Genomic DNA, 57,671 nt, shown 5'->3' with positions numbered 1-57,671 from the left:
TTTATACTGCTCCGCTTTTGCTTTGAGGTCGGCAACGTCGATCTTTCCTTCTTCATCCGACTTCACTACAACTACATCCATACCCGCCATCACGGCGCTGGCAGGGTTGGTGCCGTGTGCCGATGCCGGGATCAGTGAAATATTCCTGTGGTTGTCGCCGCGGCTCTGGTGATAAGCGCGGATCACCATCAGGCCTGCGTATTCTCCCTGGGCACCACTGTTGGGCTGCAGGGAAACACCGGTGAAGCCTGTGATCTCTTTCAGCCAGTTTTCAAGGTTGGTGGTGAGCTCGCTGTAACCCTTCACCTGGTCTGCAGGCGCGAAGGGGTGAACGTTTCCGAACTCCGGCCACGTTACAGGGATCATCTCCGCAGTGGCATTCAGCTTCATGGTACACGATCCCAAAGAGATCATGGAGTGGACCATGGAAAGATCTTTGTTCTCCAGCCTTTTGATGTAGCGGAGCATCTCGTGCTCAGAATGATGGGTATTGAATACGGGATGTGTGAGAACCGCCGACTTCCTGATCAATGATGCAGGCCAGCCGAGCTCCTGACCGTTGGGTGATGTGGCGGTTACCTTTTTATTTTCTGCAGCACCCAGCACTTCAAGAATAACATTGATATCCTGCGCCGCGGTGGTCTCATCGAGCGAAATACCGATGTGGTTATCGGCGAAGTAACGGAAGTTGATCTCACGTTTGGTGGCTTCGCGCTCAACAGCTTTTTTATCAGTTACAGCAACTTTGAGGGTATCGAAGAAGTGTTCGTTCACCTGTTTGAGGCCCAGCGCTTTCACACCGGTCTCCAGTGACTTTGCAAGGGCGTGAATGCGTCCGGCGATCTTTTTCAATCCTTCGGGGCCATGATACACGGCATACATTCCGGCCATCACTGACAGCAGCACCTGCGCGGTACAGATGTTGGAAGTTGCTTTTTCCCTGCGGATGTGCTGCTCACGGGTTTGAAGCGCCATGCGGTAACCAGGGTTGCCGGAAGCATCTACCGAAGCACCGATGATCCTGCCGGGCATCTGGCGTTTGAAGTCGTCTTTGGTGGCGAAGAACGCTGCGTGCGGTCCGCCGAATCCCATTGGCACACCGAAGCGTTGCGAAGAGCCAACCACAACATCGGCACCCATCTCTCCGGGCGATTTGATCAGCAACAGGCTCATGAGGTCTGCGGCCATTACCACAAAAACATCTTTCTCGTGGGCCGAGCTGATCAACGAGGTGTGATCTTTCACGGCACCGTTGTTATCCGGATTCTGAAGGAAGATGGCGAACAGGTCAGGGTCTGTGATATCGGCTTTGCTGATGTCGCCGACCACAAGCTCCACACCGATGGGTGCAGAACGGGTTTTCAAAACATCGATGGTCTGCGGAAAAGTATGCTGATCGACGAAGAACTTGTGGGCGTTCTTTTTCGAAGCTTTGCGCGATGCGTACAAAAGATGCATGGCTTCGGCCGCAGCGGTGCCTTCGTCCAGCAGTGAAGCGTTGGCGATCTGCATGCCTGTGAGGTCGATCACCATGGTCTGGTAGTTGATCAGCGCTTCGAGACGTCCCTGGGCAATTTCTGCCTGGTAAGGGGTATAAGCGGTATACCACCCGGGATTTTCCAAAATGTTCCGGAGAACAACGCCGGGTGTAATGGTATTGTAATACCCAGTACCTATGTATGATTTAAAGACTTTGTTGCGGGACGCCAGCTTTTTGAACTCGTTTAAAAATTCGAATTCAGACTTAGCCGATGGAAGATCAAGCGGTTTTTTCAGCCGGATGCCGGCGGGTATGGTTTGGCTGATAAGCTCATCGATCGACTTTGCCTTGATCACCTTTAACATTTCTTCAACCTGGTGGCTGTCGGGTCCAATGTGCCTGGATTCGAATTTTTCTGCGTACTGGGAATCTATTTTCATCGATTGTAGGGAATTTCAGTATCTGGTGAAACGTGTGGTTTGCGGAAATTCAGCCTGATTATGGCCTGGCGAACATATTTCAGGCTATAATCCTCATAACCGGGCAAAACTTGGCCGCAAAGGTAATTGAGTTAACACACAATTAACAGGAGAAAAGTGCAGAACGTTTAACAGTTTTTACCGATCGTTGAAAAAATCCGGACTTAACTGCTCGAATTGATAAAAATCCCCAAAAGTCGGTTTAGTTTTGAGCATTAACCTTAAACGAGCAATCCCATGAAATTAAAACTTGGTGTATTTGCCTGGAGCATTTTGTGCTGTTACGGCCTGTTTGCCCAGGACCCCGTTGCCCAGCAATACGGCAACAAGATCGTACCCTCCGATCTGAAAGAATATTTGTCAATTCTGGCGTCAGATGCCATGGAAGGGCGTGAGACCGGAACCCGTGGCCAGAAGATGGCAGCGGCATTTATCAGCGCTCATTTCGAAGAACTCGGTCTTGCCGGTCCCTTGAACGGCAGCTATTATCAGCCGGTACCCCTCTATACCAGTGTTCCGGCAGAATCGTACGTGAAAATTGGTTCAACCCAGTTCAAAAATTTTGAGGATGTGATCTACTATGGCACAGCCGATTCAGGTGGAGAGGTTACGTTTCCGCTTGTTTTTGCAGGCCAGGGCCGCCCGGAGGATTTTGAGCAGGTGAGCGTTGACGGAAAGGCGGTCATGATCCAGATGAATTCCGAAGAGAACTTCAGAGGCCCGATCACACGCGCCCGCGAGAAAGGCGCCAAGATGACCGTGCTGTACAATACCGATGCAGAAGCGTTCAAACAACTGCTGGGGCAGTTCAAAGGATATTTATCCGGCGGCGCCCTGTCGTTGAACAAACCGCAGCCCGGCAGCGGAGGCGTGTTCTTTGTATCGCCCGACGTGGCTGCCAAGCTGATGAACACATCGATGGAAAAATTATCAAAGGCTGCCACCGAAGAATCCAAAAAAGGCGCTTTGAAAAAAATGAAACCCGGAAACCTGGTGTATAAAACTTCTATGGAAATAAAAACCGTGAAGTCTGACAACGTGCTGGGCTACCTGGAAGGCATTGACAAGAAAGACGAGCTGATCATTGTAACAGCACACTACGACCACATCGGCAAAAGGAAAAGTGGCGAGGGCGACCTCATCAACAATGGCGCCGATGACGACGGCTCAGGTACTGTAACCGTGATGGAGCTTGCCAAAATTTTCGCGCAAGCCAAAAAAGACGGAAAGGGACCACGCAGAAGTATGCTGTTCATGACCGTTACCGGTGAAGAAAAAGGACTGCTGGGATCTGAATATTATTCTGAACATCCGGTGTTCCCGCTGGATAAAACCGTAGTGGACCTCAACATCGACATGGTAGGCAGACGCGATGCACAGCACAAAGACAGCGCGCCTTATGTTTATGTGATCGGCTCCGACAAACTTTCAACCGAGCTTCACAAGCTGAGCGAAGCCACCAATAAAACATACACCAACCTGATCTTTGATTACACCTACAACGATCAGAACCACCCTGACAGGCTGTACTATCGTTCTGATCACTGGAATTTCGCGAAGAAGAATATTCCCATCATCTTCTACTTCGACGGCATCCACGAAGATTATCACAAGCCCAGCGACGAAGTGAGCAAGATCGAATTCGACCTGATGGCCAAACGGGCACAGTGCGTGTTCTATACTGCCTGGGAAATTGCTAATCGGGAGCAGCGGATTATGCCGGATGCTAAATAGAAAAGAAGCCAGGAGTAAGAATAGAAGTCAGGAGCCAGAAGCCAGAAGTCAGGAGCCAGAAGTTAGGAGTCAGAAGGGGTAGGGGAGGCTCAACGATTGATTCTGAACTCAACGATTGGTTTCTGAACGAAGTAAATTAGAATAAAAAAGCGGGTTAAAACAACCCGCTTTTTTATTGAAGCGATCGCTTACTTATTGTTCAGTGTATCACTTTGTTGTTGTCTTCTTGTGGTGTCACTTTCTACACCGGGTGCTTCGGATTCCATTCCGGTGGTATCGGGTTCAACGGTTTCGGTGTTGTCAGCATCGTTCTCTCGTTCGCTTGACCGGCTATTTCTGTCGCCGCAACTGATCGCAGCTGCAGCCAGTAGAATGAATATGAGCTTTTTCATTTTTTCACAGTTTAGTTTAACATAGTTTTAGCTGCCTGGTCTCAGGCAACGGTTAATATTTTTGATTGCACTGTAGAAAAAATTATTGTGCCGGGGAAACATCAGCGGCATTACAGAGATTGCAATCCTTTGCAACGGATGGGATAAGCGAATAATATTTTTTAATACCGGCAGCAGGTTGCCAGCAATGTGAGAAGCACATTACACAATGGCAACTGTCAAGCGGGCTTTGAAGCGCCGGGAAAAATCAATCAAGCGGAACGTTCACGTGGCGCTCGGCGTGATACGAAGAGCGAACGAGCGGTCCTGACTCCACGTATTTCAAGCCGCGTTTCAGGCCTTCTTCACGATAGAGTTCAAATGTATCGGGATGAATGAATTCGATCACCTCGTGGTGAAGTTTGGTAGGCTGCAGGTACTGGCCGAGCGTGAGGATGAGCAGGCCATGCTGAACGAGATCATCCATGGCTTTAAAAACTTCTTCTTTCGTTTCGCCCAGGCCGAGCATAATACCCGACTTTGTTCTTTTGCCCGCTTCGCGAATGCGTTTGATCTGCTCGAGGCTTCGCTCGTACTTGGCTTGCGGGCGCACATTCCGGTACAGTCTGCTTACTGTTTCCATGTTGTGCGAAACCACTTCCTGGCCACCTTCAATCATGCGATAGAGTGCTTCCCAGTTTCCCTTGGTATCGGGGATCAATGTTTCGATGGTTGTTTCAGGGCTGATCTTCTTGGTTTCAACAACCGTCTGGTACCAGATCTCGGCGCCGCGGTCTTTCAGCTCGTCACGGTTCACAGACGTGATCACCGCGTGCTTCACTTCCATACGTTTGATGGCTTCAGCAACGCGTTTGGGTTCTTCTGTATCGTATTCGGTAGGGCGGCCTGTGGCTACGGCGCAGAACGTGCAGCTGCGGGTGCAGACGTTGCCCAGGATCATAAAAGTAGCGGTACCGGCTCCCCAGCATTCGCCCATGTTGGGGCAATTGCCACTCTCGCAAATGGTGTGAAGCTTATAATTGTCCACAAGCTTGCGTACCCTGGCGTAATCGGGTCCCACGGGAAGCTTCACACGAAGCCAGTCGGGTTTGCGCTTACGGGTCTCTTCCTGCGAGATTACGGGCAGCTCGATCATCGGTCGATTGGTTAGATTTCAGACATGAGAAGGGAGACACCAGACTGGGAAAAATCTGTGTGTCTCATCCCGATCGCTATCGGGACTCACATCTAATAAAGCGATTTACTTTCCAATAAGTTCCTTGTACTGGGCGGCTGAAAGAAGACCGGCAACAGAGCCTTTGAGCTCCATTTTGATCATCCATCCTTCGCCATAGGGATCTTCATTTACCTTTTCCGGGCTGGCATCCAGCAACGGGTTCACCTCCAGCACTTTTCCCGACACCGGCATGAACAGGTCAGACACGGTCTTTACGGCCTCCACGGTTCCAAACACCTCATGCTCATTTACTTCCTGGCCTACAGTGGTAATATCGATGTAAACGATATCGCCCAGCTCGCCCTGTGCAAAATCAGTGATGCCTACAATGGCGGTGTTGCCATCAATTTTGATCCATTCATGGTCTTTGGTGTACTTGAGTCCGTCGGGGATATTCATGGTTAATGAGTTTTTTTATGAAGGTCCAAAAATAAGGAAATTCCTGATACCTGTCGGGTCTTCGATCAACCCTTTGAGCGGTTTTTAACCCTCAAAGGGCTGTGGTCAGATAGGTTAAGATTGCGCCAGGCTGAACCGCACCTGGATACCAAAACGTGTGGTAGCCCTCGGATACGAGTTGGTGATCTGCGGCTTGTTGACGGTGCGCTCAAAATATCCCTGCAGCGTAAGCTTCTGGTTTACCACGTAGCTGATGTTGGGACGCAGCTGGAAGTTGACGTTGCCGTTGGTCACGGTGTTGAGGTCGGAAATTTTACGCTGGATGGTTTTGCTGTCGCTCACCGTAACATTCATGCGGAACGTCACGTCGTTTTTAAGCACGATGGTACGGCCCTGGGCGCGGAACGGCAGCCTGAGGTTGTTCTTGGTATACCCGAGCTCGATGGTAACATCCTTGCTGTTGAGCTCGGTGATCTGCGTGTTGGAAATGTTGAGGGCCACATCGCGTTTGGTCTTGTACTGGGCGCTGGCCGTGAGCCTGTTCTTGGTACGCACCTGCACGCCGATCAGCGGCGCAAATTGTTCGGAGATGAGCACCTGGCTGATCACGTAAACCGGATTGTATCTTTGCAGGCCCGGGTCATAAGTACCGTAGTAAGTTTCGTTGTAATCTTCAACAGGCCTGTTGATCTCCAGGTTGTGGGTATGGGTAGAGTCAAGCGAGTTGGTATAACCCATCACCGAATAAGATGACTGGTAGCCGTGTGAAACAGTAACGGACTGAAAAATGTTTTTGAAGGCTTCAAGCTTGCTTAACCCCGTATAGTCTACACGCCAGTTGGGCATCGGGCTCCTGGGAAACGGTGAAAGGCTTACGCTGTTCAGATCCTTGCCACTGTAGGCTGCGATAAACGCGGGGATCAGCACGTCCTGCGATGTGGTATCATATTCCGGTGCGCCTGTGCCCATCACTTTACGGAAACGTTCCTGAACTCCTGTGAGATTTCTTTCGAACTGCGCGAATACGTTCGAATGTGTATCGTTGTTGGTGTTATCGAACGCCGTTGCGATGGAGAGGAATGAGATCTTGTAACTTCCATTGCGGCTCTGACCCAATGAGTAATAACCGTTGGTCTGGGGATTGGGATCATTTGCAAACATGGCCGAGTCGTACCGGAAGATCTCCGAATAAGACGTGGTCGATTCCTTTTTCACATCGAGCTGGATCTTGAAATCGGTAGAAGGTTCTACGTTGGCGCGCAGGGTGATGGTCTCATTCCTTACCTGACTGAAAGGTGTTGTCAGCTCCTGTGAGCTGGTAAGCCATCCGTTCCTGGCGGCATCTTTGCGGATCTCCGGGTCCTGGCTGCCCAGCAGGAAACCCCAGCCCGGTGCTTTCCAGTGCTCATCCATGCCCAGGAATTTGGGTGTTTGCGCATAGCCCGGCAGTATGGTGCCCTCGGTCAATGAGTAGGTTCCGTTGATGGAACGAAGCGACATGATCAGCCTGAAGATGCCTTTTACAAGCGCCGGTGTTGTTTTCACCGTGTCGGCCTTGGGTGGCTCCTGTCGTGCCGGGGCTGGTTTGCCGGGTTGTGGTCTCGCAGCAGCTTGTGGCCGCGGCGGCGTGTTGATCTCTTTCAGGAACCTGACCTTGTTGTAGAGCTTCACCAGGTCGATCTTTCCCGTCAGGTTGTTGTCGCGGCTGTTCTGGATGGTGTTCTTGAAATCGAGGTTATCAGGAAGATCCTGTATGTTCTTCTTAATGGCAATGGAGTCAGGGATGTTCACCGGGCCCGCTTTCCAGTTGTATCCGGCCTGGTAGCGGTACTCTGCGCCCAGCCAATCCGTGATCGGGAACTTATCGAGCGGCACAGTGTAATTGACCGTGGCCGTCTGATCGAAGTTTTTCATACGGCCCAGGTTCTTGAAATTGTTGATCACGCTGTCTTTCTTTTCCTTCGTATCAAGGTCACCCTGTGGTTCGTCGATAATGGCATTGGCGCGCGCGTTGTATTCGAAGGAGAGGCCACGCGAAATATTCCACCGTACACTGTACTGCCTGTTGAACGTGAAGTACTTCAGGTAATTGGGCTGCTCGCCGGAGCTTCCGTCGTTGCGGTAAACTTTCTTGCTGAATGAACGGTCAAGATCGCCGCGCACCGAGATGTTGGAAGGCATCAGGCTGAAGTTGAAATCCTTGATGAACTTGAGGTACGGCGAGCGCAGCGCCTTGGAGTTCTTGAAGGGCTCGATGCCGGTGGCTTTCGGCGCGAAGTTATAAGCAACAGACCCACGGTATTGCCGCAGCAGGTTCTCTTTGGTGAAATAATTGGTTTGCAGCATCTCACTGTAGGAGTAGCTGAACGACAGGTTTTCAATATCGTAGATGTGTGTCTTGGCGTCAGGCTTCACTTTCACCTTCCGCACGTTCACAAAGTTCAGACTTCGCCGGGTGGTTCTGTCCTGGATCAGCTTTTTGAAGTTGGCGCGTTCTTCCGACTCATCGGGGCCGAACGATTGCAGCGCAGCCTCCACCTTCATATCGGGGTTGGCCGGGTCATAGTTCGGGTTGATGGTTGTGTTTTCATAACTCACGAACATGGGCAGCTTGATGCCGGTGTTGCCGGGAAGCAGCTTGTCTACGTTTACGTTGGCCGACACATCGTAAGCCGTGGTCTCTTCGCGGGTCCGTTCACCAATCTTGGAGCTCACGCTTCCGAATCCGAAGGTGGTATGGCGCAGCGCTCCGGTAACCGTGGCGAAGTCGGCAAGTTTGGCGCTCATGGTTGTGCTCGCGGCCCAGCCGGCGGTGCGATTGAAATCAGTGGTGCGCAGCTCGTTGGCCCAGAAGCAGACAGAGTATGGACGCTGGTCGTCAGACTTTGTATTCCGCACACCGATCATCATCAGCTGCACGCTGCTGAGGTCCGGCCTTCCTACGATACGGATGAGGTGCTTGCCCACCAGTTTGGCACCCTCCCGCGGATAAGATTCGTTGATGGCAAGGCCTGAACGATCACGTTCGGCTTTCAACGCATACAGTGCATTGAGGTCTATATCGATCTCGTTCGCCTCGGGCCACACATCGCGTGCGGTAGGATCCACAATGTTGGGATCCGTGATCTTCAGCGGGATCGCCACCTCATAATAGTTGTCTTCGAAATCGGTACCCAGCCTGAGAAAACCTTGCAGTTCATCGTCGGGCGCAACGCTGTTGGCGTGGAAGAACATCTTCACCCTGCCGTAGTTGAAGAGATCGACAGAAACATTTTTGAAGATGGCACGCGCGTCGTCGTCTTTCAGATCGTCTACACAAACCTGTACGGCCTGTTCGTTGAGCTGCCGTGATATCGACGAAGTGTTATCCCTGTCTCTGCGCACGCCGGGCGGGATCCTGTAGGGCGATGTAGGGCTGCCCTCTTCATAGGCTCCGTTCTCTTCGAGGTTCACAACGGAGACGGTGAAGTCGTTGTACTCAGGTTCCTTATCGCCATCGTATCCGCCCCCGCGCAGGTCAGACTGGTATCTCCTCCAGCGGCTACCGATCATCCGCAGGTTTGCAAAACGCAGCACTACAGGTTGTGAGAACCCGGTGAGGATCATACGCGCATACCGCAGAGATTTGAACCCGGTGATGCCACCGAACTTTCTTTCAAACTCGCGCACCGGAATGCGGTAGAGATACCATGTCACCGGTTCTTTCGCCGAGTTGTTTGCCGTAACGATCTTGTCTACGATATACTCTCCGCCAACGTCCTGCCGGCCCGGGAGCAGGTCAACATCGTATTCATAATATTCTTCCAGCTCGCTCAGGGTATTGTCGGCATTGATGTCTTCGTTGTCTGGCGTCTGGGTGGCTGACCGTGCGATATCCTGGTTGCCATTATTTACCGGCGAGTTGTTCTCGAGACCGTTATAGTTTTTGTAACGCTCCAGCAACTGTGCGTTGTTCCGGTCGTGTTCGCTTCCGAGGAAATATTTGAAATCATCTCCGGAGGGGTCGTTCAGGATGGCCTGTTTTGTTTCTTCCGGAAGCGCGGAGCTGCTGACAGACTGAAGGAATCCGGTGAAGAAAGATGCTTCTTTGCTGGACGGGAGTCCATCGAGGCCCACGTCCTGGTTGGCACGTGACGTGGCGGAAACGTCGAACGCGTTGGTGAGGTATTGCTGGTTGGTCACATAACCCCAATTGGTCCTTGTGGCTCCCGTTTCAAGCTCTCCTGTAGCCGGCAATCCGTTCTCGAAACCGTGTTTGGTGTCGCGGGCAACATCTTCTGAAATATTACCCAGCTGGAAGATGAGCTTTCCACCGGTAGTGTTCCTTTCACCCTCGCGTCCCTTTACAATCACTTTTCCGTTGTCGCCCTGGATGAACGGATCGAGCAGCCAGAATTCAACGTACTCGATATTGGCCTTATCGAAGTCAACCTCTGTGCGGATGGCGGTGGTGATACCGGCCCAGTTCTGCGTGGGTTGCGATTGGAATGTTGACAGCTGTGTGTTGTAATTGTACGGTCCGCGCTCTGAAGGATAGTAGGCCAGGTCAAATATCGCCTGAAAGCCTAACTGCTGCGGGCGCTGGTAGTAGGGAAAGATCTCCTGTGGTCCCACCGCGCGAACGTAGTGGTTTTGCAAATCTTTTTCGTTGATGTTGTCAGCTTTGAACTGGCCATTCTGCCGATAGAACTGGTTATCGATCTGGTACCATGCCAGCTTGGCGCGCCTGTCGTTCAGCTGCACGTCTTTGATGTCGCCGTAAGGATTGAACCGCGTATCGAGGTAAGGTGTGGCAGCCAGTTTCCAGCTGAGTGGGGTCATCAGTGAATACGGCGTGGCGGTATTTTCGAAATCATCGATGTAGCCCGTGCCTTCTCCGTCTATGATGTTCGATGTTCCGGGCAGCAGCTGCGCGAACTCTCCCGTGAAGTTGATGGACGACTGCTCTTTGGTTTGTAGGATAGGAATGGCATCGACCAGCTTGGTGAGCAGGCGACTGTCTTTACGAACGTTGAAGTCGAAGCCGTACTGCATGTTACGGGCGGGCTCTGTTCCGATCTGGTTGCGGCTGATCAGCGGGCGCTCGTTGTAATACAGGAAAGTAGACCCGAAGTTCACATCGTCGTTGAGCTTGTAATCGAAGCGTGTGCCCAGCAGGCTTCGCGTCTGGAAGGCAAACGGATCGGATTGCTCATACTGGATGCTGATGTTTTTTCCGGAGCTCAGCACGCTCTCGTTGAGAATGGTGACCTTGCCGAACGTATAGTCAACCGTGTAGTCGGTGCCTTCTTGTAAGGGCATGCCTCCCGCATAAAGCTTCACCGAGTTCTGAGAAACGCCGAATCCCGGAATCAGGATCTCCCGCGACGACCCGGCGTTGTATTGCCCCATGAGGAAGAATTTGTTCTTGGTGGCAAACAGCTCGGCGTCGGCTTTGGTGGTGCGATAGAGGGTGTCGTATGAATATTTCTGAATGAGGAAGTCTTCGTTGCTCTGTCCTTTGAAAGCTTCGCGCAAGGCTTCCCGGAAAGGTTCAAGATAAGGGAATATGATCAGCCCGGTCTGCGTGTTGATGGTGATGTTCTCTACAAAGTCGAAGTTGCCATCGCGCTGCGGATCGTTCACCGGGTTCAGCTTGTCGAGCCCGAAGATCTCGATGAGCTGCCGTTCACGCAGGGTGGTGCTCCCTTCCTGCAGCTGCGGATTGTCAATACCGGTGCGGTCGTCCCTGTAGATCACACGCAGCTGAAATCCTTCACGGGCAAGCTGGTTTACATTCAGGTTGTAGATGTTCTTCATCATCAGATCCCACGTGGGAATGATCTGACCCTTTCCGTCTGTGCCGCCGCGGATGGCGATCTTGCGGGGACGAAGCAGCTTCAGGAAGATGATCTCTTCATCTTCGAGTGTGGTATAATCTTCTGAGAGCTCGCCTACTTTGAACGGTTGTCCCTGGTAGGTGTACTCATATGCCACTGCCAGCGCTTCGTCGTTCTGCAGCTTGCGGGTAAGCGAAATATAGCCGAGCTGCGGATGGAAGGTAAACTCTGTAGGGTTCAGCTTGCGGGCGCCTGTTATTTTTTCAAAATCCACGCCGTTGGCAAGCCCCATACCGGTGAGACTTGCAATGACATTATCGGGTACCCGGCTTGCGCTGGTAAATACACTATTCAAAGTGTTGGCTTTGTTGAAGGCAGGTTTGGTGGGGTCGCTGGATTTGACGTTGGAGTTGTAGATACGCCTGGCTTCTCCGAGGTCCATCAAACCTACAACGTTTCTCAACGTCTGGGTATCGTTGTTCCGGTTGAGGATGTACACTTCCACGCGGGTAACGTTCACGCCTGAAGTGATCTGCGGCAGGTTGGCGATCCACTTGCGGTAGTTGTCGCGGAAGAAATGGCTTAAAAAGAAGTGGCGGTTTTCGTCGTAGGCCGAAGCAACGATCTCGAACGGCCTTCCCTGCCCGCTGCTGCCGCCGGGGATCTCGATGGATTCAACTTTACCACGTTGTGTAGAAGCGATGGTGGTCACGTTCAGTTTTCCGAACTGCAGCTGGGCTTTGATACCAAAAAGGTTCTGCGCGCCCTGGATCAGGGTGTTGTTCAGCGGAAGGCTTACGTTACCGATCTCGAGCTTCTGCAGGATATCTTCCTTGAAACCGGTGTACTCCACCTTCATGTTGTTCTGGAAATCGAACGAGTTGTTGTTGTCGAAGTTGGCGGTGACGGCAAGCTTCTCACCCACTTTGCCTACCACGCTCATGTTGATTTGCTGGTCAAACTCAAATCCACCGTTGCGTTGCTGGCGGATGGGCATGCCGGGGTTGCTGATCTTCTGGAACGATCCCCCGAAGTCCAGGGTCACAAAGCCGCGGGGTACAAGCTCCACATAACTGCCCCCGAAAATGCGGTCGAGGATCGGGCTCACAAAGATCTTGGGGGTGAATCCACGTCCACTGACGGCACTCTCACCATCCATGGCGCGCGACCGTCCCTGCCAGTATTCTTTCAGGATCTGGCGGTCCTGGTATTGCTTGAACTCCTCGAACGACATGCTGGTGGTGGGCCTGTAGTTGAGGTCGCCGATCTTTTCATAAATGGTATAGTTCTGGCCTGTATCGATCTCAACATCGAGCTTGAGCTTGTTGGGATCTTTCAGGAAGAGCGGAGATTCGGTGGTAGTATTCGAGAAGGGATCGCCATACCGGTCTGACGGGCGAAACGTCGGCCTTCTGCTGGGCTGATACCGGGTAGTGTCGCGTTGCTGCGCAAAAGACTCTTCAGGGAAAAGCAAGAATGCTAACCATGCCAGAAGCAGACGGCTTAGGGTTGTCGCGAGGTAATTCTTCCGGGTAGTAAAGGCCAATCAATTATAAATTAATCAATTTACAAATGTGCCTGCTCTAGGCCGTTACTCCGCGAAGGCTTCGGTGACCGGTGCTTCGGCAGACCAACGGATGTACAGATCTGATGCGTGGCAAAACCTTCTCATCTTCGGGTCTGCACCACAAGAACGCCACACATCAATAGCTATGCATTTTTTAGAGCTTGCTTGACTAAATCTTCCAAGGTAATGGTATTTCCTGATTTTTTCAGGACGGTATCCACACTTTTCTCCGCCACTGCTTTGGGCAGACCAAGTGTGAGTAAAGCAGATAACGCTTCTCTGCGCAAGGTATTGTGCGGACCTGCAGAAACCGTTGGCTGGCTTTCTTCCCAGGTCTCTTTTTTGAGCTTATCTTTTAGATCGATGATCACCCGTTGTGCCGTTTTTCCTCCAATACCCTTGATCGCCTGGAGGGCTGCCGCGTTTTCCTGTACAATGGCAGTCTTGAGCTCGTTGCTGTTCATATACGAAAGCATAACAATAGCTGTACCCGGGCCTATGCCGTTGACCGAAATGAGCTGCTGGAACAGTTTCTTTTCGGCCTCATGGCTGAACCCGAAGAGCACGTGGGCGTCTTCGCGGATGGCAAGGTGTGTAAAGAGCAGGATATTCTCCTGCTCTTTGATATCTGAGTACGTCTGAAGCGAAATGTTAACATGGTAGCCCACCCCGTTCACCTCGATGATCACAAATGTAGGCTCCTTATGGGCAAGTCTTCCTTTCAGAAAAGCGATCATAATCCTGCGCGAAGGTTAGAGGTGATCATTCTGGTCGTGGAGCTGGGCATCCACCACAGCAATGGCGGCCATGTTCACGATCTCGCGGATCGAGCTTCCGAGCTGCAGGATGTGAACCGGCTTTTTCATGCCCAGCAGGATAGGACCTATAGCCTCTGCACCGCCGATCTCCATCAGCAGCTTGTAGGCAATATTTCCTGAAGAAAGATTGGGGAAGATAAGGGTATTGGCGCCCTCTTTTGCCAGCGCGCTGAACGGATAGGTCTCATTCTGGATCTCGGTGTCAAGCGCCACGTTTGCCTGGATATCGCCCTCCACAATGAGATTTGGATTCTTCTTCTTGGCCAGCTGCACGGCGGCCCTGCTCTTCTCCGGAACTTCTCCCTTGGACGAGCCGAAGTTCGAATACGACAGCACGGCGATGCGCGGCTCCATGTCGAAGAATTTTACACCGCGGGCCGTGAGCTCGATGATCTGGGCGAGCTCCTCAGCGTTGGGGTCAACGTTCACGGTAGTGTCTGAGAAGAAATAGGTGCCTTTTTTGTTGGTGATGATGTACATGCCCGCCACGCGGTTCACACCCTCAGCCACGCCGATCACCTGCAGGGCAGGCGAGATGGTCTTCGGATAATCTTTTGTAAGCCCCGATACCAGCGCATCTGCGTCGCCGAGCTCCACCATCATCGATCCGTAGTAGTTTCTTTCGCGCATGAGGCGAACGCAATCCTGGTAAGTGATGCCCTTGCGCTGACGTTTCTTGTAAAGCACCTCGGCATACCGTTGTACGGTTTCGTTCTCTTCACGCGGGTAAATGATGGGGCAGTCGTGCAGGTCGAGCTTGTGATCTTCGATGAGCTGCAGGATCTCTGCACGGTTACCTAACAAGATGGGCTTGGCAATGCCTTCGTCTTTGAGCACCTGCGCTGCTTTCAGGATCTTATGGTGCGTGGCTTCGGCAAAAACAACGCGCTTCGGATTTTTCTTGGCGCGGTCGATGATGCGCGACATCAGCTTCTGATCGATGCCGATGCGTTTCTGCAGCTCGTCGTGATAGGCGGCCCAGTCGGTGATGGGATTCTTGGCCAGGCCCGAGTCGATGGCTGCCTTGGCAACTGCTGGCGCCACGGTGGTGATCAGGCGAGGGTCTAGCGGTTTGGGGATCAGGTAATCGCGGCCGAACTTGATCTTGTCTGCGCCGTAAGCTTTCACCACCATGTCGGGCACGGGTTCTTTGGCGAGGGTAGCCAGCGCATGTACGGCGGCAAGCTTCATGGCTTCGTTGATCTCGGTGGCGCGTACATCGAGCGCACCACGGAAGATGTAGGGGAAGCCGAGCACGTTGTTCACCTGGTTAGGATGATCGGAGCGGCCTGTGGCCAGGATCGCGTCCTGCCGGGTTTTGCGGGCCAGGTCGTAGGCGATCTCGGGATCAGGATTGGCCAGCGCAAATACGATCGGATCACTGGCCATGTTCAGCAGGTCTTGCGGGGTGAGCGCGTCTGCAATGGAAAGCCCGATGAAAACGTCGGCGCCTTTGACGGCTTCCTGTAAAGTGTTGGCTTTGGTGTCGGTAACAAATTGTTTTTTGATGTCGTCCAGGTTGGTGCGGCTTTTATTCAGCACGCCCTTACTGTCGCACATGATGATATTTTCCGGCCTGGCCCCCAGCGCTATGTAGAGCTTGGTGCAGCTCACGGCCGCGGCACCGGCACCGTTCACAACGATCTTGACCTCGCTGATCTTCTTGCCTACGATCTCCAGCGCATTCAGCAGGGCAGAGCATGAGATGATGGCGGTGCCATGCTGGTCGTCGTGCATGATGGGGATGTTCATTTTTTCCCGCAGCACGGTCTCGATCTTGAAACACTCGGGTGCTTTGATGTCTTCCAGGTTCACGCCGCCGAACGTGGGCTCCAGCGCTTTTACGATCTTGATAAAGGCGTCCGGGTCTTTCTCATCGATCTCGATATCGAAGCTGTCGATGCCGGCATATTTTTTAAAAAGAACGGCTTTTCCTTCCATCACGGGTTTGGATGCCTCGGGCCCGATATCTCCCAGGCCGAGCACGGCGGTACCATTGGAGATCACGGCCACCAGATTTCCTTTGGACGTGTATTTGTACACATCTTCTTTATTTATCGCTATCTCTTTGCAAGGTTCCGCCACGCCGGGAGAATAGGCCAGGGCCAGGTCCATCTGAGAGCTGAGTACTTTGGTGGGAACAACTTCGATCTTTCCTGGCTGTCCCTGCATGTGATAGTTCAGGGCGTCTTCCTTTCTAATTTTAATAGACATGTATGGAAATTGATTTTAAGGTGTCAAAGATAATAAGTGGATAGGAAACATTTTTTTAAATTGTATAGGGTGCGGCAATGCAGGCATCAGCCGTGAATACGCCCGTATTTAATGAAAATAGCCCAAAATCCTCTCATGGGAAATTAAATCATCTTTCCCGGGGCACAATGGCCAGGCATAAGCCGTAGTATAGTTCCTTGTAACGATCATAAATTATGGGTTCGCAGCAGTGGTTTAAGGGGTATGCAATTTACAGTATCGTTTTTCTGATCGGGCTTATGCTGGTGGGCAACATCTATCTCATTTACCGCAATAGCCAGGTGATAGAATACAACAAGCACCTTCACGAGGAGGCAGAAAAAATCAAGTCGAATACAGTTGAAATCATCAGAAACTTACATCTGCTCGACATGTCGCTGCGGAGTTACGCGCTGGTGAAGCAGAAAAAATACCTGGTTATTGCCGACAGCTGTGTGGCGGTAAAGGAAGTGATATTCGGTCAGCTGAAAGAAGGCCTTGCGCATCACGGTTTCCCGATGCGGCAATTTTTTCTGATGCGCGATTCCGTTAACGCCTATTACGACATTGTGGCACGGAAACGGGAAGCACTTGTCAACGGCCGCCTCGACGCTTTTATCCACCTGCTCGAGCCCGACCCCGGCTACCGCGCATGGGCCGCCTATAAACCTTTTTCGGACGGTGTGAATATATTCGAGACACGGATCAGCGAAAAAGCGCAAGCCGAGTACGCAAGGGCACTGAGAAACAGCTACCTCATGCAGATCGTCCTGTTCCTGATCGCCATTCCCACCATGGCCTACACGGCCTACTATACATCGCGTGCCCTCAACCTGTCTGAACAGCTGCGAAAGCTGAACGAAGAGAACTACAGGATCGTAGCCGGGCAGAATGCCAAGCTCGAGCAGATGGTGCATGAGCGTACGCGCGAGATCCTTACCCAGAACGAAGAGATCATCTCGCAGCACGAAGAGATCGCCGCCCACAACGAACAGCTCGTGTCACAGCAACATGAGATAGAACAGCAGCGCAACGAGCTCAGTATCCGCAATCAGCAGCTGGAGAAAGCGCAAAAGATCATCGAACAACAAAACGAGCAGATCCGCATCAGGCACGATGAGCTGAAGGTAGAGGTAGACCGGCAAACGCAAAACCTGAAAAAAACCAACCTGGAGCTGATCGAGCACAATAACCGGCTCGAGCAATTCGCCTACATTATTTCGCATAACCTGAAGGCGCCCATGGCCAGGCTCAGCGGACTGTCAGCCATTCTCGATCATGCCCGGAGCCAGGCAGAGGCTAATTCGATCGTTAAAATGATGGTGCGGTCAACAGGTGAGCTCGATCATGTGATCAAAGACCAGGGTTTTATCCTGGAAGCCCAGAAGCCCGGCGCCACCATGTTCACGGCGGCTGTGGATCTCAACGCCACGCTGGCCAAGGTCATCGCCATGCTGGAATATGAGATCAGAGATACCGGGGCGGTAGTGCAGACAGATTTTGAAGTGGAGACATTCTTTTCACTTCCTCCATACATTGAAAGCATTTTGTATAACCTGCTGAGCAACGCCATCAAGTACCGGCATGCGCACCGGGTGCCTGTGATCAGGGTTGCGTCGAAACACGAAGATGACCTTACTTTCAGGCTGGAGGTCAGTGACAACGGACTGGGTATTGACCTTGAACGAAATAAAGACAGCATCTTCAACCTCTACAAGCGCTTCCACTTTCACGTGGAGGGCAAGGGGCTTGGATTATACCTTGTCAAGACCCAGGTGATGGCCCTGGGCGGCAGAATTGAGATCGACAGCAGGATCGACGAGGGAACAACCTTCACGCTGTTCCTGAAACGCCAATAAACTTTTTACGCGATCAGATCCCTACGATCAGCTTCTGTCCTACCTGGATCTTGTTGTTGCTGAGCTTGTTCAGGCTTTTGATCTTTTCGATGGTGAGGCCGTCGAATTTTTTGGTGATGTCCCACAGGGTATCTCCGGGCTGCACGGTGTACGTTTTGGAACCCGACATGGAGAGATTCGTTTTGCTGCCCGAACTGCTGGAAGCGATCGCCGTATTGCGAAGGCTCGGTTTGAGCCACACGGTGAGGCGCTGACCACTGCGGATGTTATTGCTCTTCAGGTTATTCCATTTTTTGAGGTCCGTTACTTTTACGCCGTGGCGCATGGCGATTGAACCCAGCACGTCTCCACTTTTTACCTTATACACAATACGGTCGCGGCCATAGGTGCTTCCGGCGGTATTTTTAGCCAGCAGCTCGAGCTCTTTTTTGCCCACTTTGGAGGCCGAGTCGAGAATGGCAACACGGTTGAGGTCAAGGATACCTTTGGATTGCTGTGGAACGTGGATCACAAAACTTTTTCCGGTTTCAGGAACGGCATTGCGCTGGATGGAAGGGTTCAGCTTCTGCAGATCGTCAACGCAGGCGCCGGTGAGGCTGGCCAGGGTTTCGAAGTTCAGGAACTTGTTCACCTTCAGGGTATCGGAATGTACCAGCATCTCTTCACCTTCGTGGATGAAGTTGTGCTCGTCAAGATGGTTCATGGTGTAGATGATGGCCACGAACTGGGGCACATAAGAACGGGTCTCGCGCGGAAGGTTGGCGTAGATCTCCCAGAACGTTTTTTTGTAGCCCGACCTGCGGATGGCGCGTTTTACGTTGCCCGGGCCGGTGTTGTATGCGGCCAGTGCCAGCTCCCAGTCATGGAACATGCTGTAAAGGTCTCTCAGGTAACGGCAGGCGGCGTCGGTGGATTTTTCAGGATCCATACGCTCGTCAATATACCAGTCGTTGTGCAGGCCATAGTATCTGCCGGTGGCCGACATGAATTGCCAGAGGCCTACCGCTCTTGCCCTTGAAATAGCCCTCGGGTTCAGCCCCGATTCAATGATGGAGAGGTATTTCAGCTCGTCGGGCATGTTGTATTTGGCGAGGTATTTTTCGAACAGGGGGAAATAGAGGTTTTTCCTGCGCATCATCATGCGGGTATACTCACGGTCTTTTACCGTGAAGTAGTTGATGAATGCGTGCACCTTATCGTTGTAGATCAGGGGGATTTTTTTCTGGATGCAGTACAGGCGGTCGCGCAGCAGCGCGGGGTTGTCGTCGCCGGGAATATATTCCAGGTCTGCAGGCAGTGAATAATAAACGAAGTCTGCCGTGTCTTCCTTGTACATGATCTCTTCTTCTGCCTCGGCAACCTCGAGTGAATCAACTACAAGAGAATCAAGCTGTGCATAGGTAAGGGGAGCTGAAAAAATGATGAAGAGTAAGTTTAAAAAATGTTTTTTCATGCCTGGCCGGATTTCATGATAATGTTTGAAAAATGTAAAAGTTTCGATTCTTCGAAGTCATCCGCAATCACTTGCAGTCCGATGGGCAGCCCGTTCCTGTCTTTTCCGCAGGGTACCGAGATGGCGGGAACACCCACCACATTAGCCTGAACGGAAAAAAGATCTGCCAAGTACATCTCCAGCGGATTATCGGTATGCTCACCCAGCTTAAAAGCCGTAGTGGGTGTAATGGGCATTACGATAAAGTCGTATTTAGTGAGAATCTCCTTCGTCTTTTCGCGGATGATCCTGCGAACTTTCTGCGCCTTCGTGTAGTAGGCATCGTAGTAACGAGCACTCAATACAAATGTACCTAATAAAATCCTTCGTTGCACTTCTTTTCCAAAACCTTCTGATCTGGTTTTTTTGTACATCGAATGTAAATCGGTGGTCTTGTCACTCCTGTAACCATACCTTACACCGTCGAACCGCGAGAGGTTGGAGCTCGCTTCGGCGGTAGCGAGAATGTAGTAGGTAGGAAGGATGTACTCCATCAACGGAAAATCGATTTCCTCAACCGTATATCCATCTGCCTTCAGCCGGTTAATGGCTGCCAGAATATTTTCGCGGATCTCGGGTTGAAGCCCTTCCGATGAAAGCTCACGTATGTAAGCTATGCGATAAGATTTGTTATTGTCAGCGGTGAGATCGCTGCTGTACAACGGCACAGGTTTCTGCGACACGGTACTGTCATACGCATCGGCGCCGGCGATCACTTCCAACACGAGGGCAATATCTTCCACACACTTGCCGAAGATGCCGATGCAGTCGAAGGATGATCCGTAGGCGATGAGGCCATGACGCGAGATCCTGGAGTAGGTGGGCTTCAGTCCGACAACGCCACAAAATGCGGCGGGTTGTCTTACGGAGCCACCCGTGTCGGAGCCAAGCGAGATCTGACAAAGGTCTGCCATGACAGCCACGGCCGAACCTCCTGACGAGCCTCCAGGAACACGTGTGTTGTCAAGGTCGTTTTTCACCGGTCCGAAGGCCGAGTTCTCGTTCGAAGAGCCCATGGCAAATTCGTCGCAGTTCTGCCTGCCGATGATGATAGCATCTTCGTCCAGCAGCCGCTGCACTGCGGTAGCATTGTATTGGGAGATGAATCCGTCGAGGATCCTGCTGGCACCCTGCAGGGGATGATCTTTATAGGCAAGCACATCCTTGATGCCCACCACGAGACCGGCGAGCTTGCCGGCCTTACCACTTTGAAGTTTTTGGTCTATTTCAGCTGCGCGGGTCAACGCTTCAGCCTCATACACACTCAAAAAGGCATTGAGGTGTTCTTTCTGACGAATGTTGGAGAGATGGTGCCTGACTAAATCCTGACAGGAGAGGGAGCCTCGCTGCAGATCGTTCCGGATGTCTCGAAATGAAGCGTAGGGTTTCAACACTTATCTTCCTTCTTCGATTTTGTTAGCCTCTTTGGTAGAGTCCTCTACTTCTTTCTTGACGTCTTTTACAGCGTCTTTGAACTCACGAACACCTTTTCCAAGGCCTTTCATGAAATCAGGAATTTTTTTCGCGCCAAAAAAGATAAGCACGAAAAGGCCTATCACAAGGATTTCCTGCATGCCGACCCCGCCTAAAAACAACAGTATCGCTTTCATATCAATAAAATTAATTTCAGTAATGCTTTTTAGATGACTTCCTACAGGCTTCGATAGAATGCCATGCAGAACAACAAAAGTAGGGTAAAAAATCCATGATTTATAACGATTTTTTAAATCAGTTGACAATTGACAAAATGGCAATTGACAATGGCTGGAGTAATGGTCGGGGGGCTTTTCTTCAACTCCAATTGACAACCTGCCCGTGAATCTGCAAACCAGAACGTTGTCAATTGTCTAATTGTCAACTGTCAACTACATATTCCTCAGCCAATTCTGCGGGTCAAGGGGCTCGATGTTCTTCCGGATCTGGAAACGCAGCTGTGAAATGCCTTCCACGTTCGAGATCACCGTTCCAACTTCCTGCTCAACCACCACTTTCTGGCCCTGTTTTACATAAACATCTTTAAGCCCGGCATAAACGGTAAAGTATTCGCCGTGTTTGATGAGCACCGTATAGCCTACATTGGGCACAAAGGCCACCCAGCTCACCTCGCCCTCGAACACACATTTCACTTTTTCATTTTCTTTGGTCTGGATGAATACCCCCTCATTCTTGGTGACCACACCTTTCAGCACCGGGTGGTTCTGCAGGCCGAATTTCTGTGAAATGAAGCCTGACGCTACCGGCCAGGGCAGCTTGTTCTTGTTCTCTTCAAAAGACGAAGACAGGGCAATGGCTTTGGGGGCGCCCGCCGCCGCTGCGGCCGCCGCCTCCCGCTCGATCTCCTCCTTGATGATGGATTCGATCATCTTATCGAGCTTGGCAATGGTTTCCCGTGTTTCTTCCAGGTCTTTTTTCAGCTTCTTCTCCTCCTTTTCAAGCGCTTTCAGCAGGCTGCTCTGCTTTTTCTTCAGGTCGGCCAGGTTTTGATTTTCGGTGACGCCATCCTGCAGCAGCTTGTTCTTTTCTGCCCGCTGGTTTTCGATCTGTTTTACCTGGCCCGCGAGCTCATCCTGTACTTTTTCTATCTGGTCTGCCTGAAGCTGGCGTGTTTCACCATACTGCTCCATGTACCGGAGGCGCATCACCAGCTGATCGAACGAACCTGCCGAAAATAAAAAAGTGAGTCGTGTGGTGCTGTTGTTGGCTTTTTGTGCGGCAAAGAGCATGGCCGCATACTCTTTCTTGAGCTTTTTCAGATCCTGCTGAAGGGCCTGGATAATGTCGTTGTTCTCACCGATGTCTTCGTTCAGGAAATTGATCTCTCTTCTGATGGAGCTGATGAGGTTTTCCTGCTCCACCACGCGCTGGTTGAGCGCATTGAGCTCGCCGATGGAGTTTTTCTTCTTTGTGGAGGTTTCCGCCAGGATCTTCTCTACTTCCTTGATCTTCTCGATGTTCTGCTGCTTTTCTTTCTGAAGCTGGGCCTTCGTTTTTTTTTGTGCGTAACAAACAGAAAGGGAGAGGCCCAGGAAAACGAGAAGAAAAAGCCTGCACCTACCTGCGTTCATATCGCTTCGGAATATTGAATGGAAATTTGAGCTCACGCGTGCCCACTTCTGCCTTGTTGTACTCAAAAATGATGGTCGTGTTCAGCAATCCCGACAAGGTCTTATAAAAAAGATTGATCGTTCCATTGTAAGGGAAAACCTTATCGCCCACTGGCTGGAAATTTGAATAATTGACGATCAGTGAATTGCTGCTGTTGCCTTCCTTCAGCTCCACCTTTTCGATCTTCATGCTGGCAGCGTTAACATAATTGACAACGTTGATGGTGCCCACTTGTTGTTTCAGCAGGTACATAGAACTTTCCTGCACGGCCTGGTCGCTGCCTGAGCGGGCGATAATGGGGTTGCCCAACATGGCAGACTGGATCACGCCGTAATTGATATTGAAGTTGAAACGTTTGGAGAGCTCGGCGTAGTCGAAAACATAATATTCTTTGTCAACGGTGCTCACAATGGTAATGGAGTCCTTATTGATGAGCGCTTTGCCGCCCTGGATACCGATCACGTTGAACTGCATCCAGATCACACTGTCTTTTCTTACCCTGATGGTGGCTTTTACCTCACGTTCTTTGTTGGCATCGCGGAGGATCATCCTGGCCTTCCCCTGAAAGTAGTCGAAATCGATCTCTTCAATGTTTAAAGTTGTCTTTGGGGTGGAGACGGTTGGTGCGGTCACTTTTTTGCTGCAGCCGGTTGCAAGCACAATGAGTGTGACGGCCAAGAACCAAAGGCTCTTATTCATAGATTTTTCGATTGGCTATTTTTTTGTTGAGAATTTCACTTTTAGCGTTCATCCCACGCGCTTTTTCCCACTGTATCACCGCATTGTCAACATCTCCGAGCTGGTACAATATGTCGCCGTAGTGTTCAAAGTGTGATGCATTGGCTTTCCCGGTGCTGATGGCCCGCTCAATGAACTTTCTCGCCTCTTTGTATTTCTGGCGAACATACAACACCCACGCATGGGTATCAAGAAAGGTAGGATTATCCGGATTATTTTTAACCAATGTAGCTGACATTTTTTCAGCTTTTTCGAGGTTTTCTTTGCGCAGGGCCAGGTAATAGCTGTAGTTGTTCAGCAACGTGGCGTTGTCAGGGTCAGTGGCCAGCGCATCTTCGTAAGCCTTGTCTGACTTCACATAATCTTTTGTGGCGTTATAGGAGTCGCCCAGCATGCCGTTGATCTCCGCCACCAGCTGCGCGTTAGAAGCCGCCAGCTTTTTGGCCTGCTCGAACGAAGCGACTGCTTCAGGATACTGATGCTTGCGCATGAAAGCATAACCATTGAAGTAATGGATCATGGCCTGGTTAGGGAAAATCTCCAGCGCTGTTTCAGCATGTTTGACAACGTTGTCCCACTGCTCGAGCTGTGTTTCCAGGTAAAGCAGGTTTTCCCATACCTCGAAGCTCACCTCGCCCTGGTCTACGGCTTTCAGGTATGCCTTCTGCGCTTCCCTGTTCCGGCCGGTGGACAGGTAAAGGTCGCCGCCAACAATGTGCACATTGGTGTTCTCAGGATTGCTGGACAGTAACTTTTCGTAAAGGCTGATGGCAAACGCTTCCTTATCAGGATCTGAAAGATTTTTGGTCTTGAGCTGGTGCAGCTCGGCATTGTAAGCACCCAGGATGATGATCTTGCTCGAAACATCCACCGAGGGATCGCTGAAGAGGGCTGTGAGCAGCGGCCTTGCCTTCTGTTCCTGCTGTGTATCGCGGTAGAAACCCGCCAGCAGCATTTTGGCATTGCCGGCGCCGGGATTTGCAGCCGCGAATTTCTCCAGGTACTGGATCGCCTGGTCGCGAAGTCCTTTCTGTGAGAGCAGCTCTGTGAACGACATCACAAAACGTTCCTCTTCCGGAAAAGTATTGATAAGCTTATCACCCTCCGCCAGGGCCTCTTTGATGCTCCCGTCTTCCAGGTAGAGCCTGATCTTCTGCAAAGACGACGTCTCGTTCACGCCGAAGATATTCTCTGCCCGCGTATAAGTTTTAATGGCATCATTGGGCCTGTTCGCGTACTGATATACGGCAGCCAGCTCGTATAAATATTCTTCAGTGCCCTTCACTTCGCTGATCATCGTCTCGTAGGCTTCGGCTGCCTTGTCGAATTTGGCGAGGCTGTTGTAGATGCTGGCGGCCAGCAGGTAGAAGTACTTATTGCCTTTGTACAGCTTCACGGCGGTCTCTATGCTCAGCGAAGCCTTCAGCAGGTCGTCCTGCTTGTTGCTCCTGGCCAGCACATCCGCGATCTTATAATGCACGGTGGCATTTTCGGGATTGATCTCCAGGGCCCGCTGATAGTACAACAACGCTTTGGCGTAATCTTCCAGGATGAAGAACTTTTCACCTTCCGTAAAGTAAAATTCGGCTTCCCTCAGTCTCAGGCCCTGGGGCGAGTCTTCGGGTCTCTTTTTCCGTTGCGCATACGTTGAGGCGGGCGACAGGATACCGATCGCCAGAAGCAGAATGATCAGATTATGGATGCTGCGCAATTTCAAATCAGGTAATGGTGTTAAAATCTCCAACGCTCAAGTCGAGCGGTCTGGCCTCAAAATTAACGAAATTCCCCAACATACTATTTTCCAATACGGCCTGTGAAACTTTACTATTGGTCTGGATGATAGAATTGATGATCCGGCTGTCTTTTATGTGAGAATTCCTGCCTATTGAAACGTAGGGTCCGACCACGGAATTTTCGATCACCGCCTCATCGCCCACGAAACAGGGAGGGATGATCACGGCATTGTTGAGCCGTGCTTTGGGCGAAACGAGCTTCTCACCCTTGATGAACTCCAGGTAGCGCTGGTTGGTCTGCACCGTCACGTTCTTGTTGCCGCAATCGAGCCACTCTGACACGCGCCCCGGCGTAAACTTCGCGCCTTTTTTGTTCAGGTTCTGCAACGCCGTGGTAAACTGGTATTCACCTTTTTCCTTGATGTCGTTGTCGATGAGGTATTGCATCTCGGCAGCCAGCGCTTCGCCGTTCTTGAAGAAGTAGATGCCGATAATGGCAAGGTCCGAAACAAAAGTTGAAGGCTTTTCGACAAACTCGATGATCTCGTTCTTGTCGTTCAGCCGCACCACGCCAAACTGCGACGGGTCGTCTACCTGCTGAACCCAGATGATGCCGTCTTTTGAAGTATCGAGTCTGAAATCTGCCTTGAACAATGTATCGGCAAAGGCAACGATCACCTTGCCTTTGAACAATTCCTTCGCGAACAGCAAGGCATGCGAGATGCCCAGCGCCTCTGTCTGATAAAAGATGCTTCCCGTGGCGCCCACTTCAGCAGCGATGCCTTTCAGACTCTCTTCCACTTCCTTACCGAAAGAAGGGTGAATGATAAAACCGATCTCATCTATTTTTTCAGGACAGACCTTCGCAATATCTTCTACCAGGCGGTGTACAATGGGTTTGCCGGCAATGGGAAGCAGAGGTTTGGGAATTGTAAGGGTATGCGGTCTCAGCCTTTTGCCAAGCCCGGCCATGGGGATAATGATGTTCATGTGATTTGTCTTCAGTTATTGGTTGTCGGAAACAACGACCAGTAGCTGCTAAAAAATCACGCCCGCTTTTTCACAAATTGTTTCCTTTCGAGCAGGTAAATACCCGCGAGATAGATGCCAATAACCAGGGCATGAAAACCCGTGGCCACGAGTTGATCCTCTATTTCTATCGCATTAACACCATATACGATCAGCAGGGTAACTACAATGTAGGCCACCGATTTTGCGATATCATACGGAATAGGATAGAATTTCTGACCGAGCACGTAACAGGCCACCGTCATGCCCAGGTAACACAGCAGGGCTGCCCAACTGCTGCCTTCGTAACCCGCGATGGGTATCAGGAGGTAGTTGGCTACCACGGTGATGATGGCTCCGCCGATGGTGATAATGGTGCCGTAATAAGTCCGGTCCGTAAGCTTGAACCACACCGAGAAATTATAATAGACTCCCAGCAGGAGATAAGACAACAGCAGGACCGGAACAATGTGCAGTCCTTCCCAATAGGCGGGCTTCGCCAGGAAATATTTTAAAATATCGAGGTTAATGGAAACACCGATCAGCAGTATGCAGCATACGATGATAAAATAGTGGTTTACCCTGGCAAAAAGTTGGGGAGAATTTTTCTCAGCGGCATTGGAAAAGAAAAATGGCTCCGCTGCGTACCTGAATCCCTGGATGGCCAGGTTCATGAGCACCGCAAACTTATAGGCCGCGCCAAAGATCCCGAGCGCGAATTCAGTGCTTTTGCCCGCATAAAAATTTTCCGGCAACCAGTTCTCCAGGGTGATCCTTGAAAACATCTCGTTGGTGATACCCGCCAGGCCAGTCAGCATCACCGGGTAGGCATACCGTAAAGTCTCGGGTGAAAGCTGGCGGTCGTACAACGGGCGCCATGACAGCAGCGACCTGGCGAAGAAGACAATATAAAAAGTGTTGGCGATCAGGTTGGCCAGCACCACCCATCCCACATCGCGGGTGTCGCCGGGCATGAGCTTGAGGAAGTAGACGTTGAGGCCTACATAGATGATGATGTTGAAGACCTTGCCGAAGGCGAACTTGATCGCTTTTTTTTGCAGCCGCAGCCGGGCGAAAGGAATGGCCACCACGGCATCGGTGAACATGATCAGCGCCAGCCAGATCACCAGGTCGGGCCTTGAAGCAATGTCGAGAAATCCAGCGATCGGTTTTGCCATCAAAACGATGATCAGCGACAGCAGTGTGCTGATGGCGATCACAACGGTGAGGGTAATGTTGAAGACCTTTTTTTCGTCGGCGCCGGGTTTGTTGGCAAAGCGGAAATAAGCCGTCTCCATGCCGAACATAAAAAGTGTATTGATCACGGCTACGTAAGCGAACAGCTTGGTGATAACACTATATTCTTCAGGAACAAAAGCATCGGTGTGTAAACGCACCAGCAAAAAATTCAGGAACCGCGGAACGATGCTCCCGAAGCCGTACAGCACGGTCTCGCCGGCAAGGCGTTTTATCTTACCCATGCCTGTAGTGGTAGTTTAGAAATGTATTGCTGCAAAAACGACGTGAAGTAAGATCCATGCTTTTATTTTCCTTTGAACACGGGCTGCCTTTTTTCCAGGAATGCGGCAGTCCCTTCTTTAAAATCGCCGGTAGCGGCACATTCGCCAAAATGTGTGGCTTCAGCAGCATACCCTTCCGATTCAAAGCTGAATCCGGCATTTACACTTTTGATCACGTTGGCCACGGCCAGGGGACCTTTGCTTAAGATCTTCGTCATGATCTTTTCGGCCAGCGCCATCAGCTCATCGCGTGTAGCAACAACATGATTTACCAGGCCAAGGTTCTTGGCTTCCTGCGCTGTTATAATATCGGCCGTGAGCATTAGCTCCAGTGCTTTGCCCCTGCCAACCAGCTGGGTGAGTCGCTGCGTACCGCCATACCCGGGAATGATGCCCAGGTTTACTTCGGGCTGACCGAACCGCGCATTTTCTGTAGCAAGGCGCATGTGACACGCCATGGCCAGCTCGCAGCCACCCCCGAGGGCAAATCCGTTTACGGCGGCGATCACCGGCTTATCACAGTCTTCCAGGGATTTGAACAGCTTTTGTCCTTTCTGAGCCAGCTCCAGCGCCTGCTGTTGGCTCAAGGCAGCCAGTTCCCTGATGTCTGCCCCGGCAACAAATGCTTTTTCGCCTTCACCGGTAAGGATCATGCCCCTGATGCCGGCATTTTGATACACGTCATGCATGATCTTCTGGAGACCGTTCATTACCTCACTATTCAGGGCGTTGAGGGCATCGGGGCGGGAGATGGTTACAGTAAGGATCCCGTTGGTTTGTTGTGTTTTCAGTAAAGACATCGGTAGATATTGTTGGGGCTGCAACTTATGAGGTTTTGCCAAAGACTCAAGCGCCCCTGGGCAAGAAAGAACACCTCGGTCTCAGGGATACCCTTACCCGAAGAAATTATGCCAATATGATATAATATTTCCATTTTGTCCCAAATCTGGATATCGGTTCACGATAAAAGTTGCTTTTTTAGCCCTTCCAAACGGTTTATGCATACTGGTGAACTTATTGCAATTCATGCTGCAAACGATCAAGATATGCGGTTAGAATGGATCTCAGGGAAAAACGGATTTTTAAAAATCAGTCAGAGGAGCAAACTTTTTGCAAACGTTTGCATACAGCCGTTCAATCGTTTGTTTAAACATATTTATCGTAACCGGCAGCATATGAGCGCATTAGACGTAATTTTGACAGTAGGAAAGAATAAGTTGGGGCCTGTGTCCGTGAAAAGAAGTGCTATTGTTGGACTGGGATTAATGGTATTAATCGCGTCCGTATCGTTTGGGCAAACCGTCTGTACCGTGACGAACCCAAGTCCATATTATTGGAACAACCCAGGTGCGACCTGTTCAGAGGGCGGCAATGCCAGCACCAAAAGCATCTTAAGAATTCCTGCCGGAACAACCGTTTATTTCAATTCAGTTGATGATACCTGGACTGGCACGCAGATGGAAGTTTATGGTACGGTGAATATCGTTGCCGGCGTGACCATTAATGCGAATGTTGTTGTCATGAATGGCGGCCGTATCAATATTTCAGCTAAGCTTACGCTTGGTACCGGAGATCCCGGCTGTAATTATACGCTTGCCGTACGAACAGGGGGCCTGGTAGATGTTGGCGATACCGGTTCAGACAGGCTTAGCATCTGTGGTGAGGAAATCATGAAAGGTAACGGCACATGCAACAGCTGTGGCGGTACCAATTCAGGCAAGTGTGCTTATAACGGCAGTCCTTATTGTGAGCCCACAGGCGGTTTTAAAGGCCCTACCGGCTACTATCAGGGCGGATATGATGGAACGTTGCCTGTGAAATTGTTGAATTTCGCGGCGGCCGCTGAAAGTGAAGCCGTAAATCTCTCGTGGACCACCACCACCGAAAAAAATCTTTTGAAATTCGTACTCCAGCGTTCAGACAATGGCATCGATTTTCAAGACATCGGTGAGGTAGCTGGTTCAGGTGCCGATACCGACAATATAGAAACGAGCTATTCTTTTACAGACAAGGCTCCGTTGCTGGGCTTCAATTATTACCGACTGAAGTCCGTAGACCTCGATAACACATTCGAATTTTTAGGCCTGGAGCTCGTGAAGTTCAATGGCAGCAAACACATGACGGTCTATCCCAATCCGTCATCCGGAAACAGCTTCCAGGTGCAGACAAATTTCCGCCCTGCCGAGGATGACTACATCGTGGTGAGCAGCGCGTTGGGTGTTGATATTCTGCACTTCGCCGTGAACAACTTCGATGGAAAGATCGCCTTTGAGAATAAGCTGCAGCCCGGTGTTTACCTGGTGTCTTATGTCTCCGCAGACTTTAAGGAAGTTTCAAGGGTGATCGTAAAGAACTAGGCAACAGGAGTTCATCGGACTAAGGTGCCATTCATGGGCTGGAAATAATAAGATAGTCCATCCCGCGCCTGAAAATGGCCAAAATACTGGCAAAGATGCTCTGAGTCTTCCCTGAGTCTTCTCTGAGTCTTCCCTGAGTCTAAGCTAAGAGACGGAACAATCCATAATAAAATCCATGAACGAGCTGGCGTGCCAGGTCTAATTGTGAACCAGGGCTGGTAATTCTTGCAGGTTCAACAGAATTTCCTTTGTCATTTCCTGCAGCCCGAAGGAAGGTTGCCAGCCCCAGTCTTTGCGGGCGGCAGAATCGTCGATGGACCTTGGCCATGAGTCTGCAATGGCCTGCCTGAAATCCGGCTGGTAGGTAATCGTGAATTCGGGAATGTGCTTCTTGATCTCTTCAGCGATCTCTGCCGGTGAAAAGCTCATGGCAGAAATGTTATAACTCGATCGCACCTTCACTTTCTCCGCGGGCGCCTGCATCAGGTCGATGGTTGCCTTCACCGCATCATCCATGTACATCATGGGCAGGTAGGTGTCGGGTTTTAAGAAGCATTCGTATTTCTTATCGGCGAGTGCTTTGAAAAAAATATCTACGGCATAGTCTGTGGTACCGCCGCCGGGTTTGGTCTTGTAGCCGATGAGTCCGGGGTAGCGCAGGCTTCTCACATCCACGCCATGTTTTCTGAAATACCAGTCGCACCAGCGTTCACCCGCCTGCTTGGAGATACCGTAGATGGTGGTGGGATCCATCACTGTGTCTTGCGGCGTGTGGTCTTTGGGTGTTGTGGGCCCGAAGGCAGCGATGGAGCTTGGCCAATAAACTTTTTCGATCTTGTATTCAACAGCAGCGTCCAGCACGGAGATCAGGCTATCCATGTTCAGGCTCCAGGCAAACTTCGGATTCTTTTCTCCCGTGGCCGACAATACAGCCGCCAGGTGATAGATCTGCGTGAAGTTGTTTTTTTGGATGAACTCGAACAATGCTTTTTGTTTCAGCACGTCAAGGATCTCGAACTGTCCCTGGCTCAGAATGCCCTGCGGTTCTTTAATATCAGTGGCCACTACGTTTTCCTTACCATGAAGACGCCACAGGCCTTGTGTAAGCTCCGAGCCAAGTTGTCCTCCGGCTCCGATAACCAGAATCTTTTGTTTTTTCATGCTGTTGTGCCGGCAAATTAATCAGGAATAGGCTATTAAAATTCAGACCGATTTTTATTTTGCCTTTTGTCCCCTTCGCACAATAAATGACCAGGATTGACTGGATTTTCAGGATTAACAGGATTAACGTGATGTTGTACTTAAAGTATATAGAGACGGTAGATAAAATGCATTCAACCTGCTCATCCTGAAATCCAATAATCCTGCATTAATCCTGTAAATCCTGTAAATCCTGGTTTATCTTGGGGCCTGTGAATTTTGAAGAATATCTGATCGGCAAAAAAATAGATGGCCCGGCCTTTTCAGCGGCTGAGCCGGCGCTGTTCGAGGTGTGGAAAAAAGAATTCGAGCAGATGCATGTTAACAGCTTTACCGTTCAGAAGCTGAACCTCATCAATCCCGTAAGGCGAAAATATCCGCTGAAGGAGCCTGTTGCGAAGGTTGTTGAAAAAGCTGTTGAAAAAACTCCGGATACACCAGCTGCACCGGCATCAGCGCCATCACCTGCAAAGCCTGGTAAACCCGTCATTAAACCAAAACCGAAATTCAACTGAGACCATGTATAAAAAACTTCAACCCGTTTTAGAAAAGGAACTGAATAATATCCGCGAAGCCGGATTATTTAAGAAAGAAAGGATCATCACTACGCCACAGGGCGCTGATATCCAGACCAACGGAAAAGAAGTTATCAATTTCTGCGCAAACAATTACCTCGGGCTTTCTTCACATCCCAGGGTAATTGCCGCTGCCAAACATGCCATCGATACGCACGGCTTCGGCATGTCGTCAGTGCGGTTTATCTGTGGCACACAGGATATTCATAAGGAGCTTGAAAAGAAGATCTCCGACTTCCTGGGCATGGATGACACCATTCTTTATGCGGCGGCTTTCGATGCCAACGGTGGTGTATTCGAACCGTTGTTCGGTGCGGAAGATGCCATTATCTCCGATGAGCTGAACCACGCCTCTATTATTGATGGCGTGCGACTCTGCAAGGCGATGCGTTACCGCTACAAGCACAACGACATGGCCGACCTTGAGAAGCAGCTCCAGGATGCCAGGGCGGCCGGGGCAAAACAAATGATCATTGTGACGGATGGTGCGTTCTCCATGGATGGTACCATCGCCAGGATGGATCAGATCTGCGACCTTGCCGATCGTTTCGAGGCACTGGTGATGACTGACGAATGTCACTCCACGGGCTTCATCGGAAAAACCGGGAGGGGTGTGCCCGAATACCGGAATGTCATGGGCAGGGTAGACATCATCACCGGCACACTGGGCAAGGCACTGGGTGGCGCCTCTGGTGGATTCACTGCCGGAAAAAAAGAGATCATTGAAATGCTGCGTCAGCGCTCAAGGCCCTACCTGTTCTCCAACACGCTGGCACCTTCCATTGTTGGCGCTTCCATCGAAGTTTTCAACATGCTTTCGGAGACCACGGCATTGCGCGACAAGCTCGAGCAGAACACAAAATATTTCCGTGAAGAAATGACGAAGGCCGGCTTCGACATCAAGCCGGGAGAGCACCCCATTGTTCCCATTATGCTGTACGAAGCTCCGCTGGCCCAGCAGTTTGCAGAAAAATTACTGGAGAAAGGCATTTACGTGATCGGGTTCTTTTACCCGGTGGTAGCCAAAGGACAGGCCCGCATCCGCGTGCAGATCTCCGCAGCGCATGACAGGCATCATCTCGATCGTGCTATCAAAGCCTTTACAGAAGTGGGAAAAGAGCTGAAGGTGCTTAAATAGTGCACAGTCGATAGTCCACGGTCCACGGCAGTATTTCCCAGTGGTAAAGGTTTACCCCGCGAAATCGGTGTCGCATTTGCTCTTCCCCATGGCGGGAAAAGAATTCCACGTTTTATTTGATGCCGAAATCCTTTTTCTTCTTTTGCACGATCTCGCCCATTCTGGAGGTGTCTTTGGCCAGTAAGCCGAAAGCGGGATCAACGTTCTTCGAAGGAAAAAAATAGATCGGGTTGCGCTTGCCCCTGATCTTGAGCTTGTAGACGTTAAAGTAGGGGATGAGCTTCAGTGATTTTACTTCAGGCCAGTCGAAGCGCATGTTCTTATCGCCTTCGATCACCACGATCTTGTTCTTGCCGACGGCCACCCGTTTGATCTTGTCGCTGATGAGCAGGAAGATCAAAAAGAAGATGAGTCCCAGTGTGATGAACACGAGCGCCGTAAAAAAATTCTTGCTGTCGAAGCCAAAGCGCATCAATATCGTAGTGGCTACCAGCCACTGAACAAAAGAAAAGCCGAGGAAAAAAAACTTCGCCAGATAAAATTTTACGGGGTTCGCTTCTACCATCATGTGTGTTGCATCAGGTTGGTGTTAAACTAATTTACGATTTATTTTTTAAAATGTTATACAACCCTCGTGCCGCTTTTTAAAGTCGCGAGCCGCATCGAGGAAAACCGCAACTGCTGGAAACTGGCGGCTCATTGCTCGCAGCTTATTCTTCTATCACTACGGGAAAATCCTGTCCCCGCGAAAAAGTATACGGGTACTGCGGTTTTCCTTTCAGCTTGCGGGTGATCTCGGGCACCTGGTCATCTATGAATGATTTTAGCTCGTAGATTGTAACCTTTCCGTCTTTGGGTGCTCCGTCAGCCTCACCCTGCAACGCGCGGATGAGCACATAAGTAAAAAGCCCATGACCAAGCTCTGTGAACTCGGCGGCAAACTGCTCGCTGCCGGCAGAGGCCATCACGTGGATGCCCGCGCTTCTTGAGAGCTGCGCGATGGCCTTCTCTTCACTGGCCCCCCTGTTGGCCAGCAACTCAACCGATCCGCCCGACTGACACGCATCCATAATGATCAACTGTTTCAGCGCCCTGATCCGGCTGAATTTCTCTTGTAAGGTTGCCGCCTCGATCGCCTCACGGTTCAGGGAAGAGGCGTCATAGAGCCGCAATGTTTCTGTGGGAATAAAGTAGAACTGGTTGTCTACCATGCTGCCATGCCCTGCATAATAAAAGATGAACACATCTTCAGGACTTATTTTTGCCGCCAGCTCGTCAAGCTTCGACAGGATCTGGTCGCGTGTAGCCTGCTCATCGTAAAGTGTATAAAGCTCGATCGATTTAAAGAGGTTCACACCCTTTTCATCCATCACCTTGCTGAACGAAGCCGCATCGGGCTTGGCATAGTTCAGGCTCATGCGCGGATTTTTATACTGGTTGATGCCAACAGCCAGCACATGACAGGTGCTGCTCTTCGACGCATGGTCTGAAAAGATCTCGGCGCTCTGCGGATCTGACTCCAGCCTGTCTTTGTTGCTCGCCGTTGCCGTGAACGTGTTGGATCCGCCCACCAGGTCTACAGGATGTTTGAGTGTAAAGGTCTGCCCTTTGCCCGAGGGAAGCTTCAGCGCCGCAGGATCGAGCGCAACGCTTTTTCCGTTGTGATAAACCTTGAGACTGGCAACACCGCTGCCGTTGTCCGTTACCCGAACCAATACGTCTGCCTTTCCGGGTGCTGTCTGAAGCACGGCCACCTTCACTGTTGGCGGCGGTGAATCTGACAATTTTCCCTGGATGCCTTTCAAATCAGAGCCGCCGCCCCTGTTCTGGAAGATCCTGGGCAACAGGTCGGGCCTGTAGAACTCCTGGAAGAACTGGTCTACAGAATAGGTCTTCAGCCCGCTCACAAAATGAATGTACTTGCGCGCATCATCCGTTCCGTTGAAATATCCGTCAGGGTTCTTCACCATCCAGTCTGCTTCGCCCAGGTGAATGTGCTCGAAGAATTCCTGCCCCGAAGCGATGTCCCAGAACTTGGTTACGCCGTCTACGCTGTGGCTGATAAGCATCCGGTTGTCGGGGCTGAACAGCAGCGAGGTAACTTCGGCTTTGTGTCCTTCGAAGGTTCTTACGGTTTTAGAGGTAGCGGGGTCCCACACTCGGACCACGCGGTCGGCACCTGCCGAATAAATGTATTTTCCATCGGCGCTGAATACAGCCGTGAGCACGGCCCCGCGATGCCCTTTTAATTTTTTGGTCATCAGTCCTGTGCCCACATCCCACAGGCGAATGCTGCCATCCCAGCTGGTGCTCATCAATGTTTGCTGATCGTTGCTGAAGCGGATCGACGAGATCACGTCCGTGTGCCCTACAAAATTTCTTACCACTGCTCTTGTGTCGATCTCGTAAAGCTGGAGTGAGTTGTCGAGACGCGCGGCAACCAGATAGAGATCGTTCGGATGGAGCAGGATGTTGTAAGCCGCATAACTTTCAAACTCGATGTAGGTAAGCAGCTTGCCCGACTCCAAATTATGGATCTTCATGGTAGCGTCCCAGCTCGAGGAGGCTACGAGTGTTTCGTCGCTGTTGAAGTGTATGTCGAAGATGGGCTCGCGATAGGTTTCGATCACTTTTAAAGAATCGCCCGTTTGCATGTCCCAGAGAATGATCCTGCCATCGCCGCCACCGGTCAGGAGTTTTTTTCCGTCGGCAGACAGGTCGTAGCAGAGCACAGCTTTCTTATGGCCCACAAATTCCATCACGGCTTTGCCGCTGGCGATGTTCCATTGTTTTACTTTCGTTCCGAACTTGCCCTTGATCAGTGTTTTCCCGTCTCTGGAGATGAGCAGGTTATTCTTCAGCCGTACATATTTGGCGATGGCCGACTGCCAGTAAAAATTCGGATCGTAATTCAAACCGCCCTGGTCGCGTGAGTTGAGGAACCCGGTAAGGACCAGTGTTTTCTTTTGCGTGGAGTAGTTCCATGCGAAGGCCGTGTTGTTGTCAGACGTCAGCAACAGTTCTTTGCTGTCGAGCGTGAACTGTGTTCTGTGAAATTCTGCCTTCTCTTCTGCCGGCAGCGTGGCCACCATCCTCCCCGATGCTTCTTCCCACACCATGGCATTTTTTTCGGTGGTGCGGGCCACCCATTTGCCATCGGGGCTAACAGCAATTCCCGTAAGGTCTTCCGTTTTTTCTTCGTACACCTTCAGCAGTTTTCCATCGGCCAGGTCATATTTCCTGAGGGGGCCATTATGCGAAGCCATAAACACAGACTTGCTGTCAGGGCTGAAGGTGAGCATAGTGGCACATCCGCCGCACCAGCCTTGTTCATACTGAAAGGTGTGCACCTTCTGCCAGGAAGCTGTTTTGTAAATATTGATCAGGCGGTTGTCTTCACCCGATCCCAGCCACTGGCCGTCAGGGCTGATGGCGAGTGTGACACCGAAGCCGCGGCTTTCGTCTGCGTTGACGGGAAGCCTCACGATCTTTTGTCGTGTTCTTAGGTCGAACACCGTTGCTGAATCCTGGTCGCCGGAGCGATTGTATCCCGCGGCCACAAAAAATTTCATGCGGGGATCCATCACCACATCGGTAATAATATCTTCGGTGACCATGGTGTGCAGCGCTTTGCCTGTGGCAACGTCCCAGATCCTTACGGTCTTATCATAGCTGCCGGAAAGCAACCATTTACCGTCGCGTGAAAAGGTGATGTTCGAGACCGTCATCTCGTGACCGAGAAAACTTCTCACTTCGCGGCCTGTGCGGGTTTCCCACAACTTGATAGACTTGTCTTTGCTTGCCGTGGCAATGAAAGCGCTGTCAGGACTTACGGCAATGGCCACTACTGCCAGCTCATGGCCTTTTTGTATCACGGTCTCAAGCGTTTGGGCAGACGACTGCCACGCCAGGGCGAGCAGCAGCATTGGTATGAATTTGTTCATGATAACGAAGGTTGATCTTTACCTCTTATGATCTTATGCCGGGGGAAGAAGTAAAAGAAATATTGACAAAGCTAATCATATCCATTGTTATTGGAATCATTATCGGTGGCGAGCGCGAATACCGCAACAAGTCCGCGGGCCTGCGCACCATCATCCTGATCTGCCTGGGCTCGACGCTTTTTACGATCCTTTCATCGAAGATCGGCGACGCGATGGGGGCTTCGCGGGTGGCGGCCAACATCGTAACGGGTATCGGCTTTCTCGGTGCCGGGGCCATCATGCGTGAGGGGCTCACCATCTCGGGTCTGACCACCGCCAGCACCATATGGGTGGCCGCAGCGCTCGGCATGGCAGTGGGTGCGGGTGAATATGCGCTGGCCTTCTACAGCATGGCGCTCACGTTCATAGTGCTCACGGGCTTTGGATACCTGCAGCAGTTTTTCTTTCGTGTGCTGAACAGGACCATCGAGCTGCACCTCACGCTCGAGTATTCCAACAACAAAATAGAGCTCATTGAAGACCAGATGAGAACGCTCACGCTTAAATATTACAGGAAGAAAGAGTTCCGCAAAGACAACCGGGCGCTTTACCAGTATGATGTGGTGGGTAAGGAAAAAAACCTGGCAAGCTTTATGTCGTTCCTGAGCCGGTGCGAGCTTGTAAAAAGTTTTAACTATTAGAGGCGTGATTCGCTTTCAGCTTCCTCCTGTGGTATCTCTTCCCAGTTTGCGGGTTCAGCCTTATGCAGATAATCCACGATGCGCTGCTCCACTTGTTTGAGCTTGAGTCCCCTGAGGTATTTTCCGTTCCTGGCCAGGATCAGGCGCCCTGTTTCTTCCGATATGGCGAGCACCAATGTGTCAGTGTTTTCAGACATGCCCACGGCAGCGCGGTGCCTCAATCCGAAATGTGCGGGGAGGTGGTCGTTCTCGCTGACAGGCAGGATGCAACGGGCCGCTTTGATCCTTCCTTTATAGATGATCACGGCGCCATCGTGAAGCGGGCTGTTCTTGTTGAAGATCGAAAGCAGCAGGCGTTTGGTAACCTGGGCGTTGAGGGGGTCGCCCGTCTCCACGTAAAATTTCAGCTCAACATCGCGTGAGAAAACGATCAAAGCGCCGGTTTTGGTGGCCTTCAGTGTTTTGGCGGCTTCGATCACCTGGTGAATGTCGAACTCATCGTGATAGCTGCTGCGCCAATTGGAGATACTTTTAAAGATGTTTTCCCTGAACTCTGTGCCCCGGCCGATCACCAGCAGGAATTTTCTGATCTCGGGTTGAAAAAGAATGATCATGGCCAGCACGCCAACGCCCATGAACTGCCCGAGAATGGTGGCCAGCAGCTCCATCTGGGCCGCCCTCACGATCAGGTAGATCAGATACAGCGCAAGGATGCCGAGAAAGATATTGACGGCAATACTACCGCGAATAAGTTTGTAGATCTGATACAACAGAACGCTGACCAGTGCAATGTCAATAAGGTCTACCCAGCTTACCTCCAAAAATCCGATCCTGAAAAGAAATATCATGCTTAAGCAAATGTAATAAGGGTGTCTCTAAAATCCGTCATCCTGCAGGAGCACTATCGAAGAATCACCATTTTGTTTTCTGAAGCGGGGATTCTTCTCTGCCAGCTGCAGGTTAGAACAATGAAGGGATCAGCCGGGATTGTTTCTCAACGCGCCGATCAGCCTGATGACCTCTGCACATTCCTTCACATCGTGCACCCGCAGTATGTTGGCACCGTTCATAAGCGCAACGGCATGCAGGGCTGAAGTTCCGTTCAGGGCTTCTTCGGGTTTGATACCGAGCGTTTTCCACACCATCGATTTGCGGGAGAGGCCGGCAATCACAGGACGGCCCGTGATCTGCAGATCGGCCAGGTGATTGAGAAGCTGAAAATTCTGTTCCCTTGTTTTGGCAAAGCCGAAGCCGGGATCGATGAGGATGTCTTTCACCCCAAGCGCGGTAAGGGCGAAGATCTTTTGGTGAAAATAGCCGATGATCTCCTGCACCAGGTTCACATATTGTGTGAGGCCTGCCATGGTCTGCGGATCGCCCCGCATGTGCATCAGTATGTAAGGTACTTTGAGGGCGGCAACGGTCTGAAACATGTCGGGGTCGAGCTCGCCGCCGGAAATATCGTTGATCACGCCGGCACCTTCACTGATGGCAGCCCTGGCAACACTGCTCCTGAAGGTGTCCACAGCAATGGCTGCCTGCGGAAAATGTTTAACGATGGCCCGAATGGCCTGAAGCACGCGGTCAGTTTCTTCATCGGCGCTGACGTCTTTTGCCCCGGGCCTGGTAGAGTAGCCACCCACGTCTATCAGGTCTGCTCCCTCTGCCAGCATTTTCCCGGCCTGTTGCAGGACCTGCGTTTCTGTTTGCACGCGGCTGCCACTGTAAAAGCTGTCTGGGGTAACATTGATGATGCCCATGATCCTGGGGGTATCAAGATTAATCAGCCGGCCGTTGATGTTGAGTGTTTTGTTTGTTGAAAATCCTGTATTTTGCACCGTTCAGAATTATGGTCGAGAAAACTGCTGTCGAATATAAAGAGGTAATTGCCACCTGCAAAGCCCTGTTTGAAAAGAAGACCCGCGATTATGGAACTGCCTGGCGCATTTTGCGGTTGCCCTCCATTACAGACCAGATCTTCATCAAAGCCCAACGCATCCGCAGCATCCAGGAAAAAGGTGTGCAGAAAGTAGGCGACCCGGTGAAAGACGAGTTTGTAGGCATCATCAACTATTGCATCATAGCCCTTATACAGATGGAGCTGGAAGCATCGCAGCAGATGGACCTGAAGTTCGAGGAGCTGGAAGCACATTACGACAAAGCGGTTCAGGAAACGTTCGACCTGCTTCAAAACAAGAACCACGACTACGGGGAAGCCTGGCGCGAGATGCGGGTGACCTCCATCACCGATATCATCCTGATGAAGCTCCTGCGCGTGAAACAGATCGAAGATAACGCGGGCAAGACGCTGGTGAGCGAAGGCGTAAAGGCCAACTACCAGGATATGATCAACTATTCCGTTTTTGCATTGATAAAATTGAAAGCATAACAAGATGTTCAGAAAAATCGCAGATCAGTTCTCAAGATTCTTCATCGGTATCCTTTTTATCTTTTCGGGGCTCATCAAGCTCAACGATCCGGTAGGTACCAAGATCAAAATGGAAGAGTATTTCGAAGTTTTTGCCGAAGACTTCGGATCATTCTTTCATTACCTGATCCCCTACGCGCTGGAGATCGGCATGATCCTCGTAGTGCTGGAGATCGTGCTGGGTGTTGCCGTGCTCATTTATTACCGCATGAAAGTGACCACCGTGGTGCTGCTGGCCCTCATGATATTCTTTACTTTCCTCACGTTCTACTCGGCTTATTTCAATAAAGTAACAGACTGCGGATGTTTCGGTGATGCTATCAAGCTCACCCCATGGGAATCGTTCACCAAAGATGTGGTGCTGATGGTGTTCGTGCTGCACCTGTTCTGGTACAGAAAACATTATCAGCCTGCGCTCAGAACCCTGGAAGGCCATGCCGTGGTAGGTGCTGTTACACTGATCAGCTTCTTTCTCGGTGTCTACGCCATCAGGCACCTGCCGTTCATCGACTTCAGGGCCTATAAGATCGGCAACAACATTCCGCAGCAGATGCAACCGGCCGAACAACCCGTTTTTGAATATGTGTTCATCCGGAAAGATAATGGTGAAGAAGTGCACTCGGAGAAATACCTGATGGATACCACGCTGTACAAGTATCAGAGCGTGCGCCAGACCAACGAAGACAAGACCAAGGCCAAGATCACAGACTTCGCGGTCACCAGCGTTGAAGGTGAGGACGTGACCCAGCAGGCATTTGAAGGCAATAAACTTTTCATCATTATCTATGACGTATCGGCTGCGTCCGCCAGCAACATTGACAAGATCCGTGACCTCGCGAAAGCACTGGAAGGAAAAGTGGACGTGATGGCGCTCACGGCATCCGGCGGAGAGGCATTCGAAGCGTTCAGGCATGAGCACCAGCTTGCTTTTCCTTACTATTATGCGGATGCCACCGTGCTCAAGACCATTGTGAGATCTAATCCCGGCATTACACTCTGGGTAAACGGAAACGTAAAGGGCATGTGGCACCACAACGATACGCCCACTGCCGACGAAGTTTTGCAATTGATCAACTGACATCTCGCAGCTCGTAACTCGCCCACTCGCAGCTATGAAAATTTATCTCATCGGCATGCCCGGTTCCGGCAAAACGACGCTGGGAAGAGAAGTTGCTGCACACCTGGCGATGGAGTTTGTAGACCTTGATGAAAAGATCGAAGCCCGTGAGCAAAAGTCTATTCCCGAAATATTCTCGCAGCATGGAGAGCCGTACTTCCGCCAGGTTGAGTCAGCGTTGCTGCACGAGTGGGCTGCCTCCGCAAAAAGTTTTGTGATGGCCACCGGTGGAGGCGCTCCCTGTTTTTTTGATGGGATTCAAGCGATCAACGCCACCGGCATCAGCATTTTTCTAGACGAGTCTATAGACGAGTTGGTGAAGCGTACAGAAAAGAAATCGGGCCGGCCGTTGCTTCAAACTGCTGACGAAACAGAGCTGAGAAACAGGCTCACCACTATCCGGCAGAACCGGTTGCCGGTTTATCAGAAAGCGAGCGTTGTGTTACAGAAAGCCGATCTTCAAGCTGTACTGAAGGCGTTGCGTATGTAGTCGTCAGAGGCAAGTTTGAAATTTAAAGTTTAAAGTTGTTGGGTCCCTCAACTTTAAACTTCTAACCTGAAACCTGGAACTGTCTACCCAACTACTCTATCGTAAACCCAAACGTAAGCATCCCCATCATCGACCGGTTTTTCAGCGAGGCTGCCGGGCCTGATCCATCGAAGAAAGTGTAAGGCTGGTAATCGTATCTTTTGCTGCTGCTGTTCACCAGGGCAAAATCGATAGAAAAATCTTTGGTGCGGATGCCCACGCCACCGCTGATCGACGTGATCTGGTTGTTGGAGGTGATGTTATTGCGGTATGTATTGGCGAGCACACCGTATCCGGCGCGTACCCGGTAGATCTCGTATCTGAACTCGGCACCGATGTGGTAGTTGATCACGGGTTCATAGTTACGGCGAATGCTTCCATTCTCGTCTGTGTAAGTTATACCCGGCGTGTCTGATGTGTACTTCGCTTTCGCGGGATTGACCATCTCGATGTCGCCGGAGATAAATCCATATTTGGATATGAATGCAACACCCGCATTGAACTTCAGCGGTGTGGTAAGGTTGTAATCTGAAGTCACGACATCGGTATGCGGACGGTCAGGATCGTTGACGTTGTCGCCCAGGATCTCTTTACCGTCGCCGAAGTAATCGAAGTTATCCCACCGTGTGCCCATGGAAGCGCTGTAGGTCTCTGAGATGCTGTAAAATGTTGGCGTCACAAACGATACGCCTATTTGCAGAAAGTCCAAAGGCCTGGCAATAGCCCCGAAGGTTGCGTTCACGCCTGAGCCGCGGATGTCGAGGTTTTCATTCAATTGAAGGTAGTACAGGGTATCCTGATCGTTCGGGTTGCCGGGTAAAAAATCTTCGGTAAATGTCTTCTGGGATTTGTACCGGATAGATGCTATCCCAACGCCGGCGCCGAAGAAGAATCTATCCGAAATGTTGGCACCGTAAGAGAATGTCCATTGATTGGAGGCCCCTTTCACCAGGATCTCTTCCTGCTGTTTATCAGGGTATCCTGCATCGGTAAAGTATTCGTCATTCGGTCCGGGCGGATCCAGGATCGACTTCGCTCCGATGAGGTAATTGTAATAAGCAAGTCCTGTAGGGCTGTTGTAATGACGGCCTCCTTCCTTAAACTGATCGGTGGTTTGGCCAAAAGCCTGATCGATAAAATAATCGATGATAGAGCTGTCGTCATTCTTTCCGCTGTAAAGCGTAGCGTTGTTGAAGTCGTTGATACGTGAGAAGCTGATGCCGAACGATCCGCCCAAAAAAGCGCCGTTGTCTTTAGGCATGTGCCACACGAGGCTGAGACCGGGAATGTTGAACACCGTGCGGTTATCGTCAGTGGAATTGCCGAAATAATTCGCTGAGGTATTGTGCGAGCTAAGGCCCGTGCTGAAGGTGAACTCGGAGCGGTTGAACATTCCCAGGCCGGCGGGGTTGGAGAGGCCTGAGCTGTAATCACCACCCAGTGCTATCTGGCTTCCACCCAGTGCCTGGATGCGGGCGCTGCCGGCGGGCCTTGTCCTGCTGAAGAGCAACGCGGTTTCTGCGTAGTCTTGTGCAAACGCAACGGAAAAATTAAGCAATACAAGAGCTGTCAGGGCGATCCTGAAAATTTTTCTTGACATAAAAACAATTAGATGATGCGGTTAATCTCTACCCCTGCTTCTGCCGTTACTTCCTCCTCCCGATCCTGAAGAATGGCTCCTGGTAGCGCCTCCACTGTTTCCAAATGAACTGCTGCTGCGGGACGGTGCTGAATAATCGGAGCTACGGTTGTTCCAGGAATTATTGCTGTTGCTATTATTCCAGGAATTGTTGCTGTTGCCCCATGAGCTCGAGCGGTTGTTTTGCGTACTGCTCCGTGTATTGGCGGGCGCTGAGTAATCTGAATTTGAACCGTTGTATCTCCACGAGCGGTTGTAGTATTCATTCTGCGTACGGCCGCTGTTTGAAACCCGTCCGTTGGTAACATCGTCTCCGGAAGTTCTCACCATACCTGTCCTTGACCTGGAAGCGTTGCTGCGATCCGTCACCATATTGCTTCCACGGAGCGGACGCTTGCCATAAGAGTGATTGATGCGGTCTCCGGATTCCACTACAACCACACGGGTAGGATAGTAGCCATAGCCTCCGCCCCATCCAAAGTTGCTATAGTAGGGAGAGTTCCAGTAAGATGAATATCCGTAATAAGGATTCCATGCCCAGGGGTTGTTGTAGTAAGAATTGCAGCTCCAGCAGTTACCAAAGCCCATATTCCATCCGTAGTTCCATGAGTTGCCCATATAGTAGCTAAATGAGCCAGACCAGCCTGACTGATAATAAGGGTTGGACCAGGGGCTTCCCCAGGCGTCGTAGTACGATCCGTAATAAGGGCTGTTCCATGAATTGATGCCGGAACCGAAGTAGTTGGGAGCATACCATGAGTTGCCATACCAGTTGTTAAAGTTGTTATTCCAGTTATTGTACTGGCTGCGCTGGTTGTACTGGTAGTTGCTTACGAAATAATCTTCGTCGTCTTCCTTGGCCGTTTGCGAATGTGAGCGCGAAGTATATTCCGGATTCACGTTGCGGGCAGAGTAGCTGTCGGTGGGATTGAAATTCTCTTCCGCCGGCTCGGACGCTTTGGTTTTTTTAGCGGATGCGTAAGCTAGCTCACTGGTCTTCTGCGCTGCGCGGAGCTTCGCCCGGTCTTTCGAGTTGAAGTACATGTCGTCCTGCTCAACCTGCGCGAATACACCGCCAACTCCCATGAGCAGTATAAGAACCGATAGAATGACCTTGATTTTCATAGCGTGTGATTTAGCTGTTATTAGCTGTTAAATACGTTAACGATATTCGCCTAAAAAGTATTCTCTAAACTACGAAATATAATCATGATTTTTTGATTCCGGGGATGGGCGGCCAAAGATCAAAATCGCCGGTTGCAAAGATCATTGATCAGACAAGCCTTAAATCCTGAGAATCCCGATTATATTTGCCGTTCAGTAAAACGGTTATACGCAATAATTATACCAGTATGGGCAAAGAGATACCTGCTCGAAACGAAGATTACTCCTTGTGGTACAATGAGTTAGTAAAGAAGGCAGACCTGGCTGAACACTCCGAGGTTCGCGGCTGTATGGTGATAAAACCCTACGGATACAGCATCTGGGAGAAGATGCAGCAGGCGCTGGATAAAATGTTCAAAGACACCGGGCATTCCAACGCCTACTTCCCCTTGTTTGTACCAAAGAGCCTCTTCGAAGCTGAAGAGAAGAACGCAGAAGGCTTTGCCAAGGAATGCGCCATCGTGACGCACTACCGCCTGAAGACCGATCCTGAGCACAAAGGCAAACTGATGGTTGATCCGGAGGCGAAGCTGGAAGAGGAGCTGGTGGTGCGGCCGACCAGTGAGGCCATCATCTGGAATACTTATAAAAAATGGATCCAGTCATACCGTGACCTGCCCATCCTCGTCAACCAGTGGGCTAACGTGGTTCGCTGGGAGATGCGCACGCGCCTGTTCCTGCGCACGGCAGAATTCCTCTGGCAGGAAGGGCACACCGCCCACGCTACCGCCGATGAAGCTGTACGCGAGACGGTGCAGATGCTCGATGTGTATGCCGAGTTTGCCGAAAGCTTCATGGCCATGCCCGTGATCAAAGGCAGAAAGACGGACAGCGAGCGATTCCCCGGCGCCGTGGATACCTACTGCATCGAGGCTATGATGCAGGATGGAAAAGCGCTGCAGGCAGGAACATCACACTTCCTGGGACAAAATTTTGCAAAAGCTTTCAACGTCAAGTTCACCAGCAAGGAAGGCAAGCTGGAAGATGTGTGGGGAACATCGTGGGGTGTAAGCACACGCCTGATGGGAGCGCTGATCATGGCCCACTCTGATGACGACGGCCTCGTGCTGCCGCCCAAGCTGGCCCCGATCCATGTGGTAATCGTTCCGATCTTCAAAAGTGACGAGGAGCTGAAAAAGATCACTGAAAAAGTAGACCAGATCTCAGCCGCGCTGCGCAAGCAGGGCTACGCTGTGAAGTTCGATAACCGCGACACGCACAAGCCAGGATTCAAGTTTGCCGAGTGGGAGCTGAAGGGTGTGCCTGTGCGCCTTGCCATCGGGCCGCGTGATCTCGAGAACGGCACCGTTGAAGTGGCCAGACGCGATACGAAAGAGAAACAGGTGATGAAGCTCGATGAAGTTTCTGCGGCTGTTCCCAGGTTGCTCGATGATATTCAGCAATCGATCTATCAGCGTGCCCTCGGATACAGGAATGAGCACATTACGAAAGTTGAGACCTACGACGAGCTGAAAAAAGTGCTCGATGAAAAAGGCGGCTTCGTATCGGCGCACTGGGACGGCACCCCTGAAACAGAGGCAGCCATTAAAGAAGAGACCAAAGCCACCATCCGCTGCATCCCGCTGGATGTGAAAGAAGAAGCTGGCAAGTGTGTATACTCCGGCAAGCCGTCTAACAAACGCGTACTGTTTGCCAGGGCCTATTGATCATTTGCACAGTGAAGTCCTGATTATTGACTATTTTTGATCTGATCTGAAATTATGCTCATGTGGATCATCATCATCGCCCTGCTCGTGATCGGGCTTTCGCTCATCATCGTAGAGCTGGTGTTTATTCCAGGTACCACCGTGGTGGGATTGCTGGGATTTATTTTTTCAGTAGCAGGCATCGTGATCAGCTACAAACATTTTGGCGCAGACGTAGGTTTTTACATTCTGCTGGGGATGTCTGTCACCACGCTTTTTGCGCTCTTTTACAGTTTCAGGGCAGGCTCATGGACGAAATTTTCATTGAAGACCGCCATCGACAGCAAGGTCAACGAAGGCATGCTGGCTGCCCTGCAGGTTGGCGATGAAGGTGTAACTGTTTCAACCCTGCGCCCCATTGGCAAAGCGGAATTTCAGCATCAGCAATTTGAAGTAAAGACGTCCGGAGATTATGTGGAGAGTGGTATACGCGTCCGGATCACCCAGATCCTGTCTCACCAGGTGATCGTAGAACCCATTAACTAAATTTATATCATGGAAAGCGTAGCGCCACTCATTCTCGTCTTAGGCAGTATCATCCTCTTTTTCATTTTCCTGTATTTCGTACCCGTAAACCTCTGGATCACGGCTTTGTTCTCCGGTGTAAAGGTGGGTCTGTTCGACCTCGTCTTTATGCGTATCCGGAAAGTGCCGCCGCGGGTTGTGGTCGACTCGCTGATCACAGCAACGAAGGCGGGCCTTCAGATCTCATCCAACGAGCTGGAGACCCACTACCTGGCAGGTGGTAATGTACCCAACGTGATCCGCGCGCTGATCTCGGCCGACAAAGCAAACATCAACCTGAGCTTCAAGCAGGCCACGGCGATCGACCTTGCCGGCCGCGATGTGTTCCAGGCAGTGCAGATCTCTGTAAACCCGAAAGTGATCACAACACCTAAAGTTGCCGCAGTGGCTGCCGATGGTATTCAGCTGATCGCCGTGGCGCGTGTTACCGTACGTGCCAGCATCGCCCAGCTGGTGGGTGGTGCAGGTGAAGATACCATTCTCGCACGCGTTGGTGAAGGTATCGTGTCATCTATCGGTTCTGCCAAATCTCATAAAGAAGTGCTGGAAAGTCCTGACAAGATCTCCAAGCTTGTGCTTTCGAGGGGTCTCGATGCCGGCACAGCATTTGAAATTCTTTCCATCGATATTGCTGACGTCGACGTAGGTGCCAACATCGGTGCCAAGCTTCAGATCGACCAGGCTTCTGCCGATCTGAAAGTTGCCGAAGCCCGTGCCGAAGAGCGCAGAGCGATGGCAGTAGCGCTCGAGCAGGAAATGAAGGCCAAGGCACAGGAAGCCCGCGCCAAGGTGATCGAAGCCGAAGCAGAGATCCCCAAAGCCATCTCCGATGCGTTTGTGAAAGGCAACCTGGGTGTGATGGATTATTACAAGATGCAGAACGTACAGGCCGACACCGGCATGCGCCAGGCCATTTCAGGATCAGGACAGTCGGGGGCTACGAAGAAGGAATAGAACATTTTGATCGTTATAAAAAAGGGGCCTTGGCCCCTTTTTCATTTATGTCCTGGCTTGGAATGTGATGCCTTGTTCTTCAAAATTTCATCACTTCCCACACAGCCTTTTTCAGGGCGATATAATGACCGTGGTGGGTGTCATAGATGAGGCCGTCGTAGATCTGAGGAATGGTGCTGACGCCGTGGAGATTGAGCAATCCGAATTTGCCTTCACGCTGGATGATGACGTAGCCGTTGTTCAGGTCGGTGATCCTGTCGAACTTGGGGTTGATGATCATTTTGCCAGCGGCATCGGCCAAACCCCAGAGGCCATTCTGCAGTACCTGGAATCTTTTGCCAGGCAAGGTGATGATGCTATCGTAACGTACGGGCAGCAGCAGCTTGCTACTGGTATCGACAATACCGAAAAGATTTTTCTGCTTCACCAGGGCAAAGCCATCGCGGAAAGCGGAAACCTCGTCATACACGGGTTGGATGGCGATCCTGTCTTCGTGATTGATGAATCCCCACCTGCCCCTGATCTTCGCTGCCGCCAGTGTGCCGCTGAATGCCCTCACATCTTCATACCGGTTGGCTATGCGCAGCCTTCCCCGACTGTCGATGAAGCCATAACGCTCGTCTTTCCTGATTGCCCGAAGGCCTTCGCTTTCAGGAAACACCTCTTCAACATTTTCAGGCTGCAGGGAGCGGTCAACGATCACGCCGTTCATGTCGATCTTCCACACGATGCCGGAAGGGAGATGTTCCAGCAGGTGACCATTCCGGAGCTCGAACGGGTTGTTGGTGAAATAGATGATCTGTCCGCCGGGAGATTTCAGAAAATTTGTTTTCGGCGCAAGCTCGAGATAACGGTCGTCACTGATCAATTGAAGCCGGTTCGGTTGTGGCGTCACGATCCAATCCTCCTCCGTGCTGATGATGCCATAACTTCCCTTGAATTTGACCACAACACGCTCCTGATGCTGCTGCACAATGGAGTCGTGAACACAGGCAACGACCTCTTTTCCGTTTTGATCGATGAGTCCCCAGAACCCGCGGTGCTTTACGGGAAAATAACGCCCGTTATAGGGGCCGATGTGATCGTAGTTTTTTACGGTCAGCGCTTTGCCGGCTGAGTCCAGCACCACCCACCGGTTATTGTTCTCTTTTGGAAGGCATGCCCTGATAAAGGGAGGGTCCATTACAAGCGAGCTGTAAAGTGGCTTGATAATTACGTTGCCCTGCAGGTCGATGATCCCGGTGCGGCCGTCGTTCCTGAAAAAAGCTTTTCCGTGTTTGAATGATCCTACCTTTGAAAAGAACCGGGGATTCACCGGATTAAAATTCAGGTCTGTGAGCTGTGATCGTCCTCCCGTCTGTACCTTGAGCCTGTCTGCGCTGATCACGGTGATGGAATCGGCATTGAACTGTTTCAACAGTTTGTTCTCGCCATCGAGCCACAACCAGGCGTCGGCCTGGCGCGCGCTGATGCTGCCGTCGTCGTTGATCCTGATCTCACGGTAGGTGGGCTCGAGCTTTAACTGGCCCTGGCGGTCGATCAGACCCTGACGCTGGTTCTGGTAAACCACGGCGTAGTCTTTTTTATAGGTAGAGAGGCTGTCGATCATGAAGCTGGTGATCTGCTTGCCGTCTTCTGAAAAAATAGCGGTTTTATGATCGAAGTTCTCCACGCCGTAGCGCAGGCTTCCCAATGGATAGATGTTCTGATATTGGATGGGAATGAGCAGCTTGTTCTCAAAATCAATGAGCCCATGCCTGAACTGATGTCCATTCTTCTGGTAGACAATGGCGCGGAAAGATGTGATCCGCAGGCCGTCGTATTGAAAGGGGATGACTTCCTTGCCCGAAGTATTGATGCAGCCGGCCTGGATGCGAACAGTGCCTTGGATTTTTTTCCGGGCCACGATCATGGAGCCTTCGCCGGGTGAAAGATCTGTGTATTCCGGTTTTGTAATGCGGTTGTTCTGAATATTGATGAGTCCCCACTGCCCATGGCTCTGGTACCCGGTAACATTGTTCACAAGCGAGAACTGGCCATTGCTCCAGCCAATAGCTTCATACTGGGCCGGGATCAGCACTTCGCCCTGCTCATTCTTCAAGCCTACCTTCCCGTTTTCTTCAAATACATTGAAATCGCCGCCTTTAACACTGCTGAAATAGGCCTGAAGGGTATTGCCGTAGAGTTTGCCGGAGGAAGCTAGCAGGGCCAGGTAAAATAAAAAAATACGACACACGCGCTCCATCGGAAAGCAAAGTTACATTCACTTCATGAAATCCTGAGAATTTTTATAAAATTTGTGGTGTTTTTAAGACAAACGTAGTACCCGAATCGACAACCGGTGTTCTTCATCCGGCCGCCGGTCCGGTCACCCCAAAATCCGATAAAATGTACATTGAACAACTTTATACAAACTGTCTGGCAGAAGCAGCCTATTACATCGAATCCGAAGGCCAGGCGGCGATCATCGATCCTTTGCGGGAGACTGAACCTTATACGGCACTGGCAGAAAAAAGGGGTGCCAGCATCAAATATGTTTTCGAAACCCACTTCCATGCCGATTTTGTATCGGGCCATATCGACCTTTCACGCAAAGTGAATGCACCCATTGTCTACGGACCTCATGCCCAAACCCAATACAAGGTCTACAACGCGAAGGATGGTGAGGAGTTTGTGCTGGGAAAAGTAAAAATAAGAGTGCTTCATACTCCCGGACATACACCTGAATCTTCGTGCTACCTGCTGATCGATGAGAATGGAAAAGAGCACGCCATCTTTACGGGCGATACTTTGTTTGTGGGCGACGTGGGAAGACCCGACCTGCTCGATGGTGTGATGAGCCAGGAAGAGCTGGCTGGCATGCTTTATGAATCGCTCAACAAAAAGATCAAGACCCTGCCTGACGATGTGATCGTTTATCCCGCCCACGGACCTGGCTCAGCCTGCGGAAAAAATATCGGCAAGGAAACTTTCTCCACCATCGGCGAACAGAAGAAGCTGAACTACGCGCTGAAAGATATGAGCAAGGACGCGTTCATCGAAAAAGTGACCGAAGGTATTCTTCCTCCTCCCCAGTATTTTTATGAGGATGCACGGATCAACAAAGAAGGTTATGATCCGCTTGAAAGGATCATCAGTGAGAACACAAAACCTTTATCGGTTGATCAGTTCAGGAAGGCCGTGAAAGAAGGCGCCATCATTCTCGATACCCGCACCGCCGATGATTTTGAAAAAGGATTCATTCCCGGCGCGATCAACATAGGCCTCAACGGACAGTTTGCCGTTTGGGTGGGCACCCTGATCGATATCAATAAAAAACTGGTGTTGGTCACCGAAGCAGGTAAGGAGCAGGAGTCGGTGCTTCGTCTGGCCCGCGTTGGTTACGAGAACGTGATCGGATACCTCGCCGGTGGTGTAGCCGCGTGGGATGAGAAACCCGAGACCGTGAAGAGCATTACGGCAGATGAGATGAAAGATGCAACGAACAGTGATGTTGCCGTGCTCGACGTGCGCAAACATGGTGAATGGAACATCAGCCATTTGAAAGATGCCTCGTTCCTGCCGTTGTCCGAATTCCCGAACAACCTCGAAACCCTCGATAAGAGCAAACCCTTTATCGTTCACTGTGGCGGTGGCTATCGTTCGATGACGGCTATCTCCATCATGAAGAACAAAGGATTCAGCAACCTGATCAATGTTTACGGAGGCTTCGGTGCCATGCAGAAAGCAGGCTTGCCGATCGTAAGCGAAGAGGTACCAGTGTAAAGAAGAATTTAGAATATAGAATTTAGCATGTAGAATGATGCTGGGTTCCCTATGCTAATTCTAACTCCTAATGCTATATTCTTTTCCTTATTCCAGTTTCTTGTGAAAATAGAGCGTGTAGTCCGGGAGTAATTCCGGGTGCGCGATCTTCACAAGGTCTTTCAAAATAATATCGGGTCTCAGATAGCCCAGCTCCATAAATTCACTTCCTCCCTTGGCACCCTTGCGGGCATCGTAAGTGTATACCTGCTTTTGCTGGAACGCCTTGAACTTCGCATAGCGATGATCTTTCATCTTCAGCTCTTCGAGTGAGCTGAACGTTGCCACGCCGATCCAGAGGTCGGCATTCCGTGCTTTTTCGTAGATCGATTCGAAGCTGAGCTCGAGATACCCGTGTGATGGATCTTCTCCCCACAGGTAGTTGCAGCCGGCGTCCTTGAGCAGCTTCGAAGCATAGTTCTGGCCACCGGGAAGGAACCACGCATCGCCATACACAATACCACTGAGAACAGTTGGCTTTCGTTTGGTGGTGTCGGCATACGCTTGTGTCTCCAGATAATTTTTTTCAATCTCCACGAAAAGAGAGTCCGCCATCTTCTCCCTGTTGAAGAACATCGCCATGAACTTGATCCACTCGGCTCTTCCCAACGGATGTTTTTCAAGGTACTCGGCGTTGACGATCACGGGCACACCAAGATCTTCTACTTTCTTCAGCTGGCCGTAATCGCTGCTCAGGGTGTAGCCCATCACCACGTCGGGTTTGAGCGATGCAAGTCGTTCAAGATTCAATCCTTTATCGATGCCAAGCTCCTGGATCTTTCCTTCATCGATCCGCTTGCGCATTTTTTCAGAGCTGATGTAGTCGGTGGTAGGGAATCCTACGAGCTTGTCGGTCTCGTCCAGGTAATCCAGCAGCGGAATGTGTGTGGTGGACGTGCAAACGATGCTGCGCAGTGGAATAAAGATCACCCGCGTATCAGGCTCGTGCTCAGGTACAGCTTCGCCACGCGGCACCAGCAGGTATTTGTAACCCGATGTGGCGCCCTGATAAGGATATGTAACCTCCACCAGTTTGCTGTTGCCGAGCAGCGACATCTTAAAACCTTCAGCATACCGCAGGTTTAGTGATGTCGGGCCGGGTGTTGAAACTGCGGATTGCGCTGTGTCTTTTTGTTTGCAACCCAGGCAGAGCAGCATGAGCAGAAGAGGAATGGAGAAGTGTTTCATGAACGCAATAATAGTAAATAGTCCACAGTCCACCGTCGACGGTCCACGGCCGAGGGAGGTAGTCGTCAGACCACTGCGCACTGACCTGCGCGCAAGTCAGTGGTCCGACGACTTTGCACTCCTGCTGTGGACGGTGGACCGTCGACTCAACCCTTAAATCGAAGTAATAAATACGTTGTCTCACACTTCTTGTATTTGAGCACCCGGTAGCTTATGTTTGTTCCCGGAAATACGGTTTTTCTGCCGGGTCATCTGGCAGAGAATTAAAAGGGAATACCGGTGAACCTGAATTGCATCAGAGATTCCGGAGCTGTCCCCGCAACTGTGATCCACGTTTTGTTGCTGGCCATCTTAATGCCACTGTTTCGTCGCCGGAAAAATTACCGGGGCGTATGGGAAGGCGCCAGCAATGTGGAGAGCCAGGAGACCTGCCTTATATCCTTTAGGTAATCAGAGCTTTCGGGTGAAAGGCTGAGGTTGTAGTCTGATCCTTCGGCATCTCGCTACACATCACTTTTAACGCAGGCTTTGAATGAAGTTAAACATCTTCTATTCAAAGTGATGAGATCATTTTTATGGCTTGCCGGCCTTTGCCTGGCGGCGTCCGTGGCGTTCGCGCAGGAGAGAGATACTACTTACCTCAAAGAGGTGGTGGTGTACGGCCTGCCTGTTACGTCTTACGCTACCGGAGCGAAAGTACAGAGGATCGTCTCGGGTGAAAATGTGTCTACACTGGCCGACGGGCTCATTGGCGAAGCATCGCTTTACCTGAAAACATATGGCAACGGCCAGCTCACCACTATCTCATTGCGTGGCACCAACGCTTCGCAGACAGCCGTGCTGTGGAATGGCGTCAATATAAATTCACCTACGCTCGGTCAAACAGATTTTTCGCTCATCCCGCTCTTTCTCTTCGATGAAGCCACCCTGCATTATGGCACGGCCAGTTCACTCTATGGCAGCGATGCTATTGGTGGAAGTGTGATGATGGGACAAGCTGCTCCTGTGTTCGGAAAAACTTTTCATGCAGGACTCTATCAACAGGTTGGGAGCTTCGGAAGGTCGGCCACCGGAATAAAAGCGTCGTACGGAAATGAGCGATTGCATTTTCGTACAAAAGTTTATCGCGCCTATATCCGCAACGATTTTTCTTACGATGCGCCCGCGATAGGCCATCGTAAAAAACAGTCTCATGCATCGGTTACCAATACCGGTTTCGATCAGCAGGTGTACGTCAAACTCTCGGCGAGGCAGACACTCTCAGCGGAGCTGATGTATACCGACAACTTCCGCGAGATCCAACCCGCCGTCACCAACGATCTGGCGAATGAAACCATCGAGGATCGTAATCTCCGTGCTGCGCTTAATTATAACAACGATGCTGCGTGGGCAGTGATCCATGCAACCGCGGCATATGTATCAGCCAATCAGGAGTATACGGATGATGAGCCAAGCACCGTGCGCACCGGCCTGCTCGCGATTCAGGCGAATGCAGACAAGCCACTCGGCGCCCGCAGCAACCTGCGTTTTGGCATCAACTACAATCATTATTCAGCAACATCAGTAGAATACGATCATCTCGGCGAATCGCGTTACGATGCCTTTGCTTCTTACCGGTATGCGATAGCGGCTCCGTGGACCATTAATGTTAACATTCGTCAGTCATTTTTCGACCAGCATTATGCCCCGCTCTCGCCCTCTGTGGGAACAGAAGTACACCTGCGTAAGACGGAGAAAAGCCAACTCACTGTTCGTGCGTTGTCGTCGCGGGGATTCAGGGTGCCAACCTTCAACGAGCGCTACTATATTCCCGGAGGCAATCCGCTCATCAAACCTGAGAAGGCCGTTCACGCTGAAGGTGGCGTCATGTGGTCTGAGAAATTCAGAAATGCCATGGTCAAGATCGATGCTACCTACTATCAGTCGTGGATAGATGAGATGATCGTGTGGATGCCTGCTGTTAACGATGATCTTTGGCCCATTGGAACGTGGACGCCCTCCAATCTTCAAAAAGTGAATGTACGAGGCACTGAACTTTCATTGCGCGCAGAAAATGTGTCGCAACGTGTGAAGGTGGCCGGAGGAGCTTCGTACAGCCTCACACAATCGCTCAATAAAAAAGGCATATCGGCAGACCAGAATAACAACCAGCTGCCCTATGTGCCGCTGCACAGCGCCAATGCCTTCGCGTCAATGTCAGCTCATTCGAACTGGAAGCTCGAGATCCGTTATCAGTACACGGGTTTGCGTCACAGCAACCTGGACAATGTAGATTACCAGGCCCTGAAAGCCTACGGACTCCTCGATCTCTCCGTCGGTAAAAAACAAACCTTCGGCAAATGGTCGGCAGAAGCAAAGATCGACGCGAAGAACCTCGCAGATGTGTACTACGAGAACCTGAAGAACCATGCCATGCCAGGAAGGAATTATGCCATCAGTCTTTTATTCAATTTTTAACACCTATATATCCCCTATGAAAAACACGAGATTTTTTTTGTTTGCGTTGCTGGCCGCGATGTCGTTTACCATTGCCTCATGCGACGATGAAGATAACGCACCCAAAGGCGCCTATGAAGATGGAGTCTTCGTTGTGAACGAAGGAAACTTTTTGCATGCCGACGGCTCTGTCACATTTATCAACCGCTCGAGTGGTGAGGTCAGCAACGATCTCTTCGGCGCCGTGAATGCCGGCAGGATACTGGGCGATGTAGTGCAGTCTATGACCGTGAAGGGAGATATGGCCTACGTTGTGGTGAACAACAGCAACAAAGTGGAAGTTGTCGATGCCAATACTTTTGAAGCGAGCTACACATTGTCTGATCTCAAACTTCCCCGTTACTTCATAACTGTTGGAAACAAAGGATACGTGACTGAATGGGTAAGCTTCGTAGACAAGGGCCGTGTCTCGGTTGTGGATCTGGATAGCCACACTGTTACCGGAACCATTGTTACCGACTATGGCGCTGAGGGTATCGCAGAAGCCAATGGTAAACTTTTTGTTTCCAATAATTTTACCAACACTGTTTCGGTGATCAATCCTGCTACGCTCCAGGTAGTGCAGACCCTGGAAGTTGGTGATTCACCCGGCGTTTTTGTAAAAGACAGCCAGAACAAACTCTGGGTGATCTGCGGCGGCGGATCTGATGCCAACTACAATCCTTTGAACAACGGCAGGCTCGTGCAGATCGATGCAGCCACAAACACCGTGAGCAAGACCATCGAGCTCAACACAAATGTTTCAGATAACCTGGCGATCAACAAAGCGGGCAACCAGCTGTTCTACTATAAAGGCAAGTCTGTGTATCGTGTTAACACTGCGGATACAGCAGCACCTTCGGCACCCCTGCTTACAGAATCGGCAGCCGTTTCATTTTACGGCATAGGCATTGATCCTGAAACGGATATCCTGTATGTTGCCGATTCGAAGGCGTTCCAGGGCAATGGAACAGTGTTTACTTATTCAACGACCGGATCAGCCAAGGGAACTTTCACCGCAGGCATCGGCCCGAACAATTTTGTTTTTAAGTAACATGAAAGAAAATACCGGCAACGAAAAGCAAGACGACGAAGACAAGCTTTATTACATGGAAAATGGCTTCATGGTATTTACCGCGGCCTACCATTTAAAGCGTGGCTATTGTTGCAAAAACGGTTGCCGGCATTGTCCTTATGGATTCAAAAAAGAAAGTAACAATAAGCTGGAGCGGAGGTAAAGACTCCGCTTTTGCTTTATACAAGGTGCTGCAGGCCCGTGAATTCGAGGTTGTGAGCCTTCATACGGTGATCAATGAAGAAACAAAACGCGTAGGCATGCATGGCGTTCGCGAAACATTGATCGAAAGACAGGCCGAAGCGCTTGGTCTGCCGCTTCAGAAACTCTACCTCGAGGGTTCTGAGGATCATGACGCTTATACACGCCTGATGTCGGATTTTTATACGCAATGCATCCGTGAGCATATCCATGCCGTTGTATTCGGCGATATCTTCCTCGAAGACCTCAAGATCTTCCGTGAACAATTATTAAAAAGCTCAGGATTACAAGGGATCTTTCCGCTTTGGAAACAGGACACCCGGCAGCTGATCACAGATTTTATTCATGCGGATTTTAAAACACTGATCTGCGCCGCCAACGCGAAGTATTTTTCAGCAGCCCAGATGGGAAAGACCATAGACGATGCATTCGTCAGGCAATTGCCGGAGGAGGTCGATCCGTGTGGCGAGAACGGAGAGTTCCATACGTTTGTGTACCAGGGACCGATCTTTAAAACACCAGCATCGTATGTTGCGGGCGAGGTGGTGAAAAAAACCTATACCTATCATAAGGCCGATGCCTCCGGAGCACCGGTAAAAATCGAGACCACGTTCCTTTTTCAGGATCTGCTTCCCTGAATGGTGCGGTGATAGGCCGGATCGGGTATGACGGCAGTTCATAAATCCGGGTTTAATTCTTTATTTTTACTTGACTATCACCCCCCTCACATGCGCAAATTCTGGCTCCACTGCTTTTTGAACACATTGTTCACATTCGGTATCCTGGTGGGTTTATCAGGGATCACACAATTGAATATGTTCAACGCGTTCGATCCATTGGGTAAAGCCCTCGGAGACATGGAGCTTTTCGATATTGCTTTCTCCCAGCTTCGCGAAGACCCTCCGATCGATACCAACATTGTGATCGTGAACATCGGCTATCTGTCAAGAGGTGATATCGGCAGGCAGATCATGACGCTGAACCAGTTCAAGCCGAAGGTGATCGCACTCCATATCATTTTCGCCTGTGATGGTGGCTTGCGCGATTCCATCAATTGTCCGCAGGCCTATGATACGCTGAACAACATGATCTTTGCTTCGGCGGTGCAGGGAACACAAACCATGGTGCTGGCTGAAAAGCTGTGGCAGTCCAGGGCCCTGGTAAAAAAATACGGTGATGTTTCCATTTATGATTCCATTGAGCATACAGATGCCGCGTTGAGGGGAGATGCTTACGAAGGATTTGTGAACCTCGAAACCGATGCCGAGCACCAGGAAGACCTGAAAGTGTGCCGGACCTATAATCCTAAGTTGAATGTTTCCGGAACAGACGAGCTTGCTTTCTCCACGATGATCGCCATGCTCTACGATTCACAAAAAAC

General features: G+C 50.9%; 43 protein-coding genes and 1 riboswitch (1 of these 44 running past the window's edge). Of the genes, 18 read left to right on the top strand and 25 right to left on the bottom strand.

Annotated elements, in window-relative coordinates; all coding sequences use genetic code 11:
- Positions 1 to 1,920, bottom strand: part of the annotated coding region (gcvP, locus tag KK083_RS27130; RefSeq protein WP_254169279.1) for an aminomethyl-transferring glycine dehydrogenase (this coding region is incomplete at its 3' end). Its footprint begins 798 nt before the window's first position; 1,920 of its 2,718 annotated nt are in view.
- Between the two features lie 276 nt (positions 1,921 to 2,196).
- Here gcvP and KK083_RS27125 point away from each other — a divergent pair.
- A complete protein-coding gene (locus KK083_RS27125) occupies positions 2,197 to 3,693 on the top strand; it encodes a M28 family peptidase (protein WP_254169278.1) in 1,497 nt (498 codons plus the stop codon).
- 188 nt (positions 3,694 to 3,881) lie between these two features.
- On the opposite strand, the gene KK083_RS27120 is transcribed toward KK083_RS27125, so the two are convergent.
- From KK083_RS27120 to KK083_RS27095, 6 genes are all read right to left on the bottom strand, one after another.
- Positions 3,882 to 4,085: a hypothetical protein gene (locus KK083_RS27120; RefSeq protein WP_254169277.1), complete on the bottom strand. Its 204-nt coding sequence runs from the start codon at positions 4,083 to 4,085 to the stop codon at positions 3,882 to 3,884.
- 247 nt (positions 4,086 to 4,332) lie between these two features.
- Positions 4,333 to 5,220 (bottom strand): lipoyl synthase, encoded by an 888-nt coding sequence (lipA, locus tag KK083_RS27115; RefSeq protein WP_254169276.1) that lies wholly within the window; start codon positions 5,218 to 5,220, stop codon positions 4,333 to 4,335.
- Between the two features lie 105 nt (positions 5,221 to 5,325).
- Positions 5,326 to 5,700 (bottom strand): glycine cleavage system protein GcvH, encoded by a 375-nt coding sequence (gene gcvH / locus KK083_RS27110; protein ID WP_254169275.1) that lies wholly within the window; start codon positions 5,698 to 5,700, stop codon positions 5,326 to 5,328.
- Between the two features lie 114 nt (positions 5,701 to 5,814).
- The gene (sov, locus tag KK083_RS27105; protein ID WP_254169274.1) at positions 5,815 to 13,065 is read right to left on the bottom strand and encodes a T9SS outer membrane translocon Sov/SprA; all 7,251 of its coding nucleotides are present in this window, start codon (positions 13,063 to 13,065) and stop codon (positions 5,815 to 5,817) included.
- A gap of 164 nt (positions 13,066 to 13,229) precedes the next feature.
- Positions 13,230 to 13,823, bottom strand: a complete 594-nt coding sequence (ruvA, locus tag KK083_RS27100) for a Holliday junction branch migration protein RuvA (protein ID WP_254169273.1) — start codon at positions 13,821 to 13,823, stop codon at positions 13,230 to 13,232.
- Positions 13,824 to 13,838: 15 nt separating this feature from the next.
- Positions 13,839 to 16,118, bottom strand: a complete 2,280-nt coding sequence (locus KK083_RS27095) for an NADP-dependent malic enzyme (protein WP_254169272.1) — start codon at positions 16,116 to 16,118, stop codon at positions 13,839 to 13,841.
- A gap of 215 nt (positions 16,119 to 16,333) precedes the next feature.
- On the opposite strand from KK083_RS27095, the gene KK083_RS27090 reads away from it, so the two are divergent.
- Positions 16,334 to 17,995 (top strand): sensor histidine kinase, encoded by a 1,662-nt coding sequence (locus KK083_RS27090; protein ID WP_254169271.1) that lies wholly within the window; start codon positions 16,334 to 16,336, stop codon positions 17,993 to 17,995.
- Between the two features lie 13 nt (positions 17,996 to 18,008).
- On the opposite strand, the gene KK083_RS27085 is transcribed toward KK083_RS27090, so the two are convergent.
- The 9 genes from KK083_RS27085 to KK083_RS27045 form a co-directional block, all read right to left on the bottom strand.
- Complete coding sequence (locus tag KK083_RS27085) at positions 18,009 to 19,448, bottom strand: lytic transglycosylase domain-containing protein (RefSeq protein ID WP_254169270.1); 1,440 nt, start codon at positions 19,446 to 19,448, stop codon at positions 18,009 to 18,011.
- Complete coding sequence (gatA, locus tag KK083_RS27080) at positions 19,445 to 20,878, bottom strand: Asp-tRNA(Asn)/Glu-tRNA(Gln) amidotransferase subunit GatA (protein WP_254169281.1); 1,434 nt, start codon at positions 20,876 to 20,878, stop codon at positions 19,445 to 19,447. Before gatA ends, KK083_RS27085 begins: the two co-directional genes overlap by 4 nt.
- Positions 20,879 to 20,881: 3 nt before the next feature.
- Positions 20,882 to 21,097, bottom strand: a complete 216-nt coding sequence (locus KK083_RS27075; protein WP_254169269.1) for a Sec-independent protein translocase subunit TatA/TatB — start codon at positions 21,095 to 21,097, stop codon at positions 20,882 to 20,884.
- A gap of 255 nt (positions 21,098 to 21,352) precedes the next feature.
- Positions 21,353 to 22,552: a murein hydrolase activator EnvC family protein gene (locus tag KK083_RS27070; protein ID WP_254169268.1), complete on the bottom strand. Its 1,200-nt coding sequence runs from the start codon at positions 22,550 to 22,552 to the stop codon at positions 21,353 to 21,355.
- On the bottom strand, positions 22,539 to 23,291 hold the full coding sequence (gene lolB1 / locus KK083_RS27065; protein ID WP_254169267.1) for a lipoprotein insertase outer membrane protein LolB1: 753 nt from the start codon (positions 23,289 to 23,291) through the stop codon (positions 22,539 to 22,541). Before lolB1 ends, KK083_RS27070 begins: the two co-directional genes overlap by 14 nt.
- Positions 23,284 to 25,047 (bottom strand): tetratricopeptide repeat protein, encoded by a 1,764-nt coding sequence (locus tag KK083_RS27060; RefSeq protein WP_254169266.1) that lies wholly within the window; start codon positions 25,045 to 25,047, stop codon positions 23,284 to 23,286. The genes lolB1 and KK083_RS27060 overlap by 8 nt, the downstream gene beginning before the upstream one ends.
- 1 nt (position 25,048) lies before the next feature.
- Entirely contained in the window at positions 25,049 to 26,053 is a 1,005-nt protein-coding gene (locus KK083_RS27055; protein ID WP_254169265.1) for a sugar phosphate nucleotidyltransferase, read from the bottom strand.
- Between the two features lie 56 nt (positions 26,054 to 26,109).
- On the bottom strand, positions 26,110 to 27,552 hold the full coding sequence (locus KK083_RS27050) for an oligosaccharide flippase family protein (protein ID WP_254169264.1): 1,443 nt from the start codon (positions 27,550 to 27,552) through the stop codon (positions 26,110 to 26,112).
- Between the two features lie 62 nt (positions 27,553 to 27,614).
- On the bottom strand, positions 27,615 to 28,391 hold the full coding sequence (locus KK083_RS27045; protein ID WP_254169263.1) for an enoyl-CoA hydratase/isomerase family protein: 777 nt from the start codon (positions 28,389 to 28,391) through the stop codon (positions 27,615 to 27,617).
- Positions 28,392 to 28,901: 510 nt separating this feature from the next.
- Between KK083_RS27045 and KK083_RS32700 the strand changes: the two genes are divergently transcribed.
- The gene (locus tag KK083_RS32700; protein WP_254169262.1) at positions 28,902 to 29,948 is read left to right on the top strand and encodes a T9SS type A sorting domain-containing protein; all 1,047 of its coding nucleotides are present in this window, start codon (positions 28,902 to 28,904) and stop codon (positions 29,946 to 29,948) included.
- A gap of 198 nt (positions 29,949 to 30,146) precedes the next feature.
- Here the strand turns inward: KK083_RS32700 and KK083_RS27035 are convergent, their stop codons facing one another.
- Positions 30,147 to 31,109, bottom strand: coding sequence for an NAD-dependent epimerase/dehydratase family protein (locus KK083_RS27035; protein WP_254169261.1), 963 nt, complete (start codon positions 31,107 to 31,109; stop codon positions 30,147 to 30,149).
- Positions 31,110 to 31,360: 251 nt separating this feature from the next.
- On the opposite strand from KK083_RS27035, the gene KK083_RS32695 reads away from it, so the two are divergent.
- Positions 31,361 to 31,663, top strand: a complete 303-nt coding sequence (locus tag KK083_RS32695; RefSeq protein ID WP_254169282.1) for a hypothetical protein — start codon at positions 31,361 to 31,363, stop codon at positions 31,661 to 31,663.
- Between the two features lie 4 nt (positions 31,664 to 31,667).
- Positions 31,668 to 32,861, top strand: coding sequence for a glycine C-acetyltransferase (gene kbl, locus KK083_RS27025; RefSeq protein WP_254169260.1), 1,194 nt, complete (start codon positions 31,668 to 31,670; stop codon positions 32,859 to 32,861).
- A 112-nt stretch (positions 32,862 to 32,973) separates the two neighbouring features.
- On the opposite strand, the gene KK083_RS27020 is transcribed toward kbl, so the two are convergent.
- Both KK083_RS27020 and KK083_RS27015 read right to left on the bottom strand, forming a co-directional pair.
- Complete coding sequence (locus tag KK083_RS27020; protein WP_254169259.1) at positions 32,974 to 33,429, bottom strand: hypothetical protein; 456 nt, start codon at positions 33,427 to 33,429, stop codon at positions 32,974 to 32,976.
- 142 nt (positions 33,430 to 33,571) lie between these two features.
- Entirely contained in the window at positions 33,572 to 36,805 is a 3,234-nt protein-coding gene (locus tag KK083_RS27015; protein WP_254169258.1) for a caspase family protein, read from the bottom strand.
- Between the two features lie 62 nt (positions 36,806 to 36,867).
- On the opposite strand from KK083_RS27015, the gene KK083_RS27010 reads away from it, so the two are divergent.
- A complete protein-coding gene (locus tag KK083_RS27010) occupies positions 36,868 to 37,485 on the top strand; it encodes an MgtC/SapB family protein (protein ID WP_254169257.1) in 618 nt (205 codons plus the stop codon).
- On the opposite strand, the gene cdaA is transcribed toward KK083_RS27010, so the two are convergent.
- Both cdaA and folP read right to left on the bottom strand, forming a co-directional pair.
- Positions 37,482 to 38,333 carry a diadenylate cyclase CdaA gene (gene cdaA, locus KK083_RS27005; RefSeq protein WP_254169256.1) on the bottom strand — a complete coding sequence of 284 codons (852 nt, stop codon included), beginning with the start codon at positions 38,331 to 38,333 and terminating at the stop codon, positions 37,482 to 37,484. The two genes, KK083_RS27010 and cdaA, sit on opposite strands and share 4 nt — an antisense overlap.
- A gap of 129 nt (positions 38,334 to 38,462) precedes the next feature.
- A complete protein-coding gene (folP, locus tag KK083_RS27000) occupies positions 38,463 to 39,323 on the bottom strand; it encodes a dihydropteroate synthase (protein WP_254169255.1) in 861 nt (286 codons plus the stop codon).
- Between the two features lie 11 nt (positions 39,324 to 39,334).
- Here folP and KK083_RS26995 point away from each other — a divergent pair, with 11 nt between their 5' ends.
- The 3 genes from KK083_RS26995 to KK083_RS26985 are packed head-to-tail and all read left to right on the top strand — an operon-like array spanning position 39,335 to position 41,520.
- Positions 39,335 to 39,874 carry a DUF1599 domain-containing protein gene (locus KK083_RS26995; protein ID WP_254169254.1) on the top strand — a complete coding sequence of 180 codons (540 nt, stop codon included), beginning with the start codon at positions 39,335 to 39,337 and terminating at the stop codon, positions 39,872 to 39,874.
- A 4-nt stretch (positions 39,875 to 39,878) separates the two neighbouring features.
- A complete protein-coding gene (locus tag KK083_RS26990) occupies positions 39,879 to 40,991 on the top strand; it encodes a BT_3928 family protein (RefSeq protein WP_254169253.1) in 1,113 nt (370 codons plus the stop codon).
- Between the two features lie 34 nt (positions 40,992 to 41,025).
- A complete protein-coding gene (locus KK083_RS26985; RefSeq protein WP_254169252.1) occupies positions 41,026 to 41,520 on the top strand; it encodes a shikimate kinase in 495 nt (164 codons plus the stop codon).
- Positions 41,521 to 41,611: 91 nt separating this feature from the next.
- Here KK083_RS26985 and KK083_RS26980 read toward each other — a convergent pair whose 3' ends face one another.
- The gene (locus KK083_RS26980; RefSeq protein ID WP_254169251.1) at positions 41,612 to 43,159 is read right to left on the bottom strand and encodes a hypothetical protein; all 1,548 of its coding nucleotides are present in this window, start codon (positions 43,157 to 43,159) and stop codon (positions 41,612 to 41,614) included.
- Positions 43,160 to 43,180: 21 nt separating this feature from the next.
- Positions 43,181 to 44,323: a hypothetical protein gene (locus tag KK083_RS26975; protein ID WP_254169250.1), complete on the bottom strand. Its 1,143-nt coding sequence runs from the start codon at positions 44,321 to 44,323 to the stop codon at positions 43,181 to 43,183.
- Between the two features lie 227 nt (positions 44,324 to 44,550).
- On the opposite strand from KK083_RS26975, the gene proS reads away from it, so the two are divergent.
- The 3 genes from proS to floA are packed head-to-tail and all read left to right on the top strand — an operon-like array spanning position 44,551 to position 47,547.
- Complete coding sequence (gene proS, locus KK083_RS26970; RefSeq protein ID WP_254169249.1) at positions 44,551 to 46,029, top strand: proline--tRNA ligase; 1,479 nt, start codon at positions 44,551 to 44,553, stop codon at positions 46,027 to 46,029.
- A 60-nt stretch (positions 46,030 to 46,089) separates the two neighbouring features.
- Entirely contained in the window at positions 46,090 to 46,554 is a 465-nt protein-coding gene (locus KK083_RS26965) for an NfeD family protein (protein ID WP_254169248.1), read from the top strand.
- 9 nt (positions 46,555 to 46,563) lie between these two features.
- Positions 46,564 to 47,547, top strand: coding sequence for a flotillin-like protein FloA (gene floA / locus KK083_RS26960; protein ID WP_254169247.1), 984 nt, complete (start codon positions 46,564 to 46,566; stop codon positions 47,545 to 47,547).
- Between the two features lie 79 nt (positions 47,548 to 47,626).
- Here floA and KK083_RS26955 read toward each other — a convergent pair whose 3' ends face one another.
- On the bottom strand, positions 47,627 to 49,792 hold the full coding sequence (locus tag KK083_RS26955) for a WG repeat-containing protein (RefSeq protein WP_254169246.1): 2,166 nt from the start codon (positions 49,790 to 49,792) through the stop codon (positions 47,627 to 47,629).
- 143 nt (positions 49,793 to 49,935) lie between these two features.
- Here KK083_RS26955 and KK083_RS26950 point away from each other — a divergent pair, with 143 nt between their 5' ends.
- Positions 49,936 to 51,312 (top strand): MBL fold metallo-hydrolase, encoded by a 1,377-nt coding sequence (locus KK083_RS26950; RefSeq protein WP_254169245.1) that lies wholly within the window; start codon positions 49,936 to 49,938, stop codon positions 51,310 to 51,312.
- A gap of 87 nt (positions 51,313 to 51,399) precedes the next feature.
- On the opposite strand, the gene KK083_RS26945 is transcribed toward KK083_RS26950, so the two are convergent.
- On the bottom strand, positions 51,400 to 52,539 hold the full coding sequence (locus tag KK083_RS26945; RefSeq protein WP_254169244.1) for an ABC transporter substrate-binding protein: 1,140 nt from the start codon (positions 52,537 to 52,539) through the stop codon (positions 51,400 to 51,402).
- Between the two features lie 215 nt (positions 52,540 to 52,754).
- A riboswitch (cobalamin riboswitch) is annotated at positions 52,755 to 52,989 on the top strand.
- Between the two features lie 111 nt (positions 52,990 to 53,100).
- Between KK083_RS26945 and KK083_RS26940 the strand changes: the two genes are divergently transcribed.
- From KK083_RS26940 to KK083_RS26920, 5 genes are all read left to right on the top strand, one after another.
- Positions 53,101 to 54,996: a TonB-dependent receptor gene (locus tag KK083_RS26940; protein ID WP_254169243.1), complete on the top strand. Its 1,896-nt coding sequence runs from the start codon at positions 53,101 to 53,103 to the stop codon at positions 54,994 to 54,996.
- A gap of 16 nt (positions 54,997 to 55,012) precedes the next feature.
- Positions 55,013 to 56,068: a DUF5074 domain-containing protein gene (locus KK083_RS26935; RefSeq protein WP_254169242.1), complete on the top strand. Its 1,056-nt coding sequence runs from the start codon at positions 55,013 to 55,015 to the stop codon at positions 56,066 to 56,068.
- Complete coding sequence (locus KK083_RS32690) at positions 55,950 to 56,252, top strand: C1orf53 family protein (protein WP_317195252.1); 303 nt, start codon at positions 55,950 to 55,952, stop codon at positions 56,250 to 56,252. Before KK083_RS26935 ends, KK083_RS32690 begins: the two co-directional genes overlap by 119 nt.
- Entirely contained in the window at positions 56,170 to 56,928 is a 759-nt protein-coding gene (locus KK083_RS26925) for a Dph6-related ATP pyrophosphatase (RefSeq protein ID WP_317195251.1), read from the top strand. The genes KK083_RS32690 and KK083_RS26925 overlap by 83 nt, the downstream gene beginning before the upstream one ends.
- A gap of 90 nt (positions 56,929 to 57,018) precedes the next feature.
- On the top strand, positions 57,019 to 57,671 hold a 653-nt coding region (locus tag KK083_RS26920; RefSeq protein WP_254169240.1), incomplete at its 3' end, for a CHASE2 domain-containing protein.

Source organism: Chryseosolibacter histidinae (assembly GCF_018598225.1).
Taxonomy (GTDB): Bacteria; Bacteroidota; Bacteroidia; order Cytophagales; family Cyclobacteriaceae; genus Chryseosolibacter; species Chryseosolibacter histidini.
The sequence above is the reverse complement of the archived record's forward strand: the minus strand, read 5'-3'. Positions and strand labels throughout refer to the sequence as shown.

Excerpts from the sequence above, each read along its gene's own strand:
- KK083_RS27125 (WP_254169278.1), top strand. The coding sequence starts at position 2,197 with ATGAAATTAAAACTTGGTGTATTTGCCTGGAGCATTTTGTGCTGTTAC.
- KK083_RS27120 (WP_254169277.1), bottom strand. The coding sequence starts at position 4,085 with ATGAAAAAGCTCATATTCATTCTACTGGCTGCAGCTGCGATCAGTTGC.
- lipA (WP_254169276.1), bottom strand. The coding sequence starts at position 5,220 with ATGATCGAGCTGCCCGTAATCTCGCAGGAAGAGACCCGTAAGCGCAAA.
- gcvH (WP_254169275.1), bottom strand. The coding sequence starts at position 5,700 with ATGAATATCCCCGACGGACTCAAGTACACCAAAGACCATGAATGGATC.
- ruvA (WP_254169273.1), bottom strand. The coding sequence starts at position 13,823 with ATGATCGCTTTTCTGAAAGGAAGACTTGCCCATAAGGAGCCTACATTT.
- KK083_RS27095 (WP_254169272.1), bottom strand. The coding sequence starts at position 16,118 with ATGTCTATTAAAATTAGAAAGGAAGACGCCCTGAACTATCACATGCAG.
- KK083_RS27090 (WP_254169271.1), top strand. The coding sequence starts at position 16,334 with ATGGGTTCGCAGCAGTGGTTTAAGGGGTATGCAATTTACAGTATCGTT.
- KK083_RS27085 (WP_254169270.1), bottom strand. The coding sequence starts at position 19,448 with ATGAAAAAACATTTTTTAAACTTACTCTTCATCATTTTTTCAGCTCCC.
- KK083_RS27075 (WP_254169269.1), bottom strand. The coding sequence starts at position 21,097 with ATGAAAGCGATACTGTTGTTTTTAGGCGGGGTCGGCATGCAGGAAATC.
- KK083_RS27070 (WP_254169268.1), bottom strand. The coding sequence starts at position 22,552 with ATGAACGCAGGTAGGTGCAGGCTTTTTCTTCTCGTTTTCCTGGGCCTC.
- lolB1 (WP_254169267.1), bottom strand. The coding sequence starts at position 23,291 with ATGAATAAGAGCCTTTGGTTCTTGGCCGTCACACTCATTGTGCTTGCA.
- KK083_RS27055 (WP_254169265.1), bottom strand. The coding sequence starts at position 26,053 with ATGAACATCATTATCCCCATGGCCGGGCTTGGCAAAAGGCTGAGACCG.
- KK083_RS27050 (WP_254169264.1), bottom strand. The coding sequence starts at position 27,552 with ATGGGTAAGATAAAACGCCTTGCCGGCGAGACCGTGCTGTACGGCTTC.
- KK083_RS27045 (WP_254169263.1), bottom strand. The coding sequence starts at position 28,391 with ATGTCTTTACTGAAAACACAACAAACCAACGGGATCCTTACTGTAACC.
- KK083_RS27035 (WP_254169261.1), bottom strand. The coding sequence starts at position 31,109 with ATGAAAAAACAAAAGATTCTGGTTATCGGAGCCGGAGGACAACTTGGC.
- kbl (WP_254169260.1), top strand. The coding sequence starts at position 31,668 with ATGTATAAAAAACTTCAACCCGTTTTAGAAAAGGAACTGAATAATATC.
- KK083_RS27020 (WP_254169259.1), bottom strand. The coding sequence starts at position 33,429 with ATGATGGTAGAAGCGAACCCCGTAAAATTTTATCTGGCGAAGTTTTTT.
- KK083_RS27015 (WP_254169258.1), bottom strand. The coding sequence starts at position 36,805 with ATGAACAAATTCATACCAATGCTGCTGCTCGCCCTGGCGTGGCAGTCG.
- cdaA (WP_254169256.1), bottom strand. The coding sequence starts at position 38,333 with ATGATATTTCTTTTCAGGATCGGATTTTTGGAGGTAAGCTGGGTAGAC.
- KK083_RS26995 (WP_254169254.1), top strand. The coding sequence starts at position 39,335 with ATGGTCGAGAAAACTGCTGTCGAATATAAAGAGGTAATTGCCACCTGC.
- KK083_RS26990 (WP_254169253.1), top strand. The coding sequence starts at position 39,879 with ATGTTCAGAAAAATCGCAGATCAGTTCTCAAGATTCTTCATCGGTATC.
- KK083_RS26985 (WP_254169252.1), top strand. The coding sequence starts at position 41,026 with ATGAAAATTTATCTCATCGGCATGCCCGGTTCCGGCAAAACGACGCTG.
- KK083_RS26980 (WP_254169251.1), bottom strand. The coding sequence starts at position 43,159 with ATGTCAAGAAAAATTTTCAGGATCGCCCTGACAGCTCTTGTATTGCTT.
- KK083_RS26975 (WP_254169250.1), bottom strand. The coding sequence starts at position 44,323 with ATGAAAATCAAGGTCATTCTATCGGTTCTTATACTGCTCATGGGAGTT.
- proS (WP_254169249.1), top strand. The coding sequence starts at position 44,551 with ATGGGCAAAGAGATACCTGCTCGAAACGAAGATTACTCCTTGTGGTAC.
- KK083_RS26965 (WP_254169248.1), top strand. The coding sequence starts at position 46,090 with ATGTGGATCATCATCATCGCCCTGCTCGTGATCGGGCTTTCGCTCATC.
- floA (WP_254169247.1), top strand. The coding sequence starts at position 46,564 with ATGGAAAGCGTAGCGCCACTCATTCTCGTCTTAGGCAGTATCATCCTC.
- KK083_RS26955 (WP_254169246.1), bottom strand. The coding sequence starts at position 49,792 with ATGGAGCGCGTGTGTCGTATTTTTTTATTTTACCTGGCCCTGCTAGCT.
- KK083_RS26950 (WP_254169245.1), top strand. The coding sequence starts at position 49,936 with ATGTACATTGAACAACTTTATACAAACTGTCTGGCAGAAGCAGCCTAT.
- KK083_RS26945 (WP_254169244.1), bottom strand. The coding sequence starts at position 52,539 with ATGAAACACTTCTCCATTCCTCTTCTGCTCATGCTGCTCTGCCTGGGT.
- KK083_RS26940 (WP_254169243.1), top strand. The coding sequence starts at position 53,101 with ATGAGATCATTTTTATGGCTTGCCGGCCTTTGCCTGGCGGCGTCCGTG.
- KK083_RS26935 (WP_254169242.1), top strand. The coding sequence starts at position 55,013 with ATGAAAAACACGAGATTTTTTTTGTTTGCGTTGCTGGCCGCGATGTCG.
- KK083_RS32690 (WP_317195252.1), top strand. The coding sequence starts at position 55,950 with ATGTTGCCGATTCGAAGGCGTTCCAGGGCAATGGAACAGTGTTTACTT.